We start from the raw sequence: 57671 nt of genomic DNA, 5'->3' as shown, positions 1-57671 counted from the left end.
GTAGGCCTGCGGGAACGGCGCGATGGCGGCGCCCGGCATCAGCGGGCCGATGCCGGCGCGGAACTTCGTGCCCGCCGTGGTGAGCGCGGCGGCGCCCATGGTCCGGCCGTGGAAGGAGCCGTGGAAGACGACGATGTTCTGCCGGCCGGTCGCGTGCCGCGCCAGCCGGATGGACGCCTCGACGGCCTCGCTGCCGCTGTTGAGGAAGAACAGCGAGTCGAGGCCGGACGGCAGCACCTCGCCGAGCGCCTCGGTGAGCCGCAGCAGCGGCTCGTGCATGACCGTCGTGTACTGGCCGTGGATCAGCGTGCCGACCTGCCGCTGCGCCGCCTCGACCACGCGCGGGTGGCAGTGCCCCGTGCCGGTGACGCCGATGCCCGCGGTGAAGTCGAGGTGCCGGCGGCCGTCGGTGTCGTACAGGTAGACGCCCTCGCCGCGCTCGGCAAGGACGGGGGTGGCCTGCTTGAGCAGGGGTGACAGCTTAGCCATGCGTCGTCCCTCCGATGCCCTTCGTAGATTGTCGACAATCTGCAATGTAGGTGTCCCCGGGACCGGATGTCCAGCGCCGAGGGGCCGCTCCGGTTCGGCGCCGCCGGAAGAGCTAGGGGAGGCGGAGCCGCTCGATGGAGTCGGTCATGTGCTCCTCGATGAGGGTCAGCAGCCGCTCCTCCTCGCCGTCGCCGATCGCGTCCACCAGCCGCCGGTGCTCCTCGACCAGCTCGGACGGCTCCGGGTAGGTGTCCTGCAGCGCGTTGAGGCACATGCGGGTCTCCACCAGGAGCGTGTGCGCCATCCGCTCCAGCCGGGGGCTGCCGGACGAGCTGACCAGGACCTCGTGGAACGCCTGGTCGGCGTCGCTCATCGCGACCCGGTCCCGCTGGTCGGCCGCGTCGATGAGCGCGTCGAGGGCGTCGGTGAGCCTGGCGACGGCCTCCCCGCGGTTCCGCTCCATGATCAGCTGGCACGCCTCCCGCTCGATCGCGAGCCGGGCGAGGTAGACGTCCTCGACGTCGCCCTCGTCCAGGGTGATGACGAACAGCCCGCGGTGGGGTTCGCTGACCAGCAGCCCCTCCTGGACGAGCCGCTGCATCGCCTCGCGCAGGGGGCCCCGGCTGATGCCGAGCCGGCCGGCCAGCTCGGCCTCGCCGAGCTGGGCGCCGGGCTCCAGCGACCCGTACATGATCGCCGAGCGCAGCTCGTCCGAGACGATCTCGACGGTCGACTTGCGGGGGACAGGTTCCAGCTCACCCAATCGGCCCATTGCCGCGGGGCCCCTTTCTCATAGCTGCCAGATATCGCGTCCCCGCTCGGCGGCGCCGGCCGGGACGGCGGCGGGCTCGGCGAACAGCCGGCCCAGCCCGGTGCGCGGGGCGAGCCCCCCGGGACCGGACGCGAGCCTCAGCCCCTCCCACACGCTCACCTGGTTGGCGGTCAGTACCGGCTTGCCGACCCGTGCCTCCAGCTCGTCGAGCCAGGACACGGTGTGCAGCGCGGTGTCGGGCACCAGCACCGCCTCGGCGTCCGGATGGTCGTTGGCCGTGACGAAGGCGAGCACCTCGTCGCGGCCCAGGGTGCCGACCTCGGCGGCGGTGATGATGCCCCGGCAGGACAGCGCCACCACCTCGATGCCGGCGTGGCCGAGGAACGCCACGAACCGCTCCGCGACGTCGGCCGGGTAGGTCGCGGCGATCGCGACCCTGGTCACCCCGAGGGCACGCGCGGCGTTCACGAAGGCGAACGAGGTGCTGGACGCGGGCACGCCCGTGGCCTCGCGGACGCCCTCGACCTGCCGCGCCGCACCGTCCCAGCCGAACACGAAGCTCCCGCTGGTGCAGGCCCACACGGCGGCCTGGACGCCCATGTCGCGCAGGACGCCGGCGCCCTCGGCCAGTACGTCGGCGCCGCCGATGTCCAGCAGCGCGTCGACCCGGTGGGCGTCCTCGCGCATCAGCGTGTGCACGACCGGCAGGTGCACCCCGCCGAGAGCGCGCTCGATGGCGGGGTAGTCGGCCTCGGCGCTGTAGCCGGGGTAGAGGAACCCGGCGCTCAATCTGTTCTGTGGCATCGAATCGTCAATCCTACCCTCGGGCTCCAGCGGTGATCAGGCGGCGGTGGACGGGGCCAGCTGCACGAGCGACTGCCCGGGACCGGCCGCGGAGCGGCCCATCGAGCGCAGCGCGGTGCACATCGTGACCTGGTTGGCGGTGAGGACCGGCTTGCCGATCATCTGTTCCAGCGGGGCGATGATGTCGTAGGTCGGCACGTTCGTGCAGCTGATGAAGACGGCCTCGGCCTCGGGGCCGTCGACCGCCGACACCGCCGACACGATCTCGCCGTAGCCGACCTTCCAGATGTGGCTGAGCAGCCCCATCCCGACCGACGACACCACTTCGATGCCGTACTCGCCGAGAAAGGACACCAGCCGCTCGGTGACCGCGTCGATGTAGGGGGTGACGACGGCGACGCGGCTGACGTCGAGGAGCCGGAGCGACTCCACCAGCGCGCCCGACGTCGTCGTGGAGACCGGCGCGCCGGCCAGCCGCATCGACTCGTGCAGCCGCAGCTCGCCCGCCTTGCCGCCGATGAAGCTCCCCGACGCGCAGGCGTACGCGACGGCGAGCGGCTCGGGGGCCAGCACGTCCCGCGTGGCCTGCCGGACGATGGACTGGTCGGACAGCGCGGACGCCATCTCGACGGTGACCGGCACCGGGACGTACGGAAGCCTCGTCATGAACAGCGACACGTCGTCGGGCGTCCAGCGCCACAGCTCGCGGTCGAGGGCGAAGTCGAAGGGCGCGACCACGCCGATGCCGTGCTGGGCGAGCAGCTCGGGGCCGACGACCAGCGTGGGGTCGAATGTCATTTGCGCGCCCACCGCTCTAGGACTCAAGACGGCTGTAGACCAGGCGCTCGCCGACACCGCCGGAGCGCCAGACGTCGTTGCAGGCCTCGGCCATGCGGCCCAGGCCGTCGACGATCGTCGCGTACACGTTGCCGGGGACCCAGCCGACGTCCCCGTTGAGCAGCAGGTTGTTGCGGCCGTAGAAGATCGCGAGGTCGATCACGCCGGGCAGCGTGTGGATGTTCTTCTCCTCCTTGAAGCGGCGGTCGAGCATGCCGCCGGCGAAGGAGAAGTAGACGACGTCACCGGGGATCGGGGTGACGGTGGGGTTCTCGAGGCCGACCTCATCCTCGGTGAACCTCTCGACCATCGTGTAGACCTCGTTCCGCGCGTACTTGGCGTGGTAGGCGTCCCCGCCGAGCGGGAGGGAGTTCCACACCGCCTCGCAGGTGCGCGGCGCGTCCTTCTCCAGCAGTTCCGCGACGCACGAGACGCCGCGACGCTCCAGAGTGATGGTCATGAGCTTGGGCATGCTGGGCCTCCCCGTGGACAGGGGTGGGCGAGAACGTCGCCACCCGAAGGACTCTTCCGTTAGAGCGCTCTGGGATCCGTCCTGGCCTTGCGTGGGCAGGTTGCGACGGTCTTGCAGCACACGACATCTCAGTGCGGTGCCCGGGGCCGCAGTGCACCGCGCTGATTGTTGACAATCCTACGAAACGTTCCTAGCGTGTCAATGCCTCCCTGCGTTGCCTTCACGTAAACTCTGGTCTCCCTGAAAGTGGCGCTCCATGGACCCTGTTCCGCCCGCACCCGGAGGGCCGCCCGACGTGGTGGTCCTGACCGGGGACGTCCGCCCACGGGGCATGGCCGACGCGGAGCGTCTCGCCCACGTACGTTACGTGCGCGAAGCGGAGCTCGCCGACGCCCTGCCCGGCGCGGACGTCCTGTTCGTGTGGGACTTCCTCTCCGACGCGGTCGCCGGGGCGTGGCCGCGGACCGGCGGGCCGGACTGGGTCCACATCGCGAGCGCCGGGGTCGACCGGCTGCTCTTCCCCGGCCTGGTCGAGTCCGGCACGGTCGTCACCAACTCGCGCGGCGTCTTCGACGAGCCGATCGCGGAGTACGTCCTCGGCCTGGTGCTCACCTTCGCCAAGGACCTGCACACGACCGTCCGGCTCCAGGGCGAGCGCCGCTGGCGGCACCGCGAGACCGAGCGCGTCACCGGCGCCCGCGCCCTGGTCGTCGGCACCGGGCCGATCGGCCGCGCGATCGGCCGCCGCCTGTCGGCCGCGGGCCTGGCCGTGTCCGGCGCGGGCCGCACGCCGCGCGACGCCGACCCCGACCTCGGTGTCGTCCACCCGGTGGAGCGGCTGGACGAGGCGCTCGCCGAGGCCGACTACGTCGTGCTGGCGGCGCCGCTCACCCCGCAGACCCGCCACATGATCGACGCCGCCGCGCTCGGCCGGATGCGGCCGTCCGCGCGGCTCGTCAACGTGGGGCGCGGCGCGCTGGTGAACGAGGCCGATCTGGTCGCGGCGCTGCGGGCCGGCCGGATCGCGGGCGCGGCGCTCGACGTCTTCGAGGACGAGCCGCTCCCGGAGTCGTCCCCGCTGTGGGACATGCCGAACGTGCTCGTCTCCCCGCACATGTCCGGCGACGTGGTCGGCTGGCGGGACGAGCTGGTCCGGCTGTTCGCCGCCAACCTCGACCGCTATGTCGGCGGGCGCCCGCTGCGCAACGTCGTGGACAAGCGGCTCGGCTACGTGGGTTCACCGCAGAAGGTCGGCTGACCTGTGCATCGGAGGGGGTTGCAGTGACCGTGACGAAGACCGACGCGGCCGATCTGACCGCGGCCGAGCTGCTGGGGGAGTACGAGGCCGGGACGCTCTCCCCGGTCGAGGCGGCGCAGGCCGTGCTCGACCGGATCGAGCGCGACGACCCCGCGCTCAACGCGTTCTGCCTGGTCGACGCGGACACCACGCTCGACATGGCCCGCGCGGCGGCCGACCGCCGGGCGCGGGGCGCGACGCTCGGCCCGCTGGACGGCGTGCCGGTCTCCATCAAGGACGTCCTGCTCACCCGCGGCTGGCCCACGCTGCGCGGCTCCACGACGATCGACCCGGCGGGCCCGTGGGACGAGGACGCCCCGTCGGTCGCCCGGCTCCGCGAGCAGGGCGCGGTCTTCGTCGGCAAGACGACCACGCCGGAGTTCGCGTGGAAGGGCGTCACCGACAACCCGCGCAACGGCGTCACCCGCAACCCGTGGGACCCGTCCCGCACGCCGGGCGGGTCGAGCGGCGGCGCGGCGGCGGCCGTCGCGGCGGGCATGGCGCCACTCGCCCTCGGTACGGACGGCGGCGGCTCGGTGCGCATCCCCGCCGCGTTCACCGGCACGTTCACCATCAAGCCGACCTACGGCCGCATCCCGCACTACCCGGCGAGCCCGTTCGGGACGCTCGCGCACGTCGGCCCGATGACGAACACCGTCGCGGACGCGGCGCTGCTGCTCGACGCGATCTGCGGACCGGACGGCCGCGACTGGTCCTCGCTCGCGCCGCCGGACGTCCCGTTCACCGAGGCCCGCCCGGACGACCTCACCGGCCTGCGCGTCGCGTTCAGCCCCGACCTCGGCTTCGCGGAGGTCGATCCGGAGATCGCGGCGTCCGTCGCGGCCGCCGCCGAGGTGTTCGCCGAGCTGGGCGCCAAGGTCGAGCAGGCCGACCCCGGCTTCGGCGACCCCGTCGAGGAGTTCGAGGTCCTGTGGTTCGCGGGCGCCGCGAAGGTCGTCGACCACCTGCCGCCCGAGGCGCGCGCCCGGCTCGACCCGGGCCTGCGGGAGATCTGCGAGCAGGGCGCCGGGTACTCGGCCCTCGACTACCTCACCGCCACGGCCCGCCGGATGGAGCTGGGCCGCGTCATGGGCCTGTTCCACGAGCGCTACGACCTGCTGCTCACCCCGACGATGCCGATCGCGGCGTTCGAGGCCGGCCTGGAGGTGCCGCCGGGTTCCCCGTCCCCGCGCTGGACGGGCTGGACCCCGTTCACCTACCCGTTCAACATGACGCAGCAGCCCGCCGCGAGCCTGCCGTGCGGCTTCACCTCGGCCGGACTGCCGATCGGCCTCCAGGTCGTCGGTGCCCGCCACGCCGACGCCCTGGTCATGGCCGCCTGCCACGCCTTCGAGCAGGCCCGTCCGTGGCGGCGGTTCAGCCGAACGCGATGACCGCGCGGCCCCGGTGGACGCCCGCGTCCATGTCGGTGAGGATGCGCGGCGCGTCGTCCAGCGGGACGGTCGTGACCTCGGGGACGATCCCGTGCGCCACCGCGAAGTCCAGGGTGTCGCGCAGGTCGTGCGGGGATCCGGACGGCACGCCCATCACTCGGAGCCGGTTGGAGACGAGGGCGGCGGGCGGCACCTCCACGTTGGCGGCGCCGAATCCGAGGTAGAGCAGGGTGCCGTCGGGGCGCAGGCCGCCGAACGCGGCGAGCCCCGTGCCGGTGTCGGGTGCGGTGTTCATGATGACGTCCGCGCCGCCCCATGCCCGCAGGGCGCCGGCGGGGTCCTCTTCCGCGGTGGCGACGAACTGTTCGGCGCCGAAGCGGCGGGCCTCGTCCTCGGCGCGGCGGGAGCGGGACACCACGGCGACCCGGGCGCCCATCGCGGCGGCGAACCGCACGGCCATCATGCCGACGCCGCCGGTGCCGAGGACGGCGACCTTCGACCCGGCGACCGCGCCGGCCTGGCGCAGCCCGTTGAAGGCGGTGATCCCGGCGCACATCAGCGGCGCGCCGGCCACGGGGTCGAGCCCGTCGGGCAGCGGGGTGACGAAACCGGAGCGGCCGACGAAGTACTCGCCGTAGCCGCCGTCGCGGTTGACGCCGGTGACCTGTCGCGGCAGCTCGCCGCACAGGATCTGGTCGCCGCGCACGCACTGGTCGCAGTGGCCGCATGAGCCGTACGGCCAGGCGGCGCCGACGCGGGTGCCGACCGCCGGCCACCCGACGCCCGCGCCGAGCGCGGCGACGACGCCGCTGATCTCGTGGCCCGGCACGACCGGGAACGTCCCGAAGGCGTAGTGCCCCCGCAGGTGGTTGATCTCGGAGAAGCACATTCCGCACGCGGTGACCTTGACGAGGATCTCGCCGGGGCCCGGTTCGGGCACCTCCCGCTCGACGATCTCCAGCGGCTTGCCGGGTGCGGACAGAAGCGCGCTGCGCATGGCAGGTCTCCTCTCGGACGTCGTCCATAGCGTTGATATAGCTATAACCATAGCGCCGCTACAGGAGTTCGCATAGCGGTGCTCAGGAAATTTCTGTAACGTCGATTTCGTGACCGCGCAGCAGGACCTCGACACCCGGGACCGCATCCTGCGGGCGGCCGCCCGGCTGCTGGCCGAGGCCGGCGGCGAGCCGGTCTCGACGCGCGCCGTCTGCACGGCGGCCGGGGTCGGGGCGCCGACCCTCTACCACCACTTCGGCGACAAGCGCGGGCTGTTCGACGCCGTCGCCGCCTACGGCTTCGAGAGGTACCTGGCGGGCAAGCGAGCCCAGGAGAGCACCGGCGACCCGGTCGACGACCTGCGCCGCGGCTGGGACCTGCACGTCGAGTACGGCCGCACGAACCCCGCGTTCTACACCCTGATGTACGGCACGTCCCGGACGCCGCCCATCGCGGCGGAGGCGCACCGCATCCTGCTCGGCCTCGTCGCGGCGGCCGCCCGCGCCGGGCGGCTCCGCGTCCCCGTCGGCACGGCCGCCCGGATGATCCACGCCGCCGGGGTCGGCGTCACCCTCGCGCTCATCGCGGGCGAGGGCGGCGAGCCGGACGGGGCGGCGGACGACGAACTGTCCGAGCGGACGAGGGAGGCGGTCCTCGCCGCGGTCACCGTCCCCCGCGAAGGGGAGGGCGCCGCGCGGCACCCGGCCGCGGCCCGCGCGGTGGCGCTGCGCGCCGCGCTGGCCGCCGATCCGCCGGCACGGCTGTCCGCACCGGAGACGGCCCTGCTCGGCGAATGGCTGGACCGGATCGCCGACGCCTAGTCTGCTTCGGGCGGCCGGAGTTCCTTCTCGCGCTTCTGCTGCCGGCTCGCTTTGCGGCGCTTCACCCCGACGCCGCCCCAGAACGCCAGGCCCCTGATGACGACCGTGGGTGCGCCGGGCACGCCCGGGCCGCTCGCCCGCTGGTCGAAGCCGCCCATGATCCCGAGGCCCTTGACGTGCACGGTGATGTCGTCCGGCACGACGATCTCGACGCCGCCCATGATGGCGAAGGCCCGGATCGTCGTCTCCGGCTCCGCGAACCGCGCGTCGCGCAGGTCGATCTTCCCGCCGCCCCAGAACGCGAACGCCCGGAACCTGCGGGGGACGTTCCACACGCCCGCCCGCCGGAACCCGCTCATGATCCCGACGCCGCCCTTCCAGGACGGCGCGCCCGCCACCGGCCGCCACGCCGCCGCGCCGGACGGCGCGGGCGGCGGTGCCGCGCCGGGCGCGGGCAGGTCACGGGTGAGCGGCTCCAGGTCCGCGTACGTCTTGGCCGCGTACACCGCGTCCAGACGCTCGTCCAGCTCCTCCAGCGTCAGCCGCCCGTCGCCGGCCGCGTCCCGCAGCACGTGCGCGACCCGGTCGCGGTCGGCGTCACCGGCCCGCATCTCCGGCGACGCGGGAGGTCCGGCGCGGTCGGGGAGGTTCGTCATGCCCCGAGCCTAAACCAGGTCGGGCTCCCGGGGGCTCGCCGGTTCCAGCCGGACGATCACCGATTTGGAGGTCGGGGTGTTGCTCACCTCGGCGGTGCTGTCGAGGGGGACGAGGACGTTGGTCTCCGGGAAGTACGCCGCCGCGCAGCCCGCCGCGGTCGGGTAGGCGACGGCGCGGAAGGCCGGGGCGCGGCGCTCCACGCCGTCCTCCCACTCGGAGACCAGGTCGACCGGCGCGCCGTCCGCCAGCCCGAGCGCGGACAGGTCGGCGGGGTTGACGAACACGACGCGGCGCCCGGCCTTGATGCCCCGGTAGCGGTCGTCCAGCCCGTACACGGTGGTGTTGTACTGGTCGTGGCTCCGGACGGTCTGCAGCAGCAGCCGTCCCTCCGGGACCCGCAGGACCTCCAGCTCGTTCACCGTGAGGTTGGCCTTGCCCGTCGCGGTGGGGAACCTGCGCTCGTCGCGCGGCGCGTGCGGGAGCGTGAACCCGCCGGGCTCGCGGACGCGGGCGTTGAAGCGGGCGAACCCGGGCACGACGCGGGAGATGTGGTCGCGGATCACGTCGTAGTCGTGTTCCATCGCCGCCCACCCGATGCCCGAGCCGGGGAGCGTCGCCCTCGCCAGGCGGCAGACGATCGACACCTCGGACAGCAGGTGGGGCGAGGCGGGGGCGAGGCGGCCCCGCGAGGCGTGCACCATCCCCATCGAGTCCTCGACGGAGACGAACTGCGGCCCGGACTCCTGCTCGTCGCGCTCGGTGCGGCCGAGCGCCGGCAGGATCAGCGCCAGCTCGCCGGCCTCGGCGTGCGAGCGGTTGAGCTTGGTGGACACCTGCGCGGTCAGCCGGCAGTTCCGCAGCGCCGCCTCGGTGACCGCGGAGTCGGGGGTGGCGCGGACGAAGTTGCCGCCCATGCCGAGGAACACCTTCGCGCGGCCGTCCCGCATGGCGCGGATCGCGTTCACGGTGTCCACGCCGTGCTCGCGCGGCGGCTCGAACCCGAACTCGGCGGCGAGGGCGTCCAGGAACCCGGGCTTCGGCCGCTCCCAGATGCCCATCGTCCGGTCGCCCTGCACGTTGGAGTGGCCGCGCACGGGGCAGACGCCCGCGCCGGGACGGCCGATGTTGCCGCGCAGCAGCAGGAAGTTGACGATCTCGCGGATCGTGGGGACGGAGTTGCGGTGCTGGGTGAGGCCCATCGCCCAGCAGACGATGATCCGCTCGGCCCGCAGGACGTCGTTGAGCGCGCCGCCGATCTCGGCGCGGGTCAGCCCGGTCGCCTCCAGCACGTCGTCCCAGTCGAGGCCGAGGACGTGCTGCTCGAACGCCTCGAACCCGTGGGTGTGCGCGTCGAGGAACCCGCGGTCGACGGCGTCCGGCGCGTCCGACTCCAGCAGCATCCGGTTGAGCGCCTGGAACAGGGCGAGGTCGCCGTTCAGCCGGATCTGCAGGAACCGGTCGGCGAGCACGGTGCCCCGGGCCGCGATCCCGGTCGGGCGCTGCGGGTTCTTGAACCGCAGCAGCCCCGCCTCGGGCAGCGGGTTGACGGCGACGATCCGCGCGCCCGCCTTCTTGGCCCGCTCCAGCGCGGACAGCATCCGCGGGTGGTTCGTCCCCGGGTTCTGCCCGACGACGAAGATCAGGTCGGCGCGGTCGAAGTCCTCCAGCAGCACCGAGCCCTTGCCGATGCCGATCGTCTCGCTCAGCGCCGACCCGGACGACTCGTGGCACATGTTGCTGCAGTCCGGCAGGTTGTTCGTGCCGAACGCGCGGACGAACAGCTGGTAGGCGAACGCGGCCTCGTTGCTCGTGCGGCCCGAGGTGTAGAAGACGGCCTCGTCCGGCGAGTCCAGCGCGTTCAGCTCCGCCGCCAGCAGGCCGAACGCCTCGTCCCAGGACACCGGCTCGTAGTGCGCGGACCCGGCCCGCTTCAGCATCGGCTCGGTGAGGCGTCCCTGCTGCCCGAGCCAGTGGTCGGAGCGCTCCGCCAGCTCGGCCACGGTGTGCCGGGCGAAGAACTCGCGGGTGACCCGCCGCGTGGTGGCCTCCTCGGCGACGGCCTTGGCGCCGTTCTCGCAGAACTCGGCGAGGTGCCGGCGCTCACCTTCCGGCCAGGCGCACCCCGGGCAGTCGAAACCCGTCTTCTGGTTGACGCGCGCCAGCGTCAGCGCGGTGCGCCGGACCCCCATCTGCTCGTACGACCGCCGGAGTGCGGCCGTGATGCCGGGCACGCCGGCGGACCAGGTCTTCGCCTCCGAGACCTCAAGATCGGCGTCGTCGAAGTCACCGGAAGGCGCCTTGCGGCTCATCGCACCCACATCCTCGTAGTCGCCCGGGATTCCTCTCACTCTCGCACGAGGACGCGCTCGCGGCCCTCAACGAAACCGCATCGGGGAGACGCGCGCATGCCGAGGCGGGCATGGGCGTCCGGGCGGGCGCTACTGGGGAGGCCCCTCGGCAAGGCGGATCGTGGCGGACACGGCGGCGCCCTGGGCGGTCGTCCACTCCAGCTGGACGACATCGCCTGGATGATGGGCCAGCATCAACGTGGTGAGGGTGGTGGGCGAGTCCACGCCCCGGCCGTCGAAGGTGACGATGGAGGCCCCGACCGGTATGCGCGCGGCCTCGGCGGGGGAGCCGGGCACGACCTCGGCGACGACGGCGCCCCGCGAGTTGCGGTTGGAGCGGACCTTGACGCCCAGCATGGCGGTCGGCCCGATGTGCACGGTGATGGACGCCTCGCCGCGCTGGATCTGCCGTGCGACGTCCAGGGCCCGGTCCGACGGGATCGCGTACCCGCGGTGGTTCTTGCTCTCGGCCGCGTTGCGCGAGAGGCCGGCGGACGCGGCGGTGTTGATGCCGATCACCTTGCCGTCCGTGTTCAGCAGCGGCCCGCCCGAGTCGCCCGGCTCGATCGGCGCGTCGGTCTCGATCAGGCCGCTGAGCCGCTCGGTGGTCCCGCTGCTGTCGTCGCGGGCGGTCACGGACTGCTCCAGGGCGGTCACCTCGCCGGTGACCACCCGGGGCTTGCCGCCTTCACCGCCCGCGTTGCCCACGGCGGTGACCGGGTCGCCCACGCCCACGCCGGACGCGGAGGCGAACGCGGCGGCCTTGAGCCGGGACGCGCCCTCCAGCCGGATCACCGCGATGTCGCCCGCGCGGTCGTAGCCGACGACCCGCGCGGTGTAGGTGCGGCGGTTGTCGGTGTCGGTGCCCTCGATCCTGGTGGCGCCCCTGATCACGTGGTTGTTGGTCAGCACGAGCCCGGAGGCCGTGAGCACGACGCCCGTCCCGGCCGCGCGGGTGCCGCGCAGGTCCTGCTCGGTCTCGATGTTGACGACGCCGGGGCGGCGGCCGCTGGGCTTGGCGTCCTTGCTCTTGGGCGACGTGGTGACGGGCGGGGGGACGTGCTCGGCCGTCCCGCCCCCGACGACCCGGCAGCCCGGGACGAGCAGGGCGAGCAGCGTGACCAGGAACAACACCATCACGGCACGGGTGCCGCGACGCGTGTTCTCTTCGCTCACCTGGCCGCCTCCCTCACTGTCCTCCCCATGATTTCCCGAAATGCGGTGATTAGTCGTTCAGGAGGGGCGAACGTGACCAGGTGGTCGCCGGCGGGTGCCGGAATGTTCAGCGGGTGAAGTACCGCCGCGGATTGGCCACGAGCATCTGGTCGATCCGGGCGTCGCCGACGCCGGCGGCGCGCAGGGCGGGCAGCACGTCGTCGGTGATGTGCCGGTAGTGCCAGTTCGGCTGTATCGCGGGGACCGTCGCCGGGTCGGGGCCGAACCAGTCGATGAAGCAGCTCGCGTCGTGGCTGAGCACGATCCGGTCGGCGTAGCCGCGCTCGCACAGGGCCGCGATGGTGGCCACCCGGTTCTCGGTCGGGTTGATGAGGTCGAGGCCGAAGCGGTCCATGCCGAGGATCGCGCCGGAGTCGGCGAGCGCCATCAGGTAGTCGAGGTCGTTGCTGTCGCCCGCGTGCCCTATCACGACCTTGCTCAGGTCCACGCCCTCCTTGCCGAGCAGGTCGACGACCGTCCGGCCCGCGTGGATGGAGCTCTCGGTGTGCACGGTGAGCGGCGCGCCCGTCTCGCGGTGGGCCGCGGCGACGGCCCGCAGCACCCGCTCGACCCCGGGGGTGAGCCCGGGGGCGTCCACGGCGCACTTGAGGAACGCCGCCTTGACGCCCGTGCCGGCGATGCCCTCGGTCAGGTCGCGGACGAAGTCGGCGATCATCGGATCGGGGCCGACGTCCAGCATCGTGCCGGGACCGCGGTGGTGGAACTGGAACGGCAGGTCGTTGTAGGTGTAGATCCCCGTCGCCACGATGATGTTGAGCTCCGGCACCTGCTCGTTGATCCGCTGGATGCGCGGGATGTAGCGGCCGAGGCCCCACACGGTGGGGTCCGCGATCGTGCTGATGCCGCGTTCCGGCAGCTCGCGCAGCTTCGCCACCGCGTCGGCGACCTTCTCGTCCTCGTCCCACCAGTCGCCCGCGCCGTAGTTCTGGACGTTCTCGGTGCCGAGGACGAAGACGTGCTCGTGCATGAACGTGCGTCCCAGCCCGCCGACGTCGACGGGGCCGCGGACGGTCTCCACTGCGGGCATGAGCTCTCCCTCTGTCCGGGCGCCGTACGGACGCTGTACGGCACGGGTGCATACCGACCGGTCGGTTTTCTGGCAAGCTATGACGTGGGACAACATCGAGTCAATGCCTCGCCGGCGGGAGGTGCACGGGTGACGGACACGGCAGGGCCCGGCTCGGCGAGCCCCCGGTCGGCGGGGCCCGTGCGGTCGAGCGCGGTCGAGCGGCGGATCCTGGACGCGGCGCTCCGGCTGTTCGCCGAACGCGGTTTCGACGGGACGTCCGTGCAGGGCATCGTGGAGGCCGCCGAGGTCACCAAGGGCGCCCTCTACCACTACTTCGACTCCAAGGACGATCTCCTCTACGAGATCTACCACTCGCTGATCGCCCGGCAGCTCGCCGACCTCGGCGACGTCCTGGCGCGTGGGCTGCCGCCCCGCGAGGCCGTCCGCGCCGTGCTGGCCGGGCTGATCCGCAGCACGGCGGAGCACATCGACGAGGCGAAGGTCTTCTCCCGCGAGATGCACCGGCTGGACGGCGCCCGGATGCGCTCGGTCCGCGCCGACCGCCGCCGCTACCACGTGACGTTCCGCGGCCTCGTCGAGCAGGGGCAGCGGGACGGGGTGTTCAGCGACGCGACGCCCGCCGAGACCGTCACGATCGTCGCGCTCGGCATGGTGAACCAGATGCCGTCCTGGTACCGGGCGGACGGCCCGAAGCCTGCCGCGCGCCTCGCCGACGAGGTCGCGGGCTTCATCCTGACCGCCCTCGACGGCGGCCCCGAAGGCGGCGCGTCAGCGCGGTGACCCCGGTGACCCCGGTGCCGCGTCCACCGCGGTGCCCGCCCCGCTGCCGCGGGTGGCGGTCGCGGTGACGAGGGACGCCAGCACCGCCAGCGCGGCGATCGACACGGCCATCGGGACGGCGGTGTCCGGCCCGGCGATCCCGGCCAGCGGCGCGGCGGCCCCGCCCAGCGCGAACTGGGTGACGCCGAGCAGCGCCGAGGCGCTCCCGGCCACCCGGGACGCGGGGCCCGCCAGCGCCAGCGCCGTCGCGTTCGGCAGCACGAAACCCTGCCCGGAGGTGACCAGGAACAGGGCGGGCAGCACCCCGTACACGCCGGCGCCGGTGAAGACGGCGGCCAGCATGACCGCCCCGCCCGCCGTCATCATGCCGAGCCCGGCGGCCAGCAGCCGGCGCAGCCGCACCCGGCCGGCGAGCCGGCCGCCGACCTGCGCGGCGGCCACGGTCCCGAGGGCGTTGACGCCGAAGGCGATGCCGAACGTCTGCGGCGACAGCCCGTAGATGTCCTGCAGGACGAACGGCGACCCCGAGATGTAGGTGAACATCGCCCCGAACGACAGCCCGATCGTCAGGGCGTACCCGGCGAACATCCGGTCGGCCGCCAGGCCCCGGAACGTGCGGGCCGTCGCGCGCAGCCCGCCCGTCGCGCGGCGCGCCGGCGGCAGCGTCTCCTTCACCCCGAGCAGCGCGCCGAGGAACAGCGCGACGCCGACCCCGGACAGGACCGCGAACAGGCCCGGCCACGGCAGGAGCCGCAGCAGCTGCCCCCCGGCCGCCGGCGCGAGGATCGGGGCGAGCCCGGTGACCAGCATCAGCATCGAGAAGAACCGGGCGGCGGCCACGCCCTGGTACAGGTCGCGGACGATCGCCCGCGCGATCACGATCCCGGCGGCCCCGGTGGCGCCCTGCACCACCCGCAGCGCGATGAGCGTCTCCACGGTGGGGGCGGCGGCGCACAGCAGCGACGCGGCGGCGTACGCGGCCAGCCCGGCCAGCAGCGGCCGGCGCCGCCCCAGCGTGTCGCTGAGCGGGCCCGCCACCGCCTGCCCCGCGGCGAGACCGGCGACGCACGCGGTCAGCGTGAGCTGCGTCTGCATCGCGCCCGTCGACAGGTCGTCGGCCAGTGCGGGCAGCGCGGGCAGGTACAGGTCGATCGACAGCGGCCCGATGGCCGTCAGCGCCCCGAGGATGAGGATCAGCCAGAGCCGCCGGTCCATCCATCCGCCGGTCGCCGTATCGGCGGCTGGATCGGCCGTCTGGGTCATGGTCGCCTTCCGGTCGGGGGGCCGCGGTGTGGACGGTGCACAAAGAACGTCCAATCCGATGATGGATCGATATCTTCCTTGCCATCAGGGTGTGCTCGATCACAAGGAAGACATTCGGCACCGAAGGGGTCAGAAAGGGAAGCGTTCCGCGGCGGCGACGACCGCGCCCGTCACGGTCGCCACCGTGCCGGCCGACACTCCCGCGAGGACGGCCCAGCGCCCGGCCTGGTAGCCGAGGGGGACGCGGCTCGGACCGCGGCCCCGCACCGGCCACGGGGCGCGCAGCGGGGCCGTCCCGGGAAGTTCCTGGGCGGCGTCGTCGGGCGGCCGGACGCCGTTCGCCGCACCGGCGGGCGCCAGGCCGGTCACCCAGCCGAGCAGGTCGGCGACGTCCGCGGGCTCCGTCGCCAGGCCGGACGCGAAGTACCGCACCTGCCCCGCGAGCTGGTCGAGGGTCCGGACGGTGTTGCCGAGACCGACGTCCCCCAGCCATTCGCGCAGCCCCGCCTCGTCGTCCGGCCCCGCGTCGCCCAGGCAGCGGCCGATCTCGGTGCGGGCCAGCAGGTCGGTCTTGGTGACGACGACGGCGACCCGCTTCTGGTGCCCCTGGTCGGGCCGGGACCGCAGCTCGTTCAGCACCCGCTGCAACGTGTCGGCCGGGTCCTCCGCCGACGACGCGGCGGCCCGGTCGACGACCTCCCGCTCGTCGCCGGTCAGGGAGCCGCGCAACTGGGGGAGGGCGAACGGGTCCACGACGAACAGCAGCGCCTCGCTGTGCTCCAGATAGCGCAGCGACTCGACCTCCGTGGCGCCCGTGTAGTGCTCGCCGGCCGGGTCGAACAGGTAGAGGATCCGCCGGGCGCGCCCCGGGAGCTCCACGTCCACCATGGTCGCGAGCGGCAGCTCCGGGCCCGTCTTGGCGAGGCGCCCGCCGCGCTGGAACTCGCGGATCGCGCCCGCGTACGCCTGCGCGTGCCGCCGCTCCACGAACGCCAGCCGCCCGTGGACGGCGCGGGCCCGCGCGTGCAGGGCGCGGATCCCGAGGACCATGAACGTGGTCTTCCCGGCGGCCGGGCCGCCGACGAACGGCAGCGGCTCCACGCGGACCCGCCCGATCCGGTCGGGCAGCCGCCCCCCGCAGTGCGGGCAGTACGCGGCCAGCCGGAAACGCCCGAGCGGGACGGTCGTGGGCAGCCGCGCCCCGCAGCGGCACACGTGGCGGAACGCGCCGCCCGACCCGGGGGTGAGGCGGGGATGCCGCGCCCCGCACCCCGGGCACTCGTACTCGGGCAGCCCGATGCGCTCGTAGCAGAAGGGGTGCGGGCAGGTCTGCAGGATCCTGCCGTACATCATGAAGAGGCGCTCCACCGCCGCGAGGACGAGCACGCACCCCAGCCACACCGCGAGCCCCGCCGCGGCCACCAGCCCGTACAGGACGGTGAGCGCGAGCACGAACACGGCGGCGGGGACGGAGGCGGCCACGATGCCCGCGCACAGCGCCAGCCAGACGGGGAAGACGAAGAACCCCCAGAATCCGCCGAGCAGCAGCCGGGTCAGGCGGACGAGGACGGCCCGCGCGGTCCGGTACACCTGCGGCACGACCGTGCGGCTGATCGTCCACCAGTCGCGCCACACCTGGCCGAGCAGGTAGTGCCGGTAGGCGATCTTCGGTTCGGGGACCGGCGACGGCCCTTCGAGCGTGGACGGCGCGAGCGTCCGGCACGCGTGCAGGTAGTACAGGCCGAGCGCGGCGACCCCGGCCACGACGAGTGTCACTGCGAACAGCACCGGGAACACGTACATGAACCCCAGCCACATGGCCGCGCCCCACACGGCGATCAGCAGCAGCACGAGGATGGGATGCACGGGTCACCTCCCCCCGCGGGAGGAGTCGCCCTCGGCGAGGAGGTCCCGCAGCGCGGCCCGCAGCCGCGGGCTGCGCTCCAGGCGCACGTCGAGCTGCCGGCCCGCCAGCCACCGGCCCGCCGCCGCCCGCGCCCACCCCTCCAGGGCCGGTTCGGAGGCGCCGCGGGTCCGCATCCGCAGCACGACCTCGACCAGGTCGTTGCGCTGCTCGGCCTCGCCGCCGCGCAGCGGGGCACGGCCCGAGCGGGCGCGTCCGGGCAGCTCCTCGGTCCACCGCTCGCCGAGCCGGGCCCGGACGGGCGCGGGCAGGGCGGCCAGCAGCTCCGCCCGGAACGCGGGCGGCCGGCGGCAGAGCCGCCGCGCGGCTCCGACGAACGCCTCGCCCGCGAGCTGCGGGGTGGCGTCGCCGGCGTCCGCGATCTGCGCCAGCGCCCGTGCCGCCCGCGCCGGGCCCGCGGTGATGGCCGCCCCGTACGCCTGGACGAGGGCGGCGTCGCGTCCGGCGCGCCCGTCCGGCAGCACCTCCCGGACCCGCTCGGCCAGCCGCAGCGCGGCCGGTTCCGCCAGCCCGTCGCCGCCGGGGAACGCGAGGCGCGTGAACGTCCGGGACGGCAGCCCGGCCAGCGGGGCGCGGGCGGCCATCGCGTCCCCGTGGGCGTCCAGCAGGTCGGCGCATTCACCGGCGGACGGCGGCACCCGCCAGACCTCGTCGAGCGCCGCGTCGACGTCGCCGTCCAGCCGGAGCAGCTCCCCGGTGACCTGGATCCGGCGTTCCGGATACCGCCGCCCGACGGAGGCGAGCACGGCGCCGCCGACGGCGGGTGCGGCGCGCAGCCGTTCGGAGTGCGCGTGCAGCAGGTCGCAGTTGCCCGGCGTGAGCGCCGCCGCGCGTTCCCGCTCCCCGGCCTCGGCGAGCCCGCTGAGCACCCCGCCGAGGAGGGCGTCGCGCAGCCCGGCGGGGCAGCCGGCGAGCGCCGCGCCGAGGCCGGCGTCGCCGCGCCGCGCGCACCGCGCCGCCGCCGCGGCGACCTCCGCGGGATCGAGCCCCACCCCCGCCCGCTCCGCGATGCCCGCCGCGGCGGTGATCTCGGCCAGGCCGGCCGCCTCCGCCAGCGCGTCCGACACCCGCTCGCCGACGCGGAGCGAGCACTGCCGCGCGACGTCCGCCGCCCCCGCCGCCCGCGCCCGCTCGTGCAGGGCGAGCGCGAGGTCCAGCCCCATCGACGGGACGCCCGGGACGAGGTCGCGCCACACCCATTCGGGGATGCCGGACCCGCGCCGCGAAAGCAGCTCCGCAGCCGCGCCCTCCTCGGCCGCGGTGACGGTCGCGTCGCCCCGGCAGAGCGCCAGCAGCGCGGCGGCCCCCTCCTGCGCGGGGTCGTCCAGCGGCGCCAGCTCGCCGAGGGCGTCGAGGCCGGCGAAGTCGGGGCCGCGCCAGCAGCCGGCGACGGTCCGCGCGAAGCGGCTGGTCCGCCCGGCCGGGGTGCCCTCGCGGAGGTCGAAGGCGCGGGCGTGCGAGGCGCGGTGCCGGACGGCGGCCCAGATCGCGGGCGTGGTGCCGACGAGGCGCTGCGCCGCGCCGTCCGGGTCGGCGGTGTAGGTGACGAACGAGAGCCGCGCCGCCGCCGTCACCGGCAGCGAGTACGACACGACCGCGATCCAGCGGGCGATCAGCTCGACGTCGTCGGAGACGAGGACGACACGTCCGTGGCCCTGCCCGAGGACGCCCGCGACGGCGTCCACCAGGTGCCCGAGCAGCGCGTAGGGGTCGCCCTGCCCGGACTCGGCGAGCCACGCGGCGAGCGACTCCGGATCGAGTGCCGCGCCCGGGGTCAGCTCGTCCAGGGTGTCCAGGACCGCCGTCTCCGGTGCCGGGAGGTGCGCCCAGTGCGGCGCGTGCCACAGTTCGGCGGGGCGCAGCCCCTCCAGCTCGTCGGGTTCGGCGACGACCGCGTGCGCGAAGAAGTTGCCGTAGCGGCCCGAATAGTCGCGGCCGAGGTAGCGGCACCGCAGCAGCAGCGGGCGCCCGTCCACCCGGTCGTACAGCAGCGAGACGGGGAACAGGCCGAGCTCGGAGTCGTCGGGCGACGGCGGCGCGTCGGGCGGCGGGCGGTACGACAGGTACGGGGTCACGCCCGCCCGGACCCCGTCGGGCAGGCCCGGCGTCTCGGCGACGAACTGGAACCCGGCCCGGCCGGTGGGCCCGCTCCGGGCGGAGGTGTAGTGCAGCTGCCAGGCCACGGCTACGCCCCTCCGGGACGGACGCCGTCGAGCATCCCGAACCGGTGCAGCAGCCACAGCAGCGGATCCTCGGCCCGGTACGGCCGGACGCCGCCCGCGCCGACGCGCTCGCCCTCCGGTGCGGCGCCGAGTGCCGACAGGCCGAACAGCGCGTGGTCGGCGAACTGCTGCCCGAGGTAGGTGTCGAGCTGGCCCGCCTGCCACTCGTGCAGCAGCGCCCGGACCTGCTCGTGCACGGCGTCCCGGTCGTCGAGGTCCAGCACGCCCTGGCCGGACCGGGACCGGTGCAGCGCCGACTGCTCCAGCAGCCCCGGCCGCAGCATGTCGATCTTGGTGAGGGCGACCGCGACGGGCACGGGCAGCGGCACCCCGGGCCGGGTGCCGTGCCGCTGCCGGAGCGTCTCGGTGACGCGGGCGATGACGTTCAGCGGCTCGCCGTCCGGGTCCCGCGAGTGCGGCACGGCGGGCGTCCCCGGGGCGCCGTCGCGCACGCCGGAGCGGGCGCCGGGCAGCTCCAGCGGGTCGATGAGGAAGATGATCGCGTCGGCCGCCTCCAGGTACCGCAGGTGCAGGTCGGTGACCTCGCGGCTGCGCAGGTCCTCGCCCGCCGTGTCGAACAGCACGAGCGCGAGCGAGTCGTTGCGCGGGCGGGAGAAGCGCCCCTTCCGCGTCCGGGTGAGCAGGTACACCAGCGGCTCGCGGGGGCCGGTCGCGGCGCTCGCCGTCGTCGGCAGCAGCCGCCGCTCCTCCAGCAGCGGGCGGGCGAAGTCGCGCTTGTACCGCTCGATCGTCCGGTCGTCGCACGCCACCAGCGACGCGTCCAGCTCCGTCCCGACCCGGTTCATCAGCTCGTGCAGCAGGACCGCGATGTAGGTGCTCTTGCCCGCGTTCTTCGCCCCGACGAGCGCGACGATCCGGCCGGGGGAGTCGCAGTACGCGGACGGCAGCGGGTTGTGGCATTCCGGGCAGGCGCGGTTGCCGGTCGGGAGCCCGCAGTCCGGGCAGTCCGCGCGTCCCGCGCGCCCGGACGCGGAGAACACCGGCGGCAGCGACGCGCCCGCCGTCGACCCCGTGTACGCGGCGAGCTCCTCGTCCAGGACGGGGGCGCAGCCCTGCCGCCGCCCCGACTGCCCCCGGCACCGGAACAGGATGCGCTGCGGCGCGACCGACGCGAAGCAGTACGGGCACGTCACGCCCTTCCGGGACGCGCGCGGCCGGGCCGGGCGCTGCCGGGACCCCGCACCGGGCACGCGGGCGAGCGGTCCGGTCATCGCCCCACCCGGAGCCGGCGGACGGGGGGATCGCTCAGCGCGACGGCGTCGTCGTCGGCGAAGCAGCGCAGCCAGTACGGCGCGGCGGCGGACGGGGCGTCCAGGGACAGCTCGCCCGGCACGGGCACCTGCTCCCACCGGCCGAGCGTCTCGCCGTCGGCGGGGCGGTGCGGCATCACCCGCCCGGTGCGCAGCACCAGCGCGAGCCGCGCCAGCCGCAGCGGGCGCGCCGAGGTGAGCCGGACGGTCAGCGTCCGCCGCCACGGCGGCCCGGACCGCAGCACGTCGTAGCGGACGATCGTGCGGGCCGCGACCTCGGCGGTCACCGGCGGCCCGGTCACCCGGGCGCCGCCCACCGTCCCGGCCGCCGCGACCGACAGCTCGACGGGCTCGTCCTCGGGGACGGGCAGCCTGATCCCGCCCTGGGTGTCGTAGGCGGCGCGGGTCACGACCTCCCCGGCCACGCCGGCGGGCCGCGGCGGCTCGGCGCCGATCCGGTACGCCAGCTCGACCTCGGCGACGTCCGGCGGCCAGTCGAACCCGACGTGCACGTGGTCGCCGCGCCGCTCGGCGACCAGGCGGCGCGGCGGCGGCAGGTTGACGTGCCGGTGGTAGGCGCCGATCGCCGCGGTGCCCTCGGCGACGGTCACCGCGAGCAGCCATCCGCTGGAACCCGGCCGCACCGCGAGCCCGCCGGGAACCGGGGTGCACGCCAGCCGCCGCGTCTCGCGCCGCACCTCCGCCAGCGGGACGAGCGCGCTGCGCGGCCACGGCGGCGGCCCTTCCGCCAGCACCAGCTCGACGGTGCCGCTGCCGGGCGCGCCGAACGCGACCCGGACCAGGCCCGGGTCGGCCGCGTCGGTCTCGGCGGACAGCTCGTACACCGGCTCGGGCGGCGCGCTCGGCGTGGCCGACGCCCGCACGCCGCCCGTCACGACCTCCCGGCCGGACGAGTCGAGGTAGACCGCGCAGATCCGGTAGTGGTGCGTCCGGCCGTTGGGGACGTGCTCGCGGAACCCGTCGCGTCCCGCCGGGACGGCCCGGCCGTCCCGGACGACGACGACCCGCGCCGCCTCCGCCGGGCAGCGCCACCGCCCCGTCACCTGGCCGTCCCCGGCCAGCAGCTCGACCTCGGCGGGGTCCGGCCGAACCAGCAGCGGCCCCGCGACGGCCGGCGCGGCGGCGGCGTCGCCGCGCACCGCGACGACGCCGTAGTACAGCGGCGCGTTGACGGGCGGCCGCTCGTCCAGCGGACCGGCCACGGGCTCACCGTCCCGGACGTCGCGCGGCGCCCGCCCGGTCCGCCGCACGACCTGGTGGAGGACCTCGCCCGCCGTGGAGGGCGACGCCTCCCATGACAGGCGCACGGTGGCGCCGTCGACGTCCGCGCGCACCGCCGGGACGGGACGCGGCGGCAGGCGGCGCTGGTGGGCGGCGGCACCGGGCAGGTCGCGGACGAGGCGGAGCGCGTCGGCCAGCAGCCGGTGGGCGCGGTCCGGGTCGCGCTCGGCCGCCGCGGTCTCACGGAGGCGGAGCGCGGTGTCGAGGCGGTGCCGGGCCTCCGCGGCGAGGACCGCCTCCTCGGGCGCCTCGGCTGATCGGCGGGCGTCCCCGGCGGCGCGGGGGAGGCCCGCGGCGTCCGCCAGCTCGGCCGCCGCGAACACCTCGCCCGCGTCCAGCAGCGCGCGCAGCCGCCCGGCGAGCCCGCCGCCCGGCCCGGTCTCGCGGACGACGGAGAACACCATGCGGCGCGCGTCGCCCTGGTCGATGCCGAGGTCCTCGGTCGCGTACCGCAGCAGCGCCCGCTCCGACGCGCGCTGCCGCAGCCGCTCGCGCAGCCGTTCGGCCACGTCGTAGCGGAGCAGCTCCGGCAGGTCCGCGCCCGACCGCAGCGCCGCGAGGACCGTGTCGGCGTGGGTGGTGCTCGTGTCGCGGCTGCGGCGCGCCCACCGCGCGCCGGCCGCCGCGACCGCGTCCGCGTCGAGCCGCAGGTCGCCGCCGGGTGCGGCGAACCCGTCCAGCAGCCGGATCGGCCCGGTCAGCCGCGTCCCGAACAGGAAGTCGGCCAGGTGGCGGCTGCCGAGGACGTCCAGCGACTCCTGGACCTTCCGGAACGCCGGGTAGGGCGCGGCGGTGGGCAGCGCGTCGGGCTCGCGGACCTCGATCCGGTCGTCGGCGGCGAGCCGCTCCAGCTCGGCGCGGGCCACCCCGCCGGTACGCGCGATGCCCTCGATCTCGGCAGGCGTCACCATCTGCAGCGTCCCCGCCGCGTCGGCGAGCCGCGCGCGGGCCTGGCCGCGGCGCCGCTCGCCGCGTTCGCGCCCGCTGCGCAGCCGCGCTTCCAGCGGGCGCAGGTCGCCGCGCTCGGCGGCGGTGAACAGCGGGGTCAGCTCGCGGTGCTCGGCCTCCAGCCGGTCGATCAGCTTGCGGTACTTCAGCTGCCCGCGGGCCCGCCGCCAGCACTGCCGCACCTGCTTGACCCGCGCCGCGACCTCGGGCCCGGTGAGCCCGTCGAGCGGGGCTCGTCCGTCGGATGGCGGTGGCCTGGAGGACGGTGGATCGGCGAGCGCGTACCGGACGCGCAGATCCTCGGGAGGCTGGTCGCCCGCGGCCCGCGCGGGCTCCAGCACCTCCCGCCGGTAGTCGTCGTCGAACGCCACGGGCGCCTCCAGGGTCCGGGGGCCGATCAGCTGACCTGGACCCTGGAGAGGGCCTTCCGGGAACGCTCGACCTCCTCCTCGGACATGCCGCCGACGTCGACCTTCAGTTCCAGCCGCTCGCCGGTCTCCTTCTCCACTGCGGTGACGTTCAGCAGGCCGGACGAGTCGAGCGCGAACGTGACGCCGATCGGCCAGCCCGCCTTCTTGCCCGGCGGGACGCGGATCTCGCCGGTCGCGATCTCGGTGTTGTCGATCAGGTCGGCCGACTCCACGACCCCGGCCTGCTCCATCACCCGGATGTCGGCGGACCGCTGGTCGTCGTAGACGGTGAAGAAGTCCTCGGTCTTCGCCGCGGGCAGCTCGTCGTTGGCGTGCACGAGGTGCGCGACGGTCTCGGCGCCGGTCTCCCGGTCGACCACCACGATCCCGAACGCGTGCGACGCGACGGTCTTGATCTGCCGCCCGGCGATCTGCTTCTGCTGCTCGGCGGACAGGCCCGCCCTGCTCGCCATCGCCTCGGCGCGCTCGCCATCGCCCTCCCGGACGAGCCGCCGGTAGGTCTCCTCGAACGCGTACAGGGCCGCGCCCTTGGCGACCGCGAGGTCGGGGTCCTGCAGCCGGGGGGTGAGGCCCAGCTCGGTCTCCAGCCGCGCCGCGACGACCGGCATCTTCGTGGACCCGCCGACGAGGACGAGGTCGTCGTAGTCCTCGACGTTCTTGTCGGCGGCGGTCGTCAGGGTCCGGCCGGTGATCTCGATGGTGCGGTCGAGGAGGTCCTTGGTGAGCTCCTCCAGCTTCTCCCGCGTCACCTCGACCGACGCGACCCGCCCGCCGTGCATGACGCGCACGGTGTGCGAGGTGCGGGTGGTGAGGGCCTTCTTGGCGTCCTCGGCGTCGCGGCGGAGCTGCTGCTCGGTCTGCTTGTCGTCCAGCGGGTCGCCGGCGTCGGGGTGCTCGGCGCGGAACCGCTCGGCGAGGTGTTCCACGAGCCGCGCGTCCCAGTCGGCGCCGCCGAGCTCGTGGTCGCCGTCGGTGCACACCACCTCGATGTGCCCGCCGCGCAGCGAGATGACGGTGGTGTCGAACGTCCCGCCGCCGAGGTCGTACACCAGGATCGTCCGGTCCTGCTCGGGGTTCAGGACGCCGTAGGTGATCGCGGCGGCGATCGGCTCGGACACGATGTCGATGACGTTCAGCCCCGCGATCCGGCCGGCCTTGCGGGTCGCGTCGCGCTCGGCCGCGCCGAAGTAGGCGGGAACGGTGATGACCACGTCGCGGGCCTCCTCGCCCGTGGTGGTGCGCGCGTCCGTCGCGAGCTTCAGCAGGATGAACGCCGACAGCTCCTCGGGGGTGAAGTCGATCCCGTGGATGGGGCGGGTGACGTCACGGCCCATGTCGCGCTTGACGAGGCTGACGACGTTGTCGGGCTCCAGGACCGCGGTGTCCTTCGCGGTGGCGCCGACGATGACGTTCTCGCCGCTCTCGAAGTAGACGACGGACGGGGTGGTGTCGGTGCCCTCCAGGTTGCGCAGGACCGCCGGCCGCCCGACATCGTCGATGGAGGCAATGCAGGAGTACGTGGTTCCGAGGTCGATCCCGTAGACAGCCATGTCCCTCTCACCTATCGGTACCGAGTGCGCTGTTCGTCTTCCCGCCGTTCATCGTCTCGCCGCGCGCGGTGCCGCGCAGGCGATTCGCGCCGCCGCCGGCCGGGCGGCCGGCCCCGTTCGAGCCGGTTCCGGGGTCGTCGTCCGTCTTGTCCGCGGCGCCGTCGAGCTTGCCGACGCCGACCGCCGCCTTGCGCAGCACCTTCCCGCTCTGCTCGAACCCGTCGGACTGGACGGTCGTGACGGTGCCGTCCCGCATCGGGTCGTCGACCGGCGTCACCGCGACCGGCCGGTGCCGGGACGCGTCGTAGGGTGCGCCCGGCTCGACCGTGAACCTCGCCACGCCGAGCCGCGCCAGCGCGTCGGCGACGTCGTCGGCCACCGCCTCCAGCAGCAGGGCCGTCTGCTTCGGGTCGGGCGGGTCGGCGAGGTCCGGGTCGGCGAGCCGGCACGACTCGCGGCGCGCCTGGTCGTGCAGCCGGAACAGCGCGGCGCGGACCGGCTCCAGCATCGCCTGGAGCTCGCCGCGCCGGAGCCGCTGGTTCTCCTCGTGCAACCGGTCGATGACGGCCTCGCGGTGCGCGGCGCGCTCGTGCTCGCGGTCGAGCCGCGCGGCCAGCCCGGCCAGCGCGTCCCTGACCTCGGCCTGGAGCACCGCGCCCGAAGGCCCGGCCGCTTCGGGGGCGGCGGCACCGGGCATGCCGTCGCCGGGCTCCGGTTCCGCACCGGACTCGTTCCTGACTGGGGGGTCCCCGTCCCTCGACACGTAGAGTTACCTTAATGCTGGGCGGCGTGAGGCGATAGGCCGACTGATGACCTCCACCGGACTCTAGTTTGACCAGTACCCCCATTCCAGCACCGGCAACGCCGCCGTTTTCGCGTGGCGACACCTTTGGGTAACACGAGGGAAACGGGGTTCGGCGAAGGTGGTGGCAGCGGAGAGCGGAGGTGGCCATGTTGCTGCGGATACGTGTCCGGCTGCCCGACCGTCCGGGGTCGCTGGGGCAGGTGGCCCGGACGCTGGGGGCCGCGGGAGCCGATGTCGTCCAGATGGCGGTGCTTGAGCGCGGCAACGGCCGCGCCATGGACGACTTCACGGTCGTCTGGCCCGCCGGGGCGGGCACCGAGCGGCTCGCCGAGGGGATCGGCTCGGTGCCCGGCGTGGCGGTCGCCGGGATCTGGCCGACCGCGGAGCCGCAGGGCGCCTGCCCGGACGCCGCCGTGATCGGGCAGGTCGCCGCCGTCCCCGAGCGCGGCCCGGAGATCCTCGCGGACGCCGTCCCCGCCATCCTGAGCGCCGACTGGGCGTGCCTCGCCGAGGTGGGGGACTGCGGCCGGGCGGTGCTCGTGCACGCCAGCGTGGGCGGCGTGTCCGGCGCCGGGCTGCCGGGTCTCCTGCCGCTGCGCCCGCGGGCCTTCACCGCGGCGGACGGCACGCAGTACGCGGTCTGCCCGCTCGCCAGGGGCACCGTCGCGCTGGTCGTGGCCCGGACGTGCGCGCCGCCGTTCCACCGGACGGAGGTGTCCCGCCTGGAGCAGCTCGCCGCCGCGGCCGACGCCGTCCTGGCCGGTGACCGCGCCGGACGGTCCGCCGTCTGACCCGCGGCGCCGCCGCCCGGCTCACTTCAGCAGGGCGAGCACCGCCTCCAGGTCGGTCAGGCAGGCGTCGGAGCCGAGCCCCTGCGCGACGGTCGCCGCCGTCGCGGTGCCCCAGCGCGCCGCCTCCAGGACGTCCCGCCCCCGCGCGAGCCCGGTGATGAACCCGGCGCAGTAGGCGTCGCCGCATCCGGTGGTGTCGACGACCTCCACCGGCAGGGCGGGCAGCCGCTGCACGCCCGCGGCGGTCGCCACGAGGCTGCCGTCGCCGCCGAGCGTGACGATCACCGTCCGCGGGCCCCTGGCGAGCAGGGCGCGGGCGGCCTTCTCCGGGTCGTCGTGCCCGGTCATCTCGGCGGCCTGCTCCTCGTTGGGCAGGAAGTGGTCGATGTGCGGGAGGAACGCGGCGGCGCCGGTGAGCAGGTCGGGCATGTTGGACAGCAGGTCCATCGTGACGACGGTGCCGGTCCCGCGGGCGTGGGCGAGCATCTCGAAGAACGCGGGATCGTTGAGGCCGAACGTGACGTCCGGGCCGCCGAGATGGACGAGGTCCGCCGCGGCGAGCAGGCCGGGCCCGACCGCGCCGGCGGTGAGGGTCAGGTTGGCGCCGGGCACGTGGAAGCTGGGCCGCCCGCCGTCCGGCCGGATCGGCAGGATCGACGCGCTGGTCTGGTCGGCGGTCCGCCGGACGAGCCCCCGCACGTCCACGCCGTTCCGCTCCATGATCTTCACCAGCAGGTCGCCGAGGTCGTCGTCGCCGATCGCGCCGACCGAGATGACGTCGTTGCCGAGCCTGGCGAGGGCCACCGCGGTACCGGCGGCGGCGCCCGCCGCGGTCACCCTGATCTCGTCCACGACAACGGTGTCCTGCCCCGCCGGGATGCCCTCGACGGGCCGCGCGAGCACGTCGAGGATGTGCGCGCCCAGTGTTACAACCGTCATGACCAGACCCCTTAAAGATCGTCAGGGCCGTAGCGTACGCGGTGCAGGCCCCGGACGTGAGAGGTGTTCGCATGTTGCTGAAGGACGAGCGGGACGAGCTGTGCGCGATCGGCCGGCGTCTCGCCGGGACCGGCCTGGTCACCGGGTCGGCGGGGAACGTCAGCGTCCGGTCGGGCGACCTGGTCGCGGTCACGCCGGGCGGGATGATGCTCGACCGGATGGAGCCCGCCGACTGCCCGGTGGTGGACCTTTCGGCGCGGCTGGTCGAGGGGGAGCGGGCGCCGTCGTCGGAGACCCCGATGCATCTCGCCCTGTACGAGGCGACCCCGGCGGCGGCCATCGTGCACACCCACTCGACCTACGGCGCCGTCGTGGCGACGACCATGTCCGAGCTGCCGCCGATCCACTACAACACGCTCCTGCTGGGCGGTGTGGTCAGGGTCGCCGAGTACGCCACCTACGGGACGCCCGAGCTGGCGGAGAACGTCCGGGCGGCCATGGCCGGCGGGAAGCGCGCCGCGCTCATGGCGAACCACGGCGGCGTCGCCATCGGCCGCGACCTGGACGAGGCGTTCGAGAACGCCCGCCTCCTGGAGTGGCTCTGCGGCGTCTACGTCCGGGCGAAGATGATCGGCGAGCCGCGCGTCCTGACGGACGAGGAGCTGGCGCGGGTGGTCGAGCGCGGCCTCACGCCCCCGGAGTTCCCCCGCGTGTAACCTAACGCTTGTTAGATTCCCGTGGGAGGTCCCTTGCCCTTCGTCCTCGTCGACAGGCCGCGCCCGCACGTCGCCCTCATCACCCTCAACCGGCCCGAGCGGATGAACGCGATGGCGTTCGACGTCATGATCCCCTTCCGCGAGGCGCTGGAGGAGGTGAGCCGCGACAACGGGACCCGCGCCGTCGTCATCACGGGGGCGGGGGGCGGCTTCTGCTCCGGCGCCGACCTGGAGAACCCGGGCCACATCCCCGGCATCGACGGGCTCACCCTCCCCACCATCGCGCTCCGGTCGATGGAGCTGCTGGACGACGTGGTCCGCGCGCTGCGCCGCGTCCACCAGCCGGTCATCGCGGCCGTCAACGGCCCGGCGATCGGCGGCGGACTCTGCCTGGCGCTGGCGGCCGACATCAGGCTCGGCTCCGGCACCGCCCTGTTCCGCGCGGCCGGGATCAACAACGGCCTCACGGCGAGCGAGCTCGGCCTCAGCTACCTGCTGCCGCGCGCCATCGGCTCCTCCCGCGCCTTCGAGATGATGCTGTCGGGACGGGACGTGGACGCCGCCGAGGCCGAACGCATCGGCCTGGTCTCCCGCGTCGTCCCGGGCGACGAGCTCCTGGACGCCTGCTACGGGCTCGCCGAGCGGATCGCCGGGTTCAGCCGTCCCGGGACCGAGCTGACGAAGCGGATGCTGTGGTCCAGCCTCGACGCCGCCAGCCTGGACGCCCACATGGGCCAGGAGGGCCTCGCGCAGCTCTACGTCCGCCTGACCACCCACAACTTCGAAGAGGCGATCAAGGCCCGCAGGGAGGACCGCCGGCCCGACTTCCGGGACTGACGGGCGGGCGGCGGCGTGGCACGCTGAAGGGGTGCCCAAGCTCTCCGCACCCGACGCGCGCCGCCTGCTGGAGGCGGTCCCCGTCGTGCGCCTGGCGACGGTCGGGGAGGACGCGCGGCCGCATCTTGTCCCGGTGACGTTCGCGGTCCACCGGGGGAGCGTCTACACGGCCGTCGACCACAAGCCGAAGAGCACGCGGGACCTGCGGCGGCTGGCCGACATCCGCGCCAACCCGCGCGTGGCGCTGCTGGCCGACCACTACGAGGACGACTGGGACCGGCTCTGGTGGGTCCGCGTGGACGGGCACGCGAACATCGTCGAGGACCCCGCGAAGATGGCGGAGCCCGTCCGGCTCCTCGCCGGCCGCTACCCCCAGTACCGCGACCGCCCCCCGGAGGGGCCCGTCATCGCCATCACGATCGAGGGCTGGACGGGCTGGGCCGCCTCGGGGCCCCCGGCATCCCCCTAGTCCCAGGCTTCGCCGATCCTCGCGAGGTCGGCGGCGTACTCGATGCGGGCGGACCACTCGTCCGGCCAGGCGGCCATGCCGAGGTGCGCGCCCGCGAACGCCCCGGCCAGGCAGGCGATCGAGTCGGAGTCGCCGGAGCTGGCGGCGCCGCGGCGGATCGCCTCGACCGGCTCGTCCGGGAAGAGCAGGAAGCACAGCAGGCCGGTGGCGAGCGTCTCCTCCGCGACCCAGCCCGCGCCCGTGACCGCGCACGGGTCGGACGCCCGGTCGCCGCCCGCGAGGGCCTCGTCCAGCCGGTCGAGGACGGCGAGGCACTCGTCCCAGCCGCGGGCGATGAACGTCTCGGGCGCGTCCATGCCGGGCCGCTGCCACAGCTCGCCGAGCCAGCGCCCGTGGTAGACGGTGCGCTGCTCATGGCAGCGGGCGCGGAGCGCGGCGGGCAGGTCGCCGGGGGACATCCCGTCGGCCAGCCACCGGACGGCGAACGCCGTGAGCTCGCTGGCCGCCAGCCCGGTCGGGTGGCCGTGGGTGAGCGCCGCCTGGAGCTGGGACGCGCCCGCCCGCGTCTCGTCCGACAGTCCGGGGGCGAGCCCGACCGGCGCGACGCGCATGTTCGCGCCGCAGCCCTTGGAGCCCGCCACGGTCGCCTCCACCCAGGGCTTGCCGGCGGCGAGACCGCGGCACGCCTCCAGGCACGTGTTGCCGGGGGCGCGGTCGTTGTCGGGGCTGTCGAGCCAGTCGACGAACCGCCGCCGCCACATCGGCGTGATCAGGTCGGGGGTGAAGGGCGGGTTCTCCAAAGCGTCCAGAAGCGCCAGCCCGACCGCGATCGCCATCTGCGTGTCGTCGGTCACCAGGGCCGGGTCGCCGGCGAGGTCCGCCGGCCCGCGCTCGCCGAACCGCCGCCCGATCTGCTCCATGGTGAGGAACTCGGTCGGGGCGCCGAGGGCGTCCCCGTATGCCAGCCCGAACATCGTCCCGCTCGCCCGTCTCATGACGGGCATTCTTCCTTAACCGGCGCTCTGGTAGCGGCCCGGCGTCATCCCGTAGCAGCGCACGAACCAGCGCGTCAGATGGCTCTGGTCGGCGAATCCCGTCGCCGCCGCCACCTCGCCGATCGCGTCGCCGCGCGCCAGCAGCCGCCGGGCCGCGCGCAGGCGGAGCTGGCGCTGGTAGTCGCTCGGCGCCATCCCGTACGCGCGCCGGAACCCCCGGTAGAGCGCGAACCGGCTGCATCCGGCCGCCTCGGCCAGCTCGTCGGCGCCCACGTCGTGCAGGAACGACTCCTCGATCAGCCGCCGGGCCCGCTCGGCGAAGCCCGTGGCGGACGACGGGGCGGCGCGCCGCGTCGCGGCCCGGTTCACCATCGCCCCGACCGCGGCGGTCAGCAGCTCGTCCCGCCGCAGGGCCGTCGCCCCGCCGAGCAGCGCCGCGTGGAGGCCGCGCAGGTTCCGTGCCAGGACGGGATCGGGCACCACCGGGGAGGCGAACAGCGGCGGCCGGGCCGGGCGGTCCGTGATGTCGGCCAGCACGTCCGCCACCAGCTCCGGGCCGATGTGCACCATCCGGTACGTGAAGCCCAGCTCGTCGGCGGCGTGGCCGTCGTGCGGATCGTCCGGGTTGAACGCGATGACCATCCCGGCCGCGCTCGTGTGGGCGCCGCCACGGCACCGGAACGCCTGGTAACCGTCCTCGGTGACGCCGAAGGAGTACGTCTCGTGGCTGTGCCGGTGGTACACGTGCCGCTCGAAATGCGCGTACATCGCCTCCAGGGGGCGGTCGGGCGACCGCCAGTACCGGCTCCACTCCACCCCTCCAGTGTGGCGCACCAGCGTTCAAGACGCTCCGCCGCCGCCGCGGCATCCTGGCCCGCATGCGCTTCGACACCAAGATCGGGATCGTGGTCCGCGACGATCTGGCGGCCTGGCAGCGGCTCAACGTCACCGCCTTCCTCGCGAGCGCCGTCGCGGGCCGCTTCCCGGACGTCATCGGCGAGCCGTACGAGGACGCGTCCGGCAACGCCTACCTGCCGATGTTCCGGCAGCCCGTGCTGGTCTACGCGGGGGACGCCGAGGCGGTCAAGAAGGCCCACGCGCGGGCACTCGCCCGCGGCATGGACACCGCCGTCTACATCGAGGACATGTTCAAGACGGGCCACGACGAGGCGAACCGCGGGACGGTCCGCGCGGTCACCGCGGCGGAGATGCCGCTCGTGGGGTTCAGCGTCCACGGCCCGAAGAACGGCGTGGACAAGGTCCTCAAGGGGCTGCGCCTGCACCCGTGAGCCCGGCCGCCTCGGCGAGCCGCCGGCGGTGGTGGTCCGGCGTCCCGAACAGCTGCCGGGACGCCTGCGCCCGCTTGAAGTACAGGTGCGCGTCGTGCTCCCACGTGAACCCGATGCCGCCGTGCAGCTGGATCGCCTCGCCCGCCGTGTGGGCGTAGGCGTCGGAGCAGTACGCCTTCGCCAGCGCCGCCGCCGCGGGTAGCTCCCGCGGGTCCTCGTCCGCGGCGGCCGCCGCGTTCAGCACCGCGGACCGCGCCGACTCCACCAGCACGAACATGTCGGCGCACCGGTGCTTGATCGCCTGGAAGGACCCGATCGGGCGCCCGAACTGGTGCCGTACCTTCGCGTACTCGACCGTCATGTCGAGGGTCCGCTGCGCGCCGCCGAGCGCCTCGGCGGCCAGCGCCACGGCCGCGACGTCGAGGGCCCGCCGCAGCGCGTCCGCGCCGCCCACCCTGCGCGCCGGGACGGCGTCGAGCGTGATCCGCGCCAGCTTCCGCGTCTGGTCGAGCGTGGGCAGAGCCGTCCGGACGAGCCCCGTGCCGTCCTGCACGGCGTAGACCCCGACGCCGTCCGTGCCTCTCGCCGCGACGAGGACCAGGTCGGCGACGTGCCCGTCCAGGACGAATTCCTTGGTGCCCCGCAGCACCCCGTCCTGGAACGTGGCCGAGACGGAGCCGGGATCCCAGCCCCCGTCCTCCTCGGCCACCGCCAATGTGGCGATGGTGGTTCCGTCCGCGATACCGGGCAGCAGGTCATGACCGCCCTCGCCGGCCTGCAGGGCGGCCGCGGCGGTGATCGTGGCGAGGAACGGCGCGCACACCACGGCCCGCCCCATCTCCTCGAAAACGACGGCCAGCTCGCGCAGCCCGTACCCGGCGCCGCCGTGCTCCTCGCCGATCGCGAGGCCCTGCAGCCCGAGCTGCCCCGCCATCAGCGCCCACATCTCCGGGTCGTAGCCCTCGGCGGTCTCCATCGCCCGCCGCACCTCGGCGGAGGGGGAGCGGTCGGCGAAGAAGCGCCGCAGGGCGTCCCTCAGCTCCCGCTGTTCCTCGGTGACGACGAGCTGCATCCGGCCGGCCTCCCCCACATGGACTGCAGTGCCCGGCCATCATGGCGCAGGCCCGCGCACCCGCCCGGGACGCTCCCGCCCACCGGGACGGTCAGGGCGCCCAGTCGTGCGGGCCGAGCTGGTAGCCCCTGCTGGTCGAATGCAGGTGGTTGATCGACACCAGGTGCCCGAGGGCGGCCCACAGGTCCTCCTCGGGGGCGCCGACGAGCCGCTCGATCGTGTCGAAGTCCGCCGCGCCGCCGTCCTTGTCGATCGTCGCGACGGTCTCGTACACGGTCAGCTCGAAGTCCGTCAGCTCCTGGACGTCTCCGCGTCTGAACTCTCGCTCGTCCATGGCAAGAAACGTGCCCACTACCGGCACGTTCTATCTACCTCAGGACGAAACGGGCGATGCGGATTCGGGGTCGCCGCGCGGGCGGGAACCCGCCATCGCGCGCGGAGAGGAACGCACACTCCCCGCCACTCTCAAGGTATAGCGCACCGGGGGGCTTGCGGCAAGACCCGGGTCGTGCCGCACAATCGTGCATCCGAGGCCGCAACCTGCGGAAACGGCCCGCGGCGCGCTGCCCGCCGGCACTGGACGGCGGAGCGTTCCGCGCGCTTCCGCCTGCGCTGAGGCACCCCGCCGCCTCGACCGGCCCCCGCCGGTTCCGCACGTGCCTCGTCCGCCAAGCCCAGATCGGAGTTGATCAAGTGGAGCCGCTGACCGCCGGCGCCTTCGACCTTCCCCGCACCCTCGCCCACAAGGCCGACCCGGCGCTGATCGCCGGCGACGAGCGGCACTTCGCGGCCGTCGCGGAGAGCCTGGAGGAGTCGATCGCCGACCTCTCCGAACGCCTCGACGCCGCGCGCATGGCCCCCGGCGGCATCGGCCGGCAGGCGCTGGACCGGGACATGGAGATCCACCGGCTGAGCGGGCGCCTGCGGCTGCTGCGCCGCTTCGGGCTGGACCTCTGCCTGGGGCACTTCGTCCGGGCGGACGACCCCGAGCCCGTGTACGTGGGGCGGCTCGGCCTCAAGGACGGCTCCGGCCGCCGCCTGCTGGTCGACTGGCGCTCCCCGGCGGCGGAGCCGTTCTTCGGGGCGACCCACGCCAACCCGATGGGGCTGGTGAGCCGCCGCCGGTACCGGTGGACCCGCGGCCGGATCAGCGACTACTGGGACGAGGTGTTCACCCCGGACGGCTTCGACGGGCACGCCGCGCTGGACGACCAGTCCGCGTTCATCGCCAGCCTGGGCGGCCACCGGTCGGCCCGGATGCGGGACGTGCTCGGCACCATCCAGGCCGACCAGGACGCGATCATCCGCGCGGGCTCCCGCGGTGCCCTGGTGGTCGACGGCGGCCCGGGCACCGGGAAGACCGTCGTGGCCCTGCACCGTTCCGCCTACCTCCTCTACTCCGACCCCCGGCTCGGCCAGAACCGGGGCGGTGTGCTGTTCGTCGGCCCCCACCAGCCCTACCTGGCCTACGTCGCGGACGTCCTGCCCAGCCTCGGCGAGGACGGCGTGCAGACCTGCACGTTGCGGGACCTCCTCCCGGAGGGCGCCGAGGCGAGGGCGGAGGCCGACCCGGAGGTCGCGAGGCTGAAGTCGTCCGCGGACCTGGTGAAGGCCATCGAACCGGCCGTCCGGTTCTACGAGAAGGCGCCCACCGAGGGGATGACGGTCACGACCCCGTGGTCCGACATCCGGCTGAGCCCGGCCGACTGGGCCGAGGCGTTCGCGGCCCCGGAGCCCGGTACCCCGCACAACGAGGCGCGCGAGCAGATCTGGGAGGAACTGGTCGAGATCCTGGCGGACCGGCTGGGCGAGGACGTCTCGCCCGAGCTCCTCCGCAGGGCACTGCGGCAGGACCGGGAACTGCTCACGGCCTTCAACCGCGCGTGGCCGGTGATCGAGCCGGCCGACCTCGTCGGAGACCTGTGGTCGGTACCCGCCTACCTGCGCCTGTGCGCCCCGTGGCTCGGTCCCGACGAGATCCGGCGGCTGCAGCGCGCGGACGCCCACGCCTGGACGGTGTCCGACCTGCCGCTGCTGGACGCGGCGCGGCGGCGGCTCGGCGACCCGGCGGCGGCCAACCGCAAGCGCCGCCACGACGCCGCTCTCGCCGCCCAGCGCGAGCACATGGCGCAGGTGGTCGACAACCTGATCGACGCCGCGGCCGCCTCGGGCGCCGACGGCGACGACGGCGAGGGCCTGGTGGTGATGCTGCGCGGGGAGGACGCCCGGGTCAGCCTGGTCGACGAGAGCGCACTTCCCGGCGCCGACCCCGACCGGCTCGCGGGCCCGTTCGCGCACATCGTCGTGGACGAGGCCCAGGAGCTCACCGACGCGGAGTGGCAGATGCTGCTGGCCCGCTGCCCGTCCCGCAGCCTCACCATCGTCGGGGACCGCGCCCAGGCCCGGCACGGGTTCACCGAGTCGTGGCGGGAACGGCTCAAGCGGATCGGGCTGGACCGCATCGACCTGGCCTCGCTGAGCATCAACTACCGCACCCCGGAACCGATCATGGCGGAGGCCGAGCCGGTCATCCGGGCCGTGCTCCCGGACGCGAACGTCCCCACGTCCATCCGCACCGGCGACGCCCCCGTGCTCCACGGCCCGGCCGCGGACCTGCGCTCGATCCTCGACACCTGGCTGGCCGAACACGCCGAGGGAACCGCCTGCGTCATCGGCGACCCCGCGTTCCGGCCGACCCCCCGAGTCCGCTCCCTCACCCCGGAACTGGCGAAGGGCCTCGAGTTCGACCTGGTCGTCCTCATCGACCCGGAGGACTTCGGCGACGGCATCGAAGGCGCGGTGGACCGCTACGTGGCGATGACCCGGGCGACCCGGCAGCTCGTCCTCCTCAGCACCCGCTGAGGGGTACATGCCTTGACAGGCATATACCTAGAGTGGAATATAAGGGCATGTCCGTCGACACGTTCGCCGTCCTCTCCGAACCGACCCGGCGCCGGATCCTCGACCGGCTGCGGACGGCCGAGAGCAGCGTGAACGCACTGGCCGAGGCGCTCGGCACCAGCCAGCCCACGGTGTCCAAGCAGCTGAAAGTCCTCAGGGAGGCCGGTTTCGTCACCTGCCGCACCGAGGCGCAGCGGCGGATCTACCGCATCGAGCCGGGCCCCTTCCAGGCGCTCGACGACTGGCTTCGGCCGTACCGCGCCCTGTGGCACCGGCACCTCGACGCCCTCGAACGCCACCTCGACGATCTGGAGGAGACATGAACTCCGACACGTACCACCCCGGCCCGCTCGCCCAGGCCGGCTACGAGGCCGCCGAAGGCGGCTGGACGCTCGTCTTCACCCGCGACCTGCGCCATCCGCCCGGGAAGGTGTGGGCCGCGCTGACCGAGCCCGGGCAACTCGCCGCCTGGGCGCCCTACACCGCCGACCGCGATCTCGCGCGACCGGGCGCCGTCACGCTCAGGATGTTCGACGGCGACAGGACCGAGGACATGGCGTCCGAGGTCGTCCGCGCAGAGCCGCCGGTGCTGCTGGAGCACACCTTCGGGCCTGACCTGCTGCGCTGGGAGCTCGAAGGGACCGGCACCGGGACGCGGCTGACGCTGCGGCACCGCGTCGAGGACCGCGACTGGCTCCCGAAGGTCGCGGCCGGCTGGCACATCTGCCTGGACGTGGCCGAGAGGCTCCTCGACGGGAACCCGATCACCCCGATCCGCGGCGCCGCCGCGGCGGACTTCGGCTGGTCCGACCTCAACGCCCGCTACGCGCAGAGCTTCGGCATCCCCGACAGCGGCCTGCCCGAGCACCTGAAGCCCGGCGGCGAGAAGCCCTGACGCCGTCCTGACCGCGTCCGCCCGGCCTGCGACCGCGGACCGTACGCTAGTGGCGTCAGGCTCGGTTACTACGATCTGTATGCGAAAGGTGGCGCTCCGCTCATAGACTCGTGCGCGAGGAAAGGAGCAGGGCATGACTGTCATGGTTGATGAGCCTCTGTCGCAGGAAGAAGACGACGCTCTCCTGGAAGGTTTCCTCGCTCTCGATACCCCCGAGGGCTTCCGAGCCGAACTGATCGACGGAGAGATCGTCGTGACACCACCCCCCGGTAGCGGGCATGAGCGAAACATCGCGGAGATCGGCTGGCAGATGGCCCGCCAGAGTTCCACCAAGTTCCACCTCCTGTCGACCAAGGGACTGATCGTTCCGGCGGACGAAGGGGGACGGACCTTGCGGGTGATCCCGGACGGGACCGTCGTGCCGGTGGAGCCGGACGTCTTCGAGGACGACGAACCCTGGAGCCGGCCGGACGGCGTCGCGCTGGTGATCGAGGTGACGTCCTCCCGGCCGGAGCGGGACCGGGTGGCCAAGCGGCGCGGGTATGCGCGGGCGGGCATCCCGCTCTACCTGCTCGTGGACCGGGAAGAGGAGAGGACGACCCTCTTCAGCGGGCCGGACGGGCACGACTACGGGCACACGGACCAGGTGCCGTTCGGCAAGTCGCTGCCCCTGCCCGAGCCGTTCGGGTTCGAACTGGACACGTCCGAGTTCCGCTGAGGTCGGCACGGGCGCCGGTGGCCTGGTGTGGCTCGCCGGCGCCGCGGGACGCGGTTCAGCCGTAGCGGCTCAGGTCGTGAAAGAAGCCCGGGACGGTGTGCAGGGCGCCGGAGGCGGAGACCTCGTCGTAGACATGGCGGGCCACGGCGAGGTCCAGCACGCCGAGCCCGAAGGGGGAGAAGACGACCGGCTTGTCGGCGGGCGGGCTGACCTTACCGGTGAGGACGTCGTACAGGGTGCCGTCGACGAAGTCGCGGTTGCCGACCTGCTGCTCGGCCAGGTGGGGTGACGTGTTGGCCTTCATGCAGTGCTCGACGTCGTCCACGATGTTGCAGGACGACAGGATTACCTCGGGGGAGAGGTCGCGCAGCGAGATGTGCAGCACCAGGGGGTTGTGCGCGAACCAGGCCGGGTCGGTGACGTGCGGCTCGCCGGCGACGGTGGCGAAGACGACCAGGTCGGAGGAGCGGATCAGCGACTCGGCCGAGTCGTGGACGGTGATGTCGCCCTTCTCCGAGCGCTCCAGGTAGCCCTTGAAGCCCGCGGCGTGGTCGGGGGCCAGGTCGTGGATGCCGAGCGCGTCGAACGTGAAGCCGTTGCCCGCGAGGTAGGTGTGGATGTAGCGGGCGATGAGGCCGACGCCGACGAAGCCGATCGTGCGGGGCCGGTCGCCGCGGGCGTCGGCCAGGGTCGCGGCGGCGAGGGCGGCGGACGCGGCGGTGCGCGCCGCGCTGATGATGGAGCTCTCCAGGCAGGCGAACGGGTAGCCGGTCTCGGCGTCGTTGAGGATGAGCACCGCGGACGCGCGGGGGATGCCGTTCGCGACGTTGCCGGGGAAGCTGGAGATCCACTTGATGCCGTGCACGCCGACGTTGCCCTCGACGGAGGCGGGCAGGGCGATGATCCGGTCCGCCGGGCGGTCGGGGAACCGCAGGAAGTAGGAGTCGGGGTTGACGGTCCGCCCCTCGCCGTGCAGCCGGTAGGCCGTCTCGACCATCCGGGTGACCCGCTCCTCCTGCCCGGCGATCGCGTCGTGGACCTGGGCGCCGGAGATCACGGCGAATGAGGGGGCCTGCGTCATGAAAGTGCTCCGTGTTCCAACCGGGATGATCAGGTTCCGAGGATATCGGGCGGCAGTTCGCCGAAGTGCTCGCGTACCCAGCTCTCCTCGTAGATGGAGTCCAGGTACCGCTCGCCGAGGTCGGGGGCGATGGCCACCGCGACCGGGTCCTCGCCGGGGTACTTGGCCTCCAGCCAGCGGCACGCCCCGGACACGACGGTGCCGGTGGAGCCGCCGAACAGGAACCCCCGCGACGACAGGGCGCGGACGGTCCGGATCGTGTCGGGTTCGGCGACGTGCACCACGTCGTCGACGAGCGACTCGTCCACCAGGTCGGGCCGGCTGCTGGTGCCGAGGCCCGGCACCATGCGGCGTTCGGGGACGCCGCCGAACGTGACGGAGCCGACCGCGTCCACCGCGACGATCGTGACGGGGCGGTTCCGCTCGCGGAAGTACCGGGCGCAGCCCATCAGGGTGCCGGTGGTGCCCGCCCCGACGAACAGAACCTCCAGGTCGGGGAACTCCCGGTCGATCGATGGAGCGGTCCCACGGTAGTGGGCCAGCCAGTTGTTCCGGTTGGCGTACTGGTTCAGCCACACGTACTCGCGGCCGGACTCGCACAGCTCCCGGACGTGCGCGATGCGGCCGCCGAGGTAGCCGCCGTTGTCGTCCTTGTCGGACACGACGCGGACCTCGGCGCCGAGCGCCCGCATGACCCGCATGGACGCCGGGTTGCAGCGCGGATCGGTGACGCACACGAACTTCAGCCCCCGGCTCGCCGCGATCAGGCTGAGCGCGATGCCGAGGTTCCCGGACGAGGACTCCACGATGACCGAGTCCGGGGTGAGCGCGCCCTCGGCCTCCGCCGCCTCCACCATCGCGGCGGCGGCCTTCAGTTTCACCGAACCCGCGAAATTGAAGCCCTCGCATTTGAGGTAGAGCGGACGGTCGATGACATGCCGCAGATCGACATATAGGTCGTCGACATTGAATTCCTGCGGCGAGGTTATTATGGGCACGCTGTCACCCTCAAATGAAGAAGCAATTCCCTCATCTTCCCCGAAGTTCGCCGCGGGCACGCCTGGCCATGGCGGCTCATCACGGTACCTGCGCGCATCTTCCCCTCGCAACCCCCTACTTACCGACGGGTAGCGACGAATGCGAGATGCTTCTGTCAGGGCGCGGATAAGCTATGGCCCCCGCTTGATTTGGTTGATGACAGCGGAGAAGTCCTACCTCACGGAGAGTAATGATGAGTGCTCGCGGACCCGCCGTGGACCGGCTGCTCCCCCTGGCCGGGCTGCCCGCCCTGGACGTGCCCGCGGCGGAGCTGGCGCGGGCCCGGGAACTGGCCGCCCGGCACGGGATGGTGCGCGAGGCGGACGTCGACCTCGCCGGCCCCGTCATCGCGCGGGTGGAGCGGTTCGCCGCCGAGCGCGACCGTCCCGCCATCACCGACGGCGGCCGCGTGCTCTCCTACGCCGGCCTGGCCGCGCGGGCGCGCCGGCTGGCGACGCTGCTCGAGAACGAGGGCGTCGAGCCCGGCACGGTCGTCGGCGTCGGCGGGCCCCGCTCGGCCTCCGTCATCGCCGCGTTCCTCGCGATCGAGCTGATCGGCGCCCTGTACGTGCCCGCCGACGAGACCTGGCCCGCCGGGCGGGTCCGCGACGTCCTCGACCAGGCCGGCGCGTCGGTGCTGCTCATCGACGGCGAGCGCGGCGGCGGCAGCGCCGGCGACGCGGGCGCGCTGCGGGAGGGCGCCGCGGCGGCCGGCTGCCGGGTCGTGCGGGCCGCCGCGGCGGACGGCCTGGAACCGTGGTCCGGCGAGCCGCGCCTGGACGCCCTCGACCAGCCCCGGTACGTCCTGTTCACCTCGGGCTCGACGGGCCGTCCGAAGGGCGCGGTGGTCGAGCACCAGGGCATGGTCAACCACCTCTGGGCCAAGATCGTCGACCTGGAGCTGACCGGCGCGGACGTCGTGGCGTTCACCGCACCGCTCGGCTTCGACATCTCGATCTGGCAGATGCTGTGCCCGCTCCTGCTCGGCGGCCGGGTGGACGTCGTCGACGACGAGGTCGGGCACGATCCCGTCGCCTTCGCGCGGGCCGTGGACGAGCAGGGCATCACCATCGTGGAGCTCGTCCCGACCATGGTCAGGCACCTCCTCGACGACCTGGCGCCGGGCTCTCGTGATTCTGGGGGGACGACCCCCCAGCCCCCCCGGCAACGACCACTGCCCGGTCTCCGCTGGATGATCGCCACCGGAGAGGAACTGCCCGCCGAGCTGTCGCGGCGCTGGCTGGACGCGATGCCGCACGCCCGCCTTCTGAACGCCTACGGCCCCACCGAGTGCTCCGACGACGTCACCCACCACACGGTGACGGCCGGCGACCTGCGGCTGCTGCGCCTCCCGATCGGGACGCCGGTCGTCAACGCCCGCCTGTACGTGCTGCGGGAGGAGGACGGCGGGACGTGGGCGGCGTGCGACGCGGGCGAGACCGGGGAGCTGTTCGTCGGCGGCGTGGTCGTCGGGCGCGGCTACCTGGGCGACGACGTGCGGACGCGCGAGGCGTTCTACCGCGACCCGTTCGGCGAGTCCCCGACGGGCCGCCTGTACCGGACGGGCGACGCGGTGCGGCTGCTCGGGGCGGGCGAGGGCGGCGCGGACCGCCCCACCCTGCAGTACCTCGGACGCGTCGACCGGCAGGTCAAGATCGCCGGGGTGCGGATGGAGCTGGGGGAGATCGAGGCGGTGCTGCAGCGGCATCCCTCGGTGGGGGCCGCCGCGGTCGTCGTGCACGAGTATCCGGCCGGGTGATCGATCACGCTGCGTAATCGAGTTGTGTGGAATGTGTTGTGAACCTTTGTCACCCGGCGAGCGTCGTGCGGCGCGGTGCCAAGGCGCTCACCGGCCGTTTTGTCACTCCTGTTAGCAATGGGGCGGGTCAAGTTCTGCTTTTGAGGGGATTGCGAGGCATGTGGCGGGCTGGTTGACTGTGGCTCCGCTACTCCTGAGTAGAGCATGGGTCCAGAGCGGTCCCGGTCGAGGGCGGAAAGCGGCGGCGCTCTGTATTTGCGGGACCACAGGGCGTTCAGTCCCGGGTTCACGCGGGCCGATCGCGTTCCCGGAAAGACTCGGGGTGAAAGGGGACGGGGAACAGCCCGATTTGTGTGGTCATTCTCTTTGAATTTCTGCCCGCCGGCGCCGGGCCGGTGCCGACGGCGGGCATGAAGCCAACCCCCTTCGACCGGGAAAGTGCCGCTTGATGTCCACCGAGTACGTTCCTCTTTCGGCCGCTCAGCGGAGCGTCTGGTACGCGCAGCAACTGGCGCCCGAAACGCCGATCCACATTGCGCAGTACATCGAGATCGAGGGCCCGGTCGACCACGAGCTGTTCGACCGGGTGGCGCGCATCGCCGCGCACGAGTCGCTCGCGATGAACGCGCGCATCGTCGAGGTGGACGGAATTCCGCACCAGATCCTCGACCCGGACGCGACGGCGACGATCCCCCTCGTGGACCTGTCCGGCGAGCCCGACCCGGACGCCGCCGCGCGGGCGTGGATCGAGGAGCGGATGGCCGAGCCGCTGCCGCCGGACGGCGAGCGGCTGCTGCGCACCGCCCTGCTGCGGCTGTCCCCGGAACTGCACCGCTGGTTCCTGCGCGCCCACCACGCGACGCTGGACGCCTACAGCGGCCTGGTGATCAGCCGCCGCGCCGCCGAGATCTACACCCTGCTGGCGAACGGCGGCGAGTACGAGCCGGGGGAACTGGGCGACTTCCGGGCGGTCCTCGCCGAGGAGGACGCCTACCGGGCATCGGAGAAGTTCGAGCGCGACCGCGCCTACTGGCTGGAGCGGTTCGCCGACCGCCCGGTCGCGGTGTCGCTGGCGGACGGCATGGCCGAGCCGACCGCCGGCTACCTGAGCCGCAGCACCGTCGTCCCGCCGGACGGGACCGCGGCGCTCGCGGCCGGCGCCCGCCGGCTGCGCACCGCGGCGCCGGGCCTGGCGATCGCCGCGACCGCCGCCTACGTGGCGCGGATGACCGGCACCGAGGACGTCATCCTCGGCCTCGCGGTCAGCGGGCGCGTCTCCGCCGCGTCGCGCGAGACGCCCGCGATGCTGTCCACGGTGCTGCCGCTGCGCGTGCGCGTCCGGCCGGACATGACCGTGGAGGAGCTGGTCCGGGCGGCGACGCGGGCGAGCGCGCGGGTGCTGCGCCACCAGCGGTACCGCCGCGAGGACCTGCTGCGCGACCTGCGGCTGCTCGGCGAGCGCCGCCGCCTACACGGGCCGGTCGTCAACGTCATGGCCTTCGACTACCGGCTCGACTTCGCGGGCCTGCCGGCGCGGACGCACGCCATCACGACCGGCCCCATCGACGACCTGTCGATCAACATCTACGACAACTTCGACGGGACGGGGATGCGCGTCGACTTCGACGCCCACCCCGACCTCTATACCGGGGACCAGGTCTCGACGCACCTGGACCGCTACGTCCGGCTCCTGCGGACCCTCGGTGCCGCCGACCCGGCCACGCCGCTCCGCCGGATCGAGCTGCTGGACGACGCGGAGCGGGCCCGCGTCCTGGAGGAGTGGAACGACACGGCGCTGCACGTCGAGCCCGCCGTCGTCCCCGGGCTGTTCGAGGCCCAGGCCGCCCGCACCCCCGGCGCGCCCGCCGTCACCCACGGCGGCACCACGCTGACCTACCGGGAGCTGGACGAGCGCGCCAACCGCCTCGCCCACCACCTGATCGCCCGCGGGGTCGGCGCCGAGGACTTCGTCGCGCTCGCCCTGCCCCGGAACGCGGACCTGGTCGTCGCGGCCCTCGCGGTGCTGAAGGCGGGTGCCGCGTACCAGCCGGTCGACCTGGCGTACCCGTCCGGCCGGATCGCGCACATGCTGGCGGACGCCGCCCCCGCCTGCGTCATCACGACCCCCGACGCGGATCTGCCCGGCGCGACCCCGCGCGTCCTGCTCGACGGCCTCGACCTCGCCGCGTACCCGGCGACGGCCCCCACCGACGCCGACCGCGTCCGCCCGCTGCGCCCCGGCAACGCGGCCTACGTCATCTACACGTCCGGTTCGACGGGCCGCCCGAAGGGCGTCGTCGTCTCGCACGCCAACGCCGTCGACCTGTGCGCCTGGGCGAACAAGGACTTCGGCCCCGAGCGCCTCGCCCGGGTGCTGTTCGCCACGTCGCTGAACTTCGACGTGTCGGTGTTCGAGTGGCTGACGCCCCTCACGGCGGGCGGGCACATCGAGGTCGTCCGCGACCTCCTGGACGTGGCGGAGCGCGGCGGCTGGAAGGGGACGCTCATCAGCGGCGTCCCGTCCGCGATGTCCGCGCTGCTCGCCACGGGCTCGCTCGACCTGGAGGCGGGCGACATCGTCCTCGCCGGTGAGGCGCTCCCGGCGAGGCTCGTCCACGACCTGCGCGCTCTCGCCCCGGACGCCCGCATCTCCAACATCTACGGCCCCACCGAGGCGACCGTCTACGTCACCGCCTGGTTCGACGACGGCAACACCGGCGGCCACGCCCCGATCGGCCGCCCGATCGCCAACACCCGCGCCTACGTGCTGGACGCGGCGCTCGAACCCGTCCCGGCCGGGGTGCCCGGAGAGCTGTACCTGGCGGGGGACGGGCTGGCGCGCGGCTACCTGAACCGCCCGGAGCTGAGCGCCGACCGGTTCGTCGCGTGCCCGTTCGGGAAGCCGGGCGAGCGGATGTACCGGACGGGCGACCTCGTCCGATGGAACGAGGCCGGCCAGCTCGAGTACCTCGGCCGCCTCGACCACCAGGTGAAGGTGCGGGGCTTCCGGATCGAGCCGGGCGAGATCGAGACGGCGCTGTCCGCGCACCCGGCGGTGACGCAGAGCGTCGTCGTCGCCCGTGCGGACGGCGCCGGCGACACCGTCCTCGTCGGCTACGCCGTGGCGGACGGCGCCGGCCCCGCCGAGCTGAAGCGGTCCGTCGCGGCGGTGCTGCCCGAGTACATGGTGCCGTCCGCGATCGTCGTGCTGGACGCGATGCCGCTGAACCCGAACGGCAAGCTCGACCGCGCGGCGCTGCCCGAGCCCGGCCCGGCCCCGGCCGCCGCGGGCCGCGGCCCGCGCGACGCCCGCGAGGAGATCCTGTGCGCGGCGTTCGCCGAGGTGCTCGGCGTGGAGCGGGTCGGCGTCGACGACAACTTCTTCGACCTCGGCGGCGACTCCCTCAAGGCCACCCGCGTGGTGTCCCGCGCCCGCTCGGCGCTGAACGCCGACCTGGCCGTCCGCGCCCTGTTCGAGGCGCCGACCGTCGCGTCCCTCGCGGAACTGCTGGCGGGGACCGGCCCGGACGCCAGGCCCGAGCTCGTCCCGGCCGACCGCCCGGGGCTCGTCCCCGTCTCGTACGCGCAGCGGCGGCTGTGGTTCATCCACGACCTCGAAGGCCCTTCGGCGACCTACCACATCCCTGTCCCGCTGCGGCTGACCGGTGCGTTCGACCTGGCCGCCGTCCGCGCCGCGATGCGCGACGTGATGGCGCGGCACGAGGCGCTGCGCACCGTGTTCACGGAGGTCGAGGGGGAGCCCTACCAGCGGATCCTCACGCTGGACGAGATCCGCCCCGAGCCCGAGATCGCCGACTGCGACCCCGCCGGCCTCGACGCGGCCGTGTTCGCGGCGGCGACCCGCGGGTTCGACCTGGCCGCCGAGGCGCCCGTCCGCGCGCACGTCTTCCGGATCGCCGACGACGACCACCTGCTCCTGCTGGTGCTGCACCACATCGCCGGTGACGGCTGGTCGATGGAGCCGCTCGCCGCCGACCTCATCACGGCCTACGCCGCCCGCGCCGCCGGGGAGGAGCCGCGGTGGGCGCCGCTGCCGGTCCAGTACGCCGACTACTCCGTCTGGCAGCGCGAGGTCCTCGGGGACGAGACCGACCCGGGCAGCGTCGTCGCCCGGCAGCTCGCGTACTGGCGGACGGCTCTCGCCGGGATTCCCGAAGAGCTGAGCCTGCCCGCCGACCGGCCCCGCCCGGCACGCGCCACCTACCGGGGCGCCCAGCACGCGTTCGCCCTGCCGCCCGGCCTGCACGCCGCGCTGGCCGCGCTCGGCCGCGAGCACCGCGCCAGCATGTTCATGGTGGTGCAGGCGGCGCTCGCCGGGCTGTTCACCCGGCTCGGCGCCGGGACCGACGTGCCGATCGGCTCACCGGTCGCGGGCCGCACCGACGAGGCCCTGAACGACCTGGTCGGCGTGTTCGTCAACACGCTGGTGCTGCGGACCGACACCTCCGGCGACCCGTCGTTCGCGGAGCTGCTCGCCCGCGTCCGCGACGGCGACCTGGCCGCCTACGCACACCAGGACGTGCCGTTCGAGCGGCTCGTCGAGGTGCTCAACCCGCAGCGGTCGATGGCGCGGCACCCGCTGTTCCAGGTGATGATCTCGATGCAGAACGACCCGTCCGCGCGGGTCGAGCTGCCGGGCCTCACCGTCGCGCTGGAGCCCGTCGACCCGGGCGTGTCCCGCTTCGACCTCGCCCTCCTCGTCGACGAGCGGCACGACGCCGCCGGCGACCCGGCCGGGATCGAGTGCCGGCTGGAGTACGCGCTGGACCTGTTCGACCCGGAGACCGCCGCGTCGATGGCGGCCGGGCTGGAGCGGCTCCTCGCGCAGGTCGCCGCCGACCCGTCGCTGCCGCTCAGCGCCGTCGACCTGCTGGACGACGCCGAACGCGACACGCTGCTGAACGTCTGGAACGACACCCGGCTGCCCGTCGCGGCCGGCGTCGTCCCGGAGCTGTTCGAGGCGCAGGCCGCCCGGACACCGGACGCCAGCGCCGTCATCGCGGGCGGCGCCCGGCTCGGCTACGCCGAGCTGAACGACCGCGCGAACCGCCTGGCCCGGTGCCTCATCGAGCACGGCGTCGGCCCCGAGGACTTCGTCGCCCTCGCCCTGCCCCGCGACGCCGACCTGGTGGCCGCGGCGCTGGCCGTCCTCAAGGCGGGCGCCGGATACCAGCCGATCGACCCGGCGTACCCCGCCGATCGGATCGCCTACATGCTGGAGGACGCCGCCCCGGCCTGCGTCATCACGACCCGTTCGGTGGAGCTGCCCGGCGGGACGCCCCGTATCGAACTCGACGCGCTGTCCCTCGACGGGTACTCGGGGAAGGACGTCACCGACGCCGAGCGCGTCCGGCCCCTGCGCCCCGGCAACCCGGCGTACGTCATCTACACGTCCGGTTCGACGGGCCGCCCCAAGGGCGTCGTGATCTCCCACGCGAACGTCGTGGACTTCTGCGCCGAGTCGATGGCGAGCTACGGCCCCGACCGGATGCGCCGCGTCCTGTTCTCCACGTCCCTCAACTTCGACGTGTCGGTGTTCGAGTGGCTGGTGCCGCTCACGATCGGCGGGGAGATCGAGGTCGTCCGCGACCTGCTGGAGATCGCCGAGCGCGGCGGCTGGTCCGGGTCGCTGATCAGCGGCGTGCCCTCCGCGGTCGCGGTACTGCTGTCCCGCGGCGGGCCGGACGGCGGGTTCCGCCTGGACGCCGGCGACGTGGCGCTCGGCGGCGAGGCGCTGCCGCCGCAGCTCGTCCGGGACCTGCGGGCGCTGCTGCCGGACGCGCGGATCTCCAACATCTACGGCCCCACCGAGGCGACCGTCTTCGTCACCGGCTGGTACGACGACGGCAACACCGAGGGCCACGCCCCGATCGGCCGCCCGATGGCCAACACCCGCGCCTACGTGCTGGACGAGCGGCTGCGTCCCGTCCCGGTCGGCGTGCCCGGGGAGCTGTACGTGTCCGGGGACGGGCTGGCGCGCGGCTACCTGCGCCGCCCCGCCCTGACCGCCGACCGGTTCGTCGCGTGCCCGTTCGGCGGGCCGGGGGAGCGGATGTACCGGACGGGCGACTTGGTCCGCTGGAACCGCGGCGGGCACATCGAGTACCTCGGCCGCCTCGACCACCAGGTGAAGGTCCGCGGGTTCCGGATCGAGCTGGGCGAGATCGAGACGGCGCTGTCGGACCACCCGGCGGTGACGCAGAGCGTCGTCGTCGCCCGCCGCGACGCGGTCGGCGACACCGTCCTCGCCGGATACGTCGTCGGGGCCCCGGGCGGCCGCGTCGAGCCCGCGGAGCTGCGCGCGTTCGTCGCGAAGACGCTGCCGGACTACATGGTGCCGTCCGCGATCGTCGTGCTGGACGCGATGCCGCTGAACCCGAACGGCAAGCTCGACCGCGCCGCGCTGCCGGAGCCGGACCTCTCCGCGTCGCTCACCGCCCGCGGCCCGCGCGACGCCCGCGAGGAGATCCTCTGCGGGATCTTCGCCGACGTCCTCGGCCTGGACCGGGTCGGCGTCGACGACGGGTTCTTCGACCTCGGCGGCGACTCGCTGAAGGCGACCCGCGTCGTCGCCCGCGCCCGCGCCGCGCTGGACGTGGAGCTGCCGGTGCGGGCGCTGTTCGAGACCCCGACCGTCGCGGGCCTCGCCGAGCACATCGCCTCCGCGACGGCCGCCGAGCGCCCGCCGCTGCGGCCCGCCGAGCGTCCCGACCCGCTGCCGGTGTCCCACGCGCAGGAGCGGCTCTGGTTCCTGAACCGGCTCGAAGGGCTCACCGCCACCTACAACATGCCGATCCCGCTGCGGCTGACCGGCGCGATCGACCACGCCGCGATGCGGGAGGCGCTGCGCGACGTCGTCGCCCGGCACGAGTCGCTGCGGACGCTGTTCGGCGACGCCGACGGCGAGCCGCACCAGGTCGTCCTGGCGCCCGGCGAGGCCGACCCGGTGCTGACGGCCGGGGAGATCGACGACGTGCCGGGCACCCTGTTCATGGACGCCACGCGCGGCTTCGACCTGGCGAACGAGCTGCCGCTCCGCGCGCACCTGTACCGGCTCGGCGCGGACGAGCACCTCCTGCTGATCGTCATGCACCACATCGCGGGCGACGGCTGGTCGATGGCGCCGCTGGCCCGCGACGTGATCACCGCGTACCTGGCCCGCCGCGACGGCGGCGCCCCCGAGTGGGCGCCGCTGCCCGTCCAGTACGCCGACTACGCCCTCTGGCAGCGGGAGCTGCTCGGTTCCGAGCGCGACCCGGCGAGCCTCGCCGCGCGGCAGATCGCCTACTGGAAGGACGCCCTCGCCGGGCTGCCCGACCAGATCCGGCTGCCGGCCGACCGGCCGCGGCCCGACCGCGCGTCCTACCGGGGCGCGCAGGTCCCGTTCGAGATCCCCGCCGACCTGGCGGACGGGCTGCGCGCGCTCGCCCGCGACCACCAGGTCAGCGTGTTCATGGTCCTGCAGGCCGCGCTCGCCGCGCTGCTCACCCGGCTCGGCGCCGGGACCGACGTGCCGATCGGGTCGCCGGTCGCGGGCCGCACCGACGAGGCCCTGGACGACCTGGTCGGCGTGTTCGTCAACACGCTGGTGCTGCGGACCGACACCTCCGGCGACCCGTCGTTCGCGGAGCTGCTCGCCCGCGTCCGCGACACCGACCTCGCCGCCTACGCGCACCAGGACGTGCCGTTCGAGCGGCTCGTCGAGGTGCTGAACCCGGTGCGGTCGCTTTCCCGGCATCCGCTGTTCCAGGTCATGCTGACCCTGCAGAACAACCCCGAGGCGTCCGTCGAGCTGCCCGGCCTGAACGTCGCCGTCGAGCCGGTGGACGCCGGGGTCGCCAAGTTCGACCTGGAGTTCCTGCTGGAGGACGCCCGCGACGGCGGGGGCGGGCTGGCGGGAACCCTCGAATACGCCCTCGACCTGTTCGACCGGGACACCGCCGAGCGCCTCGCCGGCTGGTTCCGGCGGACGCTGGAGGCCGCCGTCGACTCCGGCGCCGCCGTCACCGTCGGGGGGCTCGATCTCCCCGGCGCGGCCGAGGCGGTCGAGGGGTCCGTGGTCGAGGGATCCGTGGCCGAGGAGCCCGTGGTCGAAGGGCCGGTGGAGAAGCGGCTCGTCGCGTACGTGGTCGCCGCGCCGGGCCAGGCGCCCGACCCGGAGGCACTGCGCGCGCACATCCGGGAGAGCCTGCCGGAGTCGATGGTGCCCGCGGCCATCGTCGTCCTGGACGACATGCCGCTCACCCCGAACGGCAAGGTCGACGTCAAGGCCCTGCCGAAGCCGGAGCTCGCCGCCGCCCCGGTGACCGCGTACCGCGCCCCTTCCGGCGCGGCGGAGGAGGCCGTCGCCGCGGTGTTCGCCGACCTCCTCGGCGTCGAGCGGGTCGGCGCCGACGACGACTTCTTCGCGCTCGGCGGCAACTCGCTCATCGCGATGCGGGTCGTGAGCCGCGTCCGCCGCGTCCTCGACGTGGAGCTGCCGGTCCGCGCGCTGTTCGAGGCGCCGACCGTCGCGGGCCTCGCCGCCCTGCTCGGGCGCGGCGCGCGGCACGAGCCCGGACGCCCGGTGCTGGAACCGCGTGAGCGTCCCGCGGTGGTCCCGCCGTCGTACGCGCAGCAGCGGCTGTGGTTCCTCAACCGGTTCGAGGGGCCGTCGGCCACCTACAACATGCCGACCGCGCTGCGCATCCGCGGCTCCCTGGACGTGGCCGCCCTCCGCGCCGCCATCGGCGACGTCGTCGAGCGGCACGAGACGCTCCGCACGGTCCTGCCCGACAGCGGGGGAGTGCCGCGCCAGCTCGTCCTGGACCCGGCCGCGGCCCGTCCCGAGCTGGAGGTCGCCGACACGACGGAGGCGGAGCTGCCGACGCGGCTCGCCATGGCCGCCGGGTACGCCTTCGACATCTCCGCCGAGCCGCCGCTGCGCACCCACCTGTTCCGGCTCGGGCCGGACGAGCACGTCGCGCTGCTGCTCATGCACCACATCGCGGGCGACGGGTGGTCGATGGCGCCGCTGGCCCGCGACGTGATCACCGCCTACGCGGCGCGCGCCGGCGGGAACGCGCCGCGGTGGGCGCCGCTGCCCGTGCAGTACGCCGACTACACGCTCTGGCAGCAGGACCTCTTCGGTTCCGAGGACGACCCGGACAGCCTGATCTCCCGGCAGATCGCCTACTGGCGGGACGCCCTGGCCGGGCTGCCGGAGGAGCTGCGGCTGCCCGCCGACCGGCCGCGCCCGGCGCAGGCGTCCTACCGGGGCGGCACGGCCCGCTTCCGCCTCGGCCCCGACGTCCACGGGCGGCTGCTGGCCCTCGCCCGCGAGACCGGCGCCAGCCCGTTCATGGTCGCCCAGGCGGCGTTCGCGGGGCTGCTGACCAGGCTCGGCGCCGGGACCGACGTGCCGATCGGGTCGCCGATCGCGGGCCGCACGGACGATGCCCTGGACGATCTCGTCGGCATGTTCGTCAACATGCTCGTCTTCCGCACCGACACGTCGGGGGACCCGACGTTCCGCGAGCTCGTCGGGCGGGTGCGGGAGACCGACCTCGCCGCGTACGCGCACCAGGACGTGCCGTTCGAGCGGCTCGTCGAGGTGCTGAACCCGCCGCGCCACCTGGCCCGGCACCCGCTGTTCCAGGTGGGGCTCACGTTCCAGAACAACCCCGAGGCGCGGCTGGAGATGCCGGGGTTCAGCGCCGAGGTGGAGCCGCTGACCGCGGGCGTCGCCCGCTTCGACCTGCTGATGATCCTCACCGAGCGCGCGGACGGCCTCGACGGCGAGCTGGAGTACGCGCTCGACCTGTACGACCCGGCCACGGCGCGGCGGCTCATCGAGCGCTTCGAGCGGTATCTGGCGTCGCTGCTCGCCGACCCCGACGCGCCGATCGGCGCGGCCGACGTCCTGTCCGGGGACGAGCGCGCCGAGATCCTCGGTGACTGGGCCGGGGGACGGGCCCCGGTGGCGGAGCGGAGCACGATCCCCGCGCTGTTCGAGGCGCAGGCGGCGGCGCGCCCGGACGCGCCCGCGGTGACGTGCGGCGGTGTGTCGTGGACGTACGGCGAGGTGAACGCGAAGGCCAACCGCCTGGCGCGCCGCCTGGTCGAGCGGGGAGTGGGCCCCGAGCGCTTCGTGGCGCTGTCGCTGCCGCGTTCGGCGGATCTGGTGGTGGCGATCCTCGCGGTGCTGAAGGCGGGCGCGGCGTACGTGCCTATCGACCCGGACTACCCCGAGGACCGCATCGCGTACATGGTGGAGGACGCCCGGCCGGTCCTGACCCTCGGCCCGGACGACCTGGACGCCACCGGATACGACGACGGCAACCTCGGCGTCGCCATCGACCCGGAGCACCCGGCGTACGTTATCTACACCTCCGGTTCGACGGGCCGCCCCAAGGGCGTTGTGGTTCCGCACCAGAACGTGGTGCGGTTGCTCCGGTCGACCGAGCAGTGGTTCGACTTCGGCCCCGACGACGTGTGGACTCTGTTCCACTCCTACGCCTTCGACTTCACGGTGTGGGAGCTGTGGGGTTCGCTCTTGTACGGCGGGCGCCTCGTTGTCGTCCCGTACCTGACCTCGCGTTCGCCGCAGGACTTCCTGAAACTGCTGGTGGACGAGTGTGTCACCGTCCTGAACCAGACTCCTTCGGCCTTCTACCAGCTGATGGCGGCCGACAGGGACGACCCCGGCTCCGACTTGGCGCTGCGCTACATCGTCTTCGGCGGCGAGGCCCTCGAACTGGGGCGTCTCGAAGACTGGTACTCGCGGCACGCCGAGGACGCGCCGACGCTGGTCAACATGTACGGGATCACCGAGACCACCGTGCACGTCTCCTACATCGCGCTCGACCGCGCGTATGCGGCGACCGCGCCCGGCAGCCTCATCGGCGTAGGCATCCCGGACCTCAGGCTGTACGTCCTGGACGACCGCCTCCAGCCCGTCCCGCCCGGTGTGGCAGGTGAGCTGTACGTGGCGGGCGCGGGCCTGGCGCGCGGCTACCTCCACCGGCCGGGGATGTCGGCGGAACGCTTCGTCGCCGACCCGTTCGGTGAGCCGGGCACCCGCATGTACCGGACGGGCGACGTCGGCCGCCGGCTGAACGACGGCCGCCTCGAATACCTGGGCCGCAGCGACCAGCAGGTGCAGCTGCGCGGCTTCCGCATCGAGCCGGGCGAGATCGAGGCGGTCCTGGCCCGGCACGACGCGGTGTCCGACGTCGCCGTGCTCGTTCGGGACGACCGCCTGGTCGCCTACGTCGTCGTCGGGACGGGCGCCGGGAGCGGCGTCGACTCCGCCGAGCTGCGCCGGTTCGCCGCGAAGGACCTTCCCGATCACATGGTCCCGGCCGTGGTCGTCGAGCTGGACGCCCTCCCGCTCACCGTCAACGGCAAGCTGGACCGCGCGGCGCTGCCCGCCCCCGACCTCACCGCGAAGGTGTCGTCCCGCGCGCCCCGCACCGCCGAGGAGGAGACCCTCTCCCGCCTGTTCGCCGAGGTCCTCGGGCTGGCGCGGGTCGGGATCGACGACGGGTTCTTCGACCTCGGCGGCGACTCCATCATCGCGATCCAGCTCGTCTCCCGCGCCCGGCAGTCGGGCCTGGTCATCACCCCCCGCGACGTGTTCCAGCACCAGACCGTCGAGGAACTGGCCGCCACCGCGCGGCCGGTGGGCGAGGGCGAGGAGATCGAGGCCGAGGCCCCCGGCGCGGGGACCGGCCCGGTACCGGTCACCCCGATCGTCGCGTGGCTGCGCGACCGGGTGGCCGGCGACGCCGCGCTGATCAGCGGCTTCCACCAGGCGATGCTGCTGCGCACGCCGCCGGATCTCGGCACCGGCCGGCTGGCGGACGCCCTCCGGACGCTCATGGACCACCACGACGTCCTCCGGCTGCGGCTCGACGTGGACGGCGACCGCTGGCAGCCCGTCGTCCGGCAGTCCGGCGCCTGCGACGCCGCCGGCCTCGTCACCCGCGTCGACGTCGCGGGCCTCGACGCCGACAAGCTCCAGGCCGTCGTCACCGAGCAGGCCACGGCGGCCCGCGACCGGCTCGACCCGCGGGAGGGGACGGTCGCGCAGCTCGTCTGGTTCGACGCGGGCACCGACCAGGGCCGCCTCCTCGTCGTCCTGCACCACCTCGTCGTGGACGGCGTGTCCTGGCGGATCCTCCTGCCCGACCTCGTCACGGCCTGGGCCGGGGGAGAGCTCCAGCCGTCCGGGACGTCGTTCCGCCGCTGGGCGCAGAAGCTCACCGCGTCCGAGCGGGACGACGACGAGCTGGAGGACTGGCTCGACATCGTGGACGGCCCGCCGCAGAGACTCGCGGAACGCGCGCTCGACCCGCGCGCGGACATCGCGGCGCGCGCCCGCTCGCTGACCGTCGACCTGCCCGCGGACGTCACCGGGCCGCTGCTCACCGAGGTGCCCGCCGCGTTCCACGGACGCGCCAACGACGTCCTCCTCACCGGCCTGGCCCTCGCCGTCGCGCAGTGGCGGCGGCACCGCGGCGGGCGCGGTACCGGCGTCCTGGTCGACCTGGAGGGCCACGGCCGCACGGACGCCGTGCCCGGCGTCGACGTCTCCCGCACCGCCGGCTGGTTCACCTCGATCCACCCCGTCCGGCTGGACGCCGGGAACGCGGCCGGCGGCGCGGCCATCAAGAAGGTGAAGGAGCAGCTCAGGGCCGTCCCCGGCGACGGCATCGGCTACGGGCTCCTGCGCCACGGGGGCGGCGAGGCCGCCGAGGAGCTGGCCGCGGCGCCGCCCGCGCAGCTCGCGTTCAACTACCTCGGCCGCGTCGACGGCGGGGAGGAGGGCGGCGACTGGACGCTCGCGTCCGAGGAGCTGCCCCCCGGCGAGGCCCCCCGGATGCCGCTGGCGCACGTCCTGGAGATCAACGCCGTCACCCGCGACCTGCCCGGCGGCCCCGTGCTGTCCGCGACGTGGACGTGGCCGGGCGGCCTGCTCGACGGCGGCGACGTCCGCGAGCTGGCCGAGGGCTGGTGCACCGCGCTGCGCGGGCTCGTCGCCGACGTCGAGTCGGGCGGGACCGGCGGGTTCACCCCGTCGGACCTGCTCGTGGAACTGGACCAGGGCGAGATCGACAAGCTACAGAACGCATGGAGGCGGCAGCATTGAACCGGGGCGACCTAGAAGACATCCTGCCGCTGTCGCCGTTGCAGCAGGGGTTCTTCTTCCATGCCCTCTTCGACGCCGGCGACTCCGACGTCTACACGGCCCAGTTCGTCCTCGACCTCGAAGGGCCGCTGGACGTCCCCGCGCTGCGGACCGCCGCCGAGACCCTGCTGCGCCGGCACCCGAACCTGCGGGCCGCGTTCTGGCACGAGGACCTGTCGCGTCCCGTCCAGGTGATCCCCCGCACGGTCGACCTGCCGTGGGAGGAGGTGAGCGCGTCCGAGGCCGAGGCCGACGCCATCGTGGTGCGGGAGCGGGCGCGCGGCTTCGACATGACCGCGCCGCCGCTGCTGCGGTTCGTCCTCGTCCGGACGGGACCCGGGCGGCACCGGCTGATCTTCACCAACCACCACATCCTGCTGGACGGCTGGTCCACGCCGATTCTGGCCACCGAGCTGTTCCTGCTCTACATGCAGGGCGGCCACGACACCGGGATGCCCCGCGTCACCCCCTACAAGAACTACCTGGCGTGGCTCGCCGGGCAGGACCGCGCGGCCGCCGAGGACGCGTGGCGCCGCGCCCTCGACGGCGTGGCCGGGCCCAGCCTCGTCGCCCCCGAGGCCGCCGGGCGGGAACCGCGGCCGCCGGAGCGGACCATCACCGAGCTGGACGAGCGCACCACCCGGCGCCTCACCCGCGCGGCACGCCGCCACGGCGTCACGCTGAGCACCGTCCTGCAGGGCGCCTGGGGGCTGGTCCTGGGCCGGCTCCTCGGCTCGAACGACGTGGTGTTCGGCGCGACCGTCTCGGGCCGCCCGCCCGAGCTGCCCGGCATCGAGCAGATGATCGGGCTGTTCATCAACACGCTCCCGATCCGCGTCCGGTACCGGATGGACGAGCCGCTCGGCACCCTCCTGGAACGCCTCCAGGACGAGCAGACCGAGCTCCTCGCCCACCACCACCTGGGCCTCACCGACATCCAGCGGGTGGCGGGACACGGCGGCGCGCTGTTCGACACGATGACGGTCCTGGAGAACTACCCGTTCGACCCCGCGTCGATGGACGGCTCCCTCAACGGCGTCCGCATCGCCGCGGCCGACTCCTACGACGCGACGCACTTCCCCCTGTCGTTCGTCGCCGCCCCCGGCGAGCGGCTCTCGCTGCTGCTGCACTACCGGCCCGACGTGTACGAGCGGCCCGTCGTCGAGGCGCTGCTCGCCCGTGTCCGCCGCTTCCTGGAGGCGTTCGCCGAGGACGCCGGGCAGCCGGTCGGCACCGTGGACCTCCCGTCCGGCACCGAACGCGCGGCCCTCGCCGCGTGGAACGACACGGGCGCCGACGTCCCGGCCGGCACGCTCCCGGACCTGTTCGAGCGGCAGGCGGCCCGCACCCCGGACGAGGTCGCCCTCGTCTGCGGGGGCGCCCGCCTGAGCTACGCGGAGCTGAACGAGCGCGCGAACCTGCTCGCGCACGAGCTGATCGCGCGGGGGATCGGCCCCGAGGACCGCGTCGCGCTGGTCCTGCCGCGCACCCCCGAGATCGTCGTGGCGATCCTGGGCGTGCTGAAGGCGGGCGCGGCCTACGTCCCGGTCGACCCCGAGTACCCGCCCGCCCGCATCGGCCACATGCTGGACGACTGCCGGCCCGCCCTCGTCATCGGGCCCGGCGGCCTCCCGGACACCTCCGGGCGGCCCGCGCACGACCCGGCCGACGCCGACCGGGTCCGGCCGCTGCGCACCGGCAACGCCGCGTACGTCATCTACACGTCGGGTTCGACCGGGCTGCCCAAGGGCGTGACCGTCCCGCACACGGGCGTGCTGAACTACTTCGAGGCGCACCGGGAGACCTTCTTCGACCCGGCGATCGAGGCCGCCGGCGGCCGCAGGATGCGGTTCGCGCACCTGGCGTCGTTCTCGTTCGACACGTCGTGGATGGGCCTGCTGTGGATGATGTACGGCCACGAGCTGCACCTCGTCGACGACGACACCCGCCGCGACGTGGCGGCGTACACCGCGTACGTGGCGGAGGCGCGGATCGACCTGGTGAACACCACCCCGTCGCACTTCAGCTCCCTGCGCGAGGCGGGCCTGCTGGACGATGACGGGCGGCACCGCCCCGCGCAGCTCCTCCTCGGCGGCGAGGCCGTCGGCGAAGCCCTGTGGACGGACCTGCGCGCCGTCCCCGGCCTCACCGCGCGCAACTTCTACGGGCCGACCGAATCCACGATCGACACGATGAACCAGGTCGTCGCGGACGCCGCGCGCCCCTCGATCGGCGGACCGTACCGGGGCACCCGCGCCTACGTGCTGGACGCCGCGCTGCAGCCCGCCCCGATCGGCGTCCCCGGCGAGCTGTACCTCGCGGGCGCGCAGCTCGCACGCGGCTACCTCGGCCGCCCCGGGCTGACCGCCGAGCGCTTCACCGCCGACCCGTTCGGCGCGCCGGGCGACCGCATGTACCGCACCGGCGACCTGGCCCGGTGGCTCCCCGGCGGGACGATCGAGTACCTCGGCCGCGCCGACGACCAGGTCAAGATCCGCGGCTTCCGGGTCGAGCCCGGCGAGATCGAGAACGTGCTGTGCGGCTGCGACGGCGTCGCCCAGGCCGCCGTCGTCGTCCGCGAGGACCGCCCCGGCGACCGGCGCCTCGCCGGCTACCTCGTCGGCGCGGACGTCGACGTCGCGGCGGTGCGGCGGTACGCGGCCGAGCGGCTGCCCGACCACATGATCCCGGCGCTCACCGTCCTGGACGCGCTGCCGCTCACCGTCAACGGCAAGCTCGACCGCGCCGCGCTGCCCGCCCCCGGCGGCGGCGCGTCCGCCGGCCGCGCGCCGCGCTCCCCGCAGGAGGAGATCCTCTGCGGGCTGTTCGCCGAGGTCCTCGGAGTAGTCGCCGGGGGGTCTGGGGGGTCGCCTCCCAGCGTGAAGCACGTCCCGAAGGCCGGCGTGGACGACGGGTTCTTCGACCTCGGCGGCGACTCGCTCACCGCGACCCGCCTCGTCAGCCGGATCCGCTCCGCGCTGGGGGTGGAACTGCCCGTCCGCGCGCTGTTCGAGGCGCCGACACCCGCGCGCCTCGCCGAGCGGCTCGCGGACGCGCCCGGCGACGTCCGCCCGCCGCTGACGCGGGCCGAGCGGCCCGCCGTCGTGCCGCTGTCGTACGCGCAGCAGCGGCTCTGGTTCCTGAACCGGCTCGAGGGCGCCTCGTCGAGCGGCGGGGCGACGTTCAACATGCCGATCGCGCTGCGGCTCGACGGGGCGCTCGACCTCGGCGCGCTGCGCGACGCGCTCGGGGACGTGGTGGCCCGGCACGAGTCGCTCCGCACGATCTTCCCGGACGGCTCGGGCACCCCCCGCCAGCTCGTCCTCGACC

The 57671-nt window shown here is 74.2% G+C and carries 40 protein-coding genes (1 of these 40 running past the window's edge); 16 read left to right on the top strand and 24 right to left on the bottom strand.

Features of this window, described 5'->3' with window-relative positions:
• From E1289_RS06355 to E1289_RS06335, 5 genes are all read right to left on the bottom strand, one after another.
• Nucleotides 1-489: the 5' end (the start) of an aminotransferase class III-fold pyridoxal phosphate-dependent enzyme gene (locus tag E1289_RS06355; protein WP_131976257.1), read on the bottom strand. 765 nt of this gene lie to the left of the window's left edge; the window shows 489 of its 1254 coding nt (coding positions 1-489); it begins with the start codon at nt 487-489; its stop codon lies off the left edge, out of view.
• Between the two features lie 112 nt (nt 490-601).
• Complete coding sequence (locus E1289_RS06350) at nt 602-1261, bottom strand: GntR family transcriptional regulator (RefSeq protein WP_131976255.1); 660 nt, start codon at nt 1259-1261, stop codon at nt 602-604.
• A gap of 18 nt (nt 1262-1279) precedes the next feature.
• Complete coding sequence (locus E1289_RS06345; protein ID WP_131976254.1) at nt 1280-2065, bottom strand: maleate cis-trans isomerase; 786 nt, start codon at nt 2063-2065, stop codon at nt 1280-1282.
• 36 nt (nt 2066-2101) lie between these two features.
• A complete protein-coding gene (locus tag E1289_RS06340; RefSeq protein ID WP_131976252.1) occupies nt 2102-2863 on the bottom strand; it encodes an Asp/Glu racemase in 762 nt (253 codons plus the stop codon).
• 16 nt (nt 2864-2879) lie between these two features.
• Nucleotides 2880-3362 (bottom strand): DUF3830 family protein, encoded by a 483-nt coding sequence (locus tag E1289_RS06335; protein ID WP_207928823.1) that lies wholly within the window; start codon nt 3360-3362, stop codon nt 2880-2882.
• Between the two features lie 343 nt (nt 3363-3705).
• Between E1289_RS06335 and E1289_RS06330 the strand changes: the two genes are divergently transcribed.
• Nucleotides 3706-4632, top strand: coding sequence for a D-2-hydroxyacid dehydrogenase (locus E1289_RS06330; protein WP_243712650.1), 927 nt, complete (start codon nt 3706-3708; stop codon nt 4630-4632).
• 23 nt (nt 4633-4655) lie between these two features.
• Nucleotides 4656-6065 (top strand): amidase, encoded by a 1410-nt coding sequence (locus tag E1289_RS06325; RefSeq protein ID WP_131976247.1) that lies wholly within the window; start codon nt 4656-4658, stop codon nt 6063-6065.
• Here E1289_RS06325 and E1289_RS06320 read toward each other — a convergent pair.
• A complete protein-coding gene (locus E1289_RS06320; RefSeq protein WP_165970369.1) occupies nt 6049-7062 on the bottom strand; it encodes an alcohol dehydrogenase catalytic domain-containing protein in 1014 nt (337 codons plus the stop codon). The genes E1289_RS06325 and E1289_RS06320 overlap by 17 nt on opposite strands.
• Nucleotides 7063-7171: 109 nt before the next feature.
• Between E1289_RS06320 and E1289_RS06315 the strand changes: the two genes are divergently transcribed.
• Complete coding sequence (locus E1289_RS06315) at nt 7172-7882, top strand: TetR/AcrR family transcriptional regulator (protein WP_131976243.1); 711 nt, start codon at nt 7172-7174, stop codon at nt 7880-7882.
• Here E1289_RS06315 and E1289_RS06310 read toward each other — a convergent pair.
• From E1289_RS06310 to E1289_RS06295, 4 genes are all read right to left on the bottom strand, one after another.
• On the bottom strand, nt 7879-8538 hold the full coding sequence (locus E1289_RS06310; protein WP_243712648.1) for a DUF1707 domain-containing protein: 660 nt from the start codon (nt 8536-8538) through the stop codon (nt 7879-7881). The two genes, E1289_RS06315 and E1289_RS06310, sit on opposite strands and share 4 nt — an antisense overlap.
• 9 nt (nt 8539-8547) lie before the next feature.
• A complete protein-coding gene (locus E1289_RS06305) occupies nt 8548-10848 on the bottom strand; it encodes an FdhF/YdeP family oxidoreductase (protein ID WP_131976241.1) in 2301 nt (766 codons plus the stop codon).
• 129 nt (nt 10849-10977) lie between these two features.
• The gene (locus E1289_RS06300; RefSeq protein WP_243712647.1) at nt 10978-12063 is read right to left on the bottom strand and encodes a trypsin-like peptidase domain-containing protein; all 1086 of its coding nucleotides are present in this window, start codon (nt 12061-12063) and stop codon (nt 10978-10980) included.
• A gap of 106 nt (nt 12064-12169) precedes the next feature.
• Nucleotides 12170-13150, bottom strand: a complete 981-nt coding sequence (locus E1289_RS06295; RefSeq protein ID WP_131976239.1) for a phosphotriesterase — start codon at nt 13148-13150, stop codon at nt 12170-12172.
• 129 nt (nt 13151-13279) lie between these two features.
• Between E1289_RS06295 and E1289_RS06290 the strand changes: the two genes are divergently transcribed.
• On the top strand, nt 13280-13933 hold the full coding sequence (locus E1289_RS06290; protein WP_243712646.1) for a TetR/AcrR family transcriptional regulator: 654 nt from the start codon (nt 13280-13282) through the stop codon (nt 13931-13933).
• Here the strand turns inward: E1289_RS06290 and E1289_RS06285 are convergent.
• The 7 genes from E1289_RS06285 to grpE form a co-directional block, all read right to left on the bottom strand.
• Complete coding sequence (locus E1289_RS06285) at nt 13922-15196, bottom strand: multidrug effflux MFS transporter (RefSeq protein WP_131976237.1); 1275 nt, start codon at nt 15194-15196, stop codon at nt 13922-13924. The genes E1289_RS06290 and E1289_RS06285 overlap by 12 nt on opposite strands.
• A gap of 129 nt (nt 15197-15325) precedes the next feature.
• Nucleotides 15326-17062 (bottom strand): hypothetical protein, encoded by a 1737-nt coding sequence (locus E1289_RS06280; RefSeq protein ID WP_131976235.1) that lies wholly within the window; start codon nt 17060-17062, stop codon nt 15326-15328.
• Between the two features lie 3 nt (nt 17063-17065).
• Entirely contained in the window at nt 17066-19303 is a 2238-nt protein-coding gene (locus E1289_RS38020; protein ID WP_165970368.1) for a hypothetical protein, read from the bottom strand.
• A gap of 2 nt (nt 19304-19305) precedes the next feature.
• The gene (locus E1289_RS06270; protein WP_243712645.1) at nt 19306-20574 is read right to left on the bottom strand and encodes a GTPase; all 1269 of its coding nucleotides are present in this window, start codon (nt 20572-20574) and stop codon (nt 19306-19308) included.
• Nucleotides 20571-23234: a hypothetical protein gene (locus E1289_RS06265; protein WP_131976233.1), complete on the bottom strand. Its 2664-nt coding sequence runs from the start codon at nt 23232-23234 to the stop codon at nt 20571-20573. Before E1289_RS06265 ends, E1289_RS06270 begins: the two co-directional genes overlap by 4 nt.
• A gap of 26 nt (nt 23235-23260) precedes the next feature.
• The gene (locus E1289_RS06260; RefSeq protein ID WP_131976231.1) at nt 23261-24844 is read right to left on the bottom strand and encodes an Hsp70 family protein; all 1584 of its coding nucleotides are present in this window, start codon (nt 24842-24844) and stop codon (nt 23261-23263) included.
• 7 nt (nt 24845-24851) lie between these two features.
• Nucleotides 24852-25607 carry a nucleotide exchange factor GrpE gene (grpE, locus tag E1289_RS06255; RefSeq protein WP_243712644.1) on the bottom strand — a complete coding sequence of 252 codons (756 nt, stop codon included), beginning with the start codon at nt 25605-25607 and terminating at the stop codon, nt 24852-24854.
• A gap of 188 nt (nt 25608-25795) precedes the next feature.
• Between grpE and E1289_RS06250 the strand changes: the two genes are divergently transcribed.
• Nucleotides 25796-26440 carry an ACT domain-containing protein gene (locus E1289_RS06250; protein ID WP_131976287.1) on the top strand — a complete coding sequence of 215 codons (645 nt, stop codon included), beginning with the start codon at nt 25796-25798 and terminating at the stop codon, nt 26438-26440.
• A gap of 21 nt (nt 26441-26461) precedes the next feature.
• On the opposite strand, the gene E1289_RS06245 is transcribed toward E1289_RS06250, so the two are convergent.
• Nucleotides 26462-27379 (bottom strand): sugar kinase, encoded by a 918-nt coding sequence (locus tag E1289_RS06245; RefSeq protein WP_131976229.1) that lies wholly within the window; start codon nt 27377-27379, stop codon nt 26462-26464.
• Between the two features lie 71 nt (nt 27380-27450).
• On the opposite strand from E1289_RS06245, the gene E1289_RS06240 reads away from it, so the two are divergent.
• The 3 genes from E1289_RS06240 to E1289_RS06230 are packed head-to-tail and all read left to right on the top strand — an operon-like array spanning nt 27451 to nt 29401.
• Nucleotides 27451-28095, top strand: coding sequence for a class II aldolase/adducin family protein (locus E1289_RS06240; RefSeq protein ID WP_131976227.1), 645 nt, complete (start codon nt 27451-27453; stop codon nt 28093-28095).
• Between the two features lie 33 nt (nt 28096-28128).
• Nucleotides 28129-28932 (top strand): enoyl-CoA hydratase, encoded by an 804-nt coding sequence (locus tag E1289_RS06235; protein ID WP_131976225.1) that lies wholly within the window; start codon nt 28129-28131, stop codon nt 28930-28932.
• A 31-nt stretch (nt 28933-28963) separates the two neighbouring features.
• Nucleotides 28964-29401, top strand: a complete 438-nt coding sequence (locus tag E1289_RS06230) for a TIGR03668 family PPOX class F420-dependent oxidoreductase (RefSeq protein WP_131976223.1) — start codon at nt 28964-28966, stop codon at nt 29399-29401.
• Here E1289_RS06230 and E1289_RS06225 read toward each other — a convergent pair.
• Nucleotides 29398-30396 carry an ADP-ribosylglycohydrolase family protein gene (locus tag E1289_RS06225; RefSeq protein WP_243712643.1) on the bottom strand — a complete coding sequence of 333 codons (999 nt, stop codon included), beginning with the start codon at nt 30394-30396 and terminating at the stop codon, nt 29398-29400. The genes E1289_RS06230 and E1289_RS06225 overlap by 4 nt on opposite strands.
• Before the next feature lie 15 nt (nt 30397-30411).
• Nucleotides 30412-31212, bottom strand: coding sequence for an AraC family transcriptional regulator (locus E1289_RS06220; protein ID WP_243712642.1), 801 nt, complete (start codon nt 31210-31212; stop codon nt 30412-30414).
• A gap of 62 nt (nt 31213-31274) precedes the next feature.
• Between E1289_RS06220 and E1289_RS06215 the strand changes: the two genes are divergently transcribed.
• Complete coding sequence (locus E1289_RS06215; RefSeq protein ID WP_131976221.1) at nt 31275-31685, top strand: DUF2000 family protein; 411 nt, start codon at nt 31275-31277, stop codon at nt 31683-31685.
• Here the strand turns inward: E1289_RS06215 and E1289_RS06210 are convergent.
• Both E1289_RS06210 and E1289_RS06205 read right to left on the bottom strand, forming a co-directional pair.
• Nucleotides 31660-32757, bottom strand: coding sequence for an acyl-CoA dehydrogenase family protein (locus E1289_RS06210; protein ID WP_131976219.1), 1098 nt, complete (start codon nt 32755-32757; stop codon nt 31660-31662). The two genes, E1289_RS06215 and E1289_RS06210, sit on opposite strands and share 26 nt — an antisense overlap.
• 91 nt (nt 32758-32848) lie before the next feature.
• Nucleotides 32849-33091 carry a hypothetical protein gene (locus E1289_RS06205; protein ID WP_131976217.1) on the bottom strand — a complete coding sequence of 81 codons (243 nt, stop codon included), beginning with the start codon at nt 33089-33091 and terminating at the stop codon, nt 32849-32851.
• A gap of 359 nt (nt 33092-33450) precedes the next feature.
• On the opposite strand from E1289_RS06205, the gene helR reads away from it, so the two are divergent.
• The 4 genes from helR to E1289_RS06185 all read left to right on the top strand — a co-directional run bounded on the left by helR (nt 33451) and on the right by E1289_RS06185 (nt 37271).
• On the top strand, nt 33451-35619 hold the full coding sequence (gene helR, locus E1289_RS06200; protein WP_131976215.1) for an RNA polymerase recycling motor ATPase HelR: 2169 nt from the start codon (nt 33451-33453) through the stop codon (nt 35617-35619).
• Nucleotides 35620-35666: 47 nt separating this feature from the next.
• Nucleotides 35667-35981, top strand: a complete 315-nt coding sequence (locus tag E1289_RS06195) for a metalloregulator ArsR/SmtB family transcription factor (protein ID WP_131976213.1) — start codon at nt 35667-35669, stop codon at nt 35979-35981.
• On the top strand, nt 35978-36553 hold the full coding sequence (locus tag E1289_RS06190) for an SRPBCC family protein (protein WP_131976211.1): 576 nt from the start codon (nt 35978-35980) through the stop codon (nt 36551-36553). Before E1289_RS06195 ends, E1289_RS06190 begins: the two co-directional genes overlap by 4 nt.
• 133 nt (nt 36554-36686) lie before the next feature.
• On the top strand, nt 36687-37271 hold the full coding sequence (locus E1289_RS06185; RefSeq protein WP_207928819.1) for a Uma2 family endonuclease: 585 nt from the start codon (nt 36687-36689) through the stop codon (nt 37269-37271).
• Between the two features lie 55 nt (nt 37272-37326).
• On the opposite strand, the gene sbnB is transcribed toward E1289_RS06185, so the two are convergent.
• Both sbnB and sbnA read right to left on the bottom strand, forming a co-directional pair.
• Entirely contained in the window at nt 37327-38352 is a 1026-nt protein-coding gene (gene sbnB / locus E1289_RS06180) for a 2,3-diaminopropionate biosynthesis protein SbnB (RefSeq protein WP_131976209.1), read from the bottom strand.
• Nucleotides 38353-38381: 29 nt separating this feature from the next.
• Complete coding sequence (gene sbnA / locus E1289_RS06175) at nt 38382-39350, bottom strand: 2,3-diaminopropionate biosynthesis protein SbnA (protein ID WP_131976207.1); 969 nt, start codon at nt 39348-39350, stop codon at nt 38382-38384.
• A 233-nt stretch (nt 39351-39583) separates the two neighbouring features.
• Between sbnA and E1289_RS06170 the strand changes: the two genes are divergently transcribed.
• The 3 genes from E1289_RS06170 to E1289_RS06160 all read left to right on the top strand — a co-directional run.
• Entirely contained in the window at nt 39584-41149 is a 1566-nt protein-coding gene (locus E1289_RS06170; protein ID WP_131976205.1) for an amino acid adenylation domain-containing protein, read from the top strand.
• Nucleotides 41150-41597: 448 nt separating this feature from the next.
• The gene (locus tag E1289_RS06165) at nt 41598-54302 is read left to right on the top strand and encodes a non-ribosomal peptide synthetase (protein ID WP_131976203.1); all 12705 of its coding nucleotides are present in this window, start codon (nt 41598-41600) and stop codon (nt 54300-54302) included.
• On the top strand, nt 54299-57671 hold a 3373-nt coding region (locus E1289_RS06160; protein WP_131976201.1), incomplete at its 3' end, for a non-ribosomal peptide synthetase. The genes E1289_RS06165 and E1289_RS06160, both read left to right, overlap by 4 nt.

The sequence above is a fragment of the Actinomadura sp. 6K520 genome, assembly GCF_004349245.1.
Taxonomy (GTDB): Bacteria; Actinomycetota; Actinomycetes; order Streptosporangiales; family Streptosporangiaceae; genus Spirillospora.
This window is presented reverse-complemented; position numbering and strand designations above follow the sequence as displayed.

Excerpts from the sequence above, each read along its gene's own strand:
- E1289_RS06350 (WP_131976255.1), bottom strand. The coding sequence starts at position 1,261 with ATGGGCCGATTGGGTGAGCTGGAACCTGTCCCCCGCAAGTCGACCGTC.
- E1289_RS06345 (WP_131976254.1), bottom strand. The coding sequence starts at position 2,065 with ATGCCACAGAACAGATTGAGCGCCGGGTTCCTCTACCCCGGCTACAGC.
- E1289_RS06340 (WP_131976252.1), bottom strand. The coding sequence starts at position 2,863 with ATGACATTCGACCCCACGCTGGTCGTCGGCCCCGAGCTGCTCGCCCAG.
- E1289_RS06335 (WP_207928823.1), bottom strand. The coding sequence starts at position 3,362 with ATGACCATCACTCTGGAGCGTCGCGGCGTCTCGTGCGTCGCGGAACTG.
- E1289_RS06330 (WP_243712650.1), top strand. The coding sequence starts at position 3,706 with ATGGCCGACGCGGAGCGTCTCGCCCACGTACGTTACGTGCGCGAAGCG.
- E1289_RS06320 (WP_165970369.1), bottom strand. The coding sequence starts at position 7,062 with ATGCGCAGCGCGCTTCTGTCCGCACCCGGCAAGCCGCTGGAGATCGTC.
- E1289_RS06310 (WP_243712648.1), bottom strand. The coding sequence starts at position 8,538 with ATGACGAACCTCCCCGACCGCGCCGGACCTCCCGCGTCGCCGGAGATG.
- E1289_RS06305 (WP_131976241.1), bottom strand. The coding sequence starts at position 10,848 with ATGAGCCGCAAGGCGCCTTCCGGTGACTTCGACGACGCCGATCTTGAG.
- E1289_RS06295 (WP_131976239.1), bottom strand. The coding sequence starts at position 13,150 with ATGCCCGCAGTGGAGACCGTCCGCGGCCCCGTCGACGTCGGCGGGCTG.
- E1289_RS06285 (WP_131976237.1), bottom strand. The coding sequence starts at position 15,196 with ATGACCCAGACGGCCGATCCAGCCGCCGATACGGCGACCGGCGGATGG.
- E1289_RS06270 (WP_243712645.1), bottom strand. The coding sequence starts at position 20,574 with ATGACCGGACCGCTCGCCCGCGTGCCCGGTGCGGGGTCCCGGCAGCGC.
- E1289_RS06260 (WP_131976231.1), bottom strand. The coding sequence starts at position 24,844 with ATGGCTGTCTACGGGATCGACCTCGGAACCACGTACTCCTGCATTGCC.
- E1289_RS06250 (WP_131976287.1), top strand. The coding sequence starts at position 25,796 with ATGTTGCTGCGGATACGTGTCCGGCTGCCCGACCGTCCGGGGTCGCTG.
- E1289_RS06245 (WP_131976229.1), bottom strand. The coding sequence starts at position 27,379 with ATGACGGTTGTAACACTGGGCGCGCACATCCTCGACGTGCTCGCGCGG.
- E1289_RS06240 (WP_131976227.1), top strand. The coding sequence starts at position 27,451 with ATGTTGCTGAAGGACGAGCGGGACGAGCTGTGCGCGATCGGCCGGCGT.
- E1289_RS06225 (WP_243712643.1), bottom strand. The coding sequence starts at position 30,396 with ATGAGACGGGCGAGCGGGACGATGTTCGGGCTGGCATACGGGGACGCC.
- E1289_RS06215 (WP_131976221.1), top strand. The coding sequence starts at position 31,275 with ATGCGCTTCGACACCAAGATCGGGATCGTGGTCCGCGACGATCTGGCG.
- E1289_RS06210 (WP_131976219.1), bottom strand. The coding sequence starts at position 32,757 with ATGCAGCTCGTCGTCACCGAGGAACAGCGGGAGCTGAGGGACGCCCTG.
- E1289_RS06205 (WP_131976217.1), bottom strand. The coding sequence starts at position 33,091 with ATGGACGAGCGAGAGTTCAGACGCGGAGACGTCCAGGAGCTGACGGAC.
- E1289_RS06195 (WP_131976213.1), top strand. The coding sequence starts at position 35,667 with ATGTCCGTCGACACGTTCGCCGTCCTCTCCGAACCGACCCGGCGCCGG.
- E1289_RS06190 (WP_131976211.1), top strand. The coding sequence starts at position 35,978 with ATGAACTCCGACACGTACCACCCCGGCCCGCTCGCCCAGGCCGGCTAC.
- E1289_RS06185 (WP_207928819.1), top strand. The coding sequence starts at position 36,687 with ATGACTGTCATGGTTGATGAGCCTCTGTCGCAGGAAGAAGACGACGCT.
- sbnB (WP_131976209.1), bottom strand. The coding sequence starts at position 38,352 with ATGACGCAGGCCCCCTCATTCGCCGTGATCTCCGGCGCCCAGGTCCAC.
- E1289_RS06170 (WP_131976205.1), top strand. The coding sequence starts at position 39,584 with ATGAGTGCTCGCGGACCCGCCGTGGACCGGCTGCTCCCCCTGGCCGGG.
- E1289_RS06165 (WP_131976203.1), top strand. The coding sequence starts at position 41,598 with ATGTCCACCGAGTACGTTCCTCTTTCGGCCGCTCAGCGGAGCGTCTGG.